The sequence below is a fragment of the Nocardioides sp. Root151 genome (assembly GCF_001427925.1).
Taxonomy (GTDB): Bacteria; Actinomycetota; Actinomycetes; order Propionibacteriales; family Nocardioidaceae; genus Nocardioides.
In genome coordinates, this window is sequence record NZ_LMGG01000004.1 from 287,463 (window position 1) to 344,708 (window position 57,246).

Annotated in this window: 54 protein-coding genes and 1 tRNA gene (1 of these 55 cut by a window edge); 42 read left to right on the forward strand and 13 right to left on the reverse strand. The window is 69.0% G+C overall.

All coding sequences use genetic code 11. The features are described from left to right. Nucleotides 1-67: 67 nt before the first annotated feature. The 14 genes from ftsZ to ASD66_RS09965 all read left to right on the forward strand — a co-directional run bounded on the left by ftsZ (nt 68) and on the right by ASD66_RS09965 (nt 14,991). On the forward strand, nt 68-1,351 hold the full coding sequence (ftsZ, locus tag ASD66_RS09895) for a cell division protein FtsZ (protein ID WP_056676805.1): 1,284 nt from the start codon (nt 68-70) through the stop codon (nt 1,349-1,351). Beyond that, entirely contained in the window at nt 1,348-2,106 is a 759-nt protein-coding gene (locus ASD66_RS09900; protein ID WP_235530037.1) for a polyphenol oxidase family protein, read from the forward strand. The genes ftsZ and ASD66_RS09900 overlap by 4 nt, the downstream gene beginning before the upstream one ends. Then, entirely contained in the window at nt 2,103-2,810 is a 708-nt protein-coding gene (locus tag ASD66_RS09905; protein ID WP_056676810.1) for a YggS family pyridoxal phosphate-dependent enzyme, read from the forward strand. Before ASD66_RS09900 ends, ASD66_RS09905 begins: the two co-directional genes overlap by 4 nt. Before the next feature lie 55 nt (nt 2,811-2,865). Then, the gene (locus ASD66_RS09910) at nt 2,866-3,345 is read left to right on the forward strand and encodes a cell division protein SepF (protein ID WP_056676813.1); all 480 of its coding nucleotides are present in this window, start codon (nt 2,866-2,868) and stop codon (nt 3,343-3,345) included. Nucleotides 3,346-3,403: 58 nt separating this feature from the next. Further along, complete coding sequence (locus tag ASD66_RS09915) at nt 3,404-3,700, forward strand: YggT family protein (RefSeq protein ID WP_056676816.1); 297 nt, start codon at nt 3,404-3,406, stop codon at nt 3,698-3,700. Between the two features lie 108 nt (nt 3,701-3,808). Then, nucleotides 3,809-4,573, forward strand: a complete 765-nt coding sequence (locus tag ASD66_RS09920; RefSeq protein ID WP_200949990.1) for a DivIVA domain-containing protein — start codon at nt 3,809-3,811, stop codon at nt 4,571-4,573. 218 nt (nt 4,574-4,791) lie between these two features. Continuing rightward, entirely contained in the window at nt 4,792-5,805 is a 1,014-nt protein-coding gene (locus ASD66_RS24135; RefSeq protein ID WP_082563522.1) for a TraR/DksA family transcriptional regulator, read from the forward strand. Continuing rightward, entirely contained in the window at nt 5,778-6,332 is a 555-nt protein-coding gene (locus ASD66_RS09935; protein ID WP_056676822.1) for a signal peptidase II, read from the forward strand. Before ASD66_RS24135 ends, ASD66_RS09935 begins: the two co-directional genes overlap by 28 nt. Then, nucleotides 6,325-7,254, forward strand: a complete 930-nt coding sequence (locus ASD66_RS09940; protein WP_056676825.1) for an RluA family pseudouridine synthase — start codon at nt 6,325-6,327, stop codon at nt 7,252-7,254. The genes ASD66_RS09935 and ASD66_RS09940 overlap by 8 nt, the downstream gene beginning before the upstream one ends. Nucleotides 7,255-7,315: 61 nt before the next feature. Next, entirely contained in the window at nt 7,316-8,080 is a 765-nt protein-coding gene (locus ASD66_RS09945; RefSeq protein ID WP_082563644.1) for an SAM-dependent methyltransferase, read from the forward strand. Nucleotides 8,081-8,155: 75 nt separating this feature from the next. Next, nucleotides 8,156-8,872 (forward strand): GNAT family N-acetyltransferase, encoded by a 717-nt coding sequence (locus tag ASD66_RS24715; protein WP_056890838.1) that lies wholly within the window; start codon nt 8,156-8,158, stop codon nt 8,870-8,872. A 194-nt stretch (nt 8,873-9,066) separates the two neighbouring features. Beyond that, a complete protein-coding gene (gene dnaE / locus ASD66_RS09955; protein ID WP_056676834.1) occupies nt 9,067-12,618 on the forward strand; it encodes a DNA polymerase III subunit alpha in 3,552 nt (1,183 codons plus the stop codon). Beyond that, a complete protein-coding gene (locus ASD66_RS09960) occupies nt 12,608-13,111 on the forward strand; it encodes a hypothetical protein (protein WP_056890839.1) in 504 nt (167 codons plus the stop codon). Before dnaE ends, ASD66_RS09960 begins: the two co-directional genes overlap by 11 nt. 50 nt (nt 13,112-13,161) lie before the next feature. Further along, nucleotides 13,162-14,991 carry a DUF3352 domain-containing protein gene (locus ASD66_RS09965; protein ID WP_056890840.1) on the forward strand — a complete coding sequence of 610 codons (1,830 nt, stop codon included), beginning with the start codon at nt 13,162-13,164 and terminating at the stop codon, nt 14,989-14,991. Nucleotides 14,992-15,113: 122 nt separating this feature from the next. On the opposite strand, the gene ybaK is transcribed toward ASD66_RS09965, so the two are convergent. Both ybaK and ASD66_RS09975 read right to left on the reverse strand, forming a co-directional pair. After that, a complete protein-coding gene (ybaK, locus tag ASD66_RS09970; RefSeq protein WP_056676842.1) occupies nt 15,114-15,602 on the reverse strand; it encodes a Cys-tRNA(Pro) deacylase in 489 nt (162 codons plus the stop codon). Between the two features lie 13 nt (nt 15,603-15,615). Beyond that, the gene (locus ASD66_RS09975; RefSeq protein ID WP_056676845.1) at nt 15,616-16,293 is read right to left on the reverse strand and encodes an LON peptidase substrate-binding domain-containing protein; all 678 of its coding nucleotides are present in this window, start codon (nt 16,291-16,293) and stop codon (nt 15,616-15,618) included. 59 nt (nt 16,294-16,352) lie between these two features. On the opposite strand from ASD66_RS09975, the gene ASD66_RS09980 reads away from it, so the two are divergent. Genes ASD66_RS09980 through hisH form a run of 5 tightly spaced genes read left to right on the forward strand, consistent with a single transcriptional unit; the run spans nt 16,353 to nt 21,993 of the window. Continuing rightward, nucleotides 16,353-18,212: an endonuclease/exonuclease/phosphatase family protein gene (locus ASD66_RS09980; protein WP_156388624.1), complete on the forward strand. Its 1,860-nt coding sequence runs from the start codon at nt 16,353-16,355 to the stop codon at nt 18,210-18,212. 60 nt (nt 18,213-18,272) lie between these two features. Beyond that, nucleotides 18,273-19,595 (forward strand): histidinol dehydrogenase, encoded by a 1,323-nt coding sequence (gene hisD / locus ASD66_RS09985; RefSeq protein ID WP_056890842.1) that lies wholly within the window; start codon nt 18,273-18,275, stop codon nt 19,593-19,595. Between the two features lie 5 nt (nt 19,596-19,600). After that, a complete protein-coding gene (locus ASD66_RS09990) occupies nt 19,601-20,737 on the forward strand; it encodes a histidinol-phosphate transaminase (RefSeq protein ID WP_056676855.1) in 1,137 nt (378 codons plus the stop codon). Next, nucleotides 20,734-21,345, forward strand: coding sequence for an imidazoleglycerol-phosphate dehydratase HisB (gene hisB / locus ASD66_RS09995; protein WP_056890843.1), 612 nt, complete (start codon nt 20,734-20,736; stop codon nt 21,343-21,345). Before ASD66_RS09990 ends, hisB begins: the two co-directional genes overlap by 4 nt. A gap of 3 nt (nt 21,346-21,348) precedes the next feature. Next, on the forward strand, nt 21,349-21,993 hold the full coding sequence (hisH, locus tag ASD66_RS10000) for an imidazole glycerol phosphate synthase subunit HisH (RefSeq protein ID WP_056890844.1): 645 nt from the start codon (nt 21,349-21,351) through the stop codon (nt 21,991-21,993). Here hisH and ASD66_RS10005 read toward each other — a convergent pair. Next, the gene (locus tag ASD66_RS10005; protein WP_056676865.1) at nt 21,985-23,004 is read right to left on the reverse strand and encodes an Lrp/AsnC family transcriptional regulator; all 1,020 of its coding nucleotides are present in this window, start codon (nt 23,002-23,004) and stop codon (nt 21,985-21,987) included. The genes hisH and ASD66_RS10005 overlap by 9 nt on opposite strands. 112 nt (nt 23,005-23,116) lie before the next feature. Between ASD66_RS10005 and ASD66_RS10010 the strand changes: the two genes are divergently transcribed. Genes ASD66_RS10010 through hisF form a run of 4 tightly spaced genes read left to right on the forward strand, consistent with a single transcriptional unit; the run spans nt 23,117 to nt 27,168 of the window. After that, complete coding sequence (locus tag ASD66_RS10010) at nt 23,117-24,340, forward strand: M20 metallopeptidase family protein (protein WP_056890845.1); 1,224 nt, start codon at nt 23,117-23,119, stop codon at nt 24,338-24,340. Nucleotides 24,341-24,357: 17 nt separating this feature from the next. Beyond that, nucleotides 24,358-25,665: an MFS transporter gene (locus tag ASD66_RS10015; protein ID WP_082599432.1), complete on the forward strand. Its 1,308-nt coding sequence runs from the start codon at nt 24,358-24,360 to the stop codon at nt 25,663-25,665. Nucleotides 25,666-25,675: 10 nt separating this feature from the next. Continuing rightward, nucleotides 25,676-26,410, forward strand: a complete 735-nt coding sequence (gene priA / locus ASD66_RS10020; RefSeq protein WP_056676871.1) for a bifunctional 1-(5-phosphoribosyl)-5-((5-phosphoribosylamino)methylideneamino)imidazole-4-carboxamide isomerase/phosphoribosylanthranilate isomerase PriA — start codon at nt 25,676-25,678, stop codon at nt 26,408-26,410. Further along, nucleotides 26,407-27,168, forward strand: coding sequence for an imidazole glycerol phosphate synthase subunit HisF (hisF, locus tag ASD66_RS10025; protein ID WP_056890846.1), 762 nt, complete (start codon nt 26,407-26,409; stop codon nt 27,166-27,168). The genes priA and hisF overlap by 4 nt, the downstream gene beginning before the upstream one ends. 35 nt (nt 27,169-27,203) lie before the next feature. On the opposite strand, the gene ASD66_RS10030 is transcribed toward hisF, so the two are convergent. Then, on the reverse strand, nt 27,204-27,830 hold the full coding sequence (locus ASD66_RS10030) for a TIGR03085 family metal-binding protein (RefSeq protein WP_056890847.1): 627 nt from the start codon (nt 27,828-27,830) through the stop codon (nt 27,204-27,206). A 121-nt stretch (nt 27,831-27,951) separates the two neighbouring features. Between ASD66_RS10030 and ASD66_RS10035 the strand changes: the two genes are divergently transcribed. The 15 genes from ASD66_RS10035 (at nt 27,952) to pyk (ending at nt 46,623) form a co-directional block, all read left to right on the forward strand. After that, the gene (locus ASD66_RS10035) at nt 27,952-29,736 is read left to right on the forward strand and encodes an ABC transporter ATP-binding protein (RefSeq protein ID WP_321163501.1); all 1,785 of its coding nucleotides are present in this window, start codon (nt 27,952-27,954) and stop codon (nt 29,734-29,736) included. Further along, complete coding sequence (locus ASD66_RS10040; RefSeq protein ID WP_056890848.1) at nt 29,733-31,529, forward strand: ABC transporter ATP-binding protein; 1,797 nt, start codon at nt 29,733-29,735, stop codon at nt 31,527-31,529. The genes ASD66_RS10035 and ASD66_RS10040 overlap by 4 nt, the downstream gene beginning before the upstream one ends. 100 nt (nt 31,530-31,629) lie before the next feature. Continuing rightward, nucleotides 31,630-31,980 (forward strand): phosphoribosyl-AMP cyclohydrolase, encoded by a 351-nt coding sequence (gene hisI, locus ASD66_RS10045; RefSeq protein WP_156388625.1) that lies wholly within the window; start codon nt 31,630-31,632, stop codon nt 31,978-31,980. After that, nucleotides 31,973-32,623, forward strand: coding sequence for a Trp biosynthesis-associated membrane protein (locus ASD66_RS10050; RefSeq protein ID WP_056890849.1), 651 nt, complete (start codon nt 31,973-31,975; stop codon nt 32,621-32,623). The genes hisI and ASD66_RS10050 overlap by 8 nt, the downstream gene beginning before the upstream one ends. Nucleotides 32,624-32,672: 49 nt before the next feature. After that, entirely contained in the window at nt 32,673-32,870 is a 198-nt protein-coding gene (locus ASD66_RS10055) for an HGxxPAAW family protein (RefSeq protein WP_056890850.1), read from the forward strand. Further along, a complete protein-coding gene (locus ASD66_RS10060; protein ID WP_056676890.1) occupies nt 32,854-33,285 on the forward strand; it encodes a DUF2752 domain-containing protein in 432 nt (143 codons plus the stop codon). Before ASD66_RS10055 ends, ASD66_RS10060 begins: the two co-directional genes overlap by 17 nt. 119 nt (nt 33,286-33,404) lie before the next feature. Next, complete coding sequence (trpC, locus tag ASD66_RS10065; protein ID WP_056676894.1) at nt 33,405-34,193, forward strand: indole-3-glycerol phosphate synthase TrpC; 789 nt, start codon at nt 33,405-33,407, stop codon at nt 34,191-34,193. Further along, the gene (trpB, locus tag ASD66_RS10070; RefSeq protein WP_056676897.1) at nt 34,190-35,431 is read left to right on the forward strand and encodes a tryptophan synthase subunit beta; all 1,242 of its coding nucleotides are present in this window, start codon (nt 34,190-34,192) and stop codon (nt 35,429-35,431) included. Before trpC ends, trpB begins: the two co-directional genes overlap by 4 nt. After that, nucleotides 35,428-36,225 (forward strand): tryptophan synthase subunit alpha, encoded by a 798-nt coding sequence (gene trpA, locus ASD66_RS10075; protein WP_056676899.1) that lies wholly within the window; start codon nt 35,428-35,430, stop codon nt 36,223-36,225. Before trpB ends, trpA begins: the two co-directional genes overlap by 4 nt. Then, nucleotides 36,218-36,832, forward strand: coding sequence for an SCO family protein (locus tag ASD66_RS10080; protein ID WP_082563525.1), 615 nt, complete (start codon nt 36,218-36,220; stop codon nt 36,830-36,832). The genes trpA and ASD66_RS10080 overlap by 8 nt, the downstream gene beginning before the upstream one ends. Next, nucleotides 36,829-37,905 carry a prolipoprotein diacylglyceryl transferase gene (gene lgt, locus ASD66_RS10085; RefSeq protein ID WP_056890851.1) on the forward strand — a complete coding sequence of 359 codons (1,077 nt, stop codon included), beginning with the start codon at nt 36,829-36,831 and terminating at the stop codon, nt 37,903-37,905. Before ASD66_RS10080 ends, lgt begins: the two co-directional genes overlap by 4 nt. 48 nt (nt 37,906-37,953) lie before the next feature. Beyond that, nucleotides 37,954-38,676 carry a VIT1/CCC1 transporter family protein gene (locus ASD66_RS10090; RefSeq protein WP_056890852.1) on the forward strand — a complete coding sequence of 241 codons (723 nt, stop codon included), beginning with the start codon at nt 37,954-37,956 and terminating at the stop codon, nt 38,674-38,676. Nucleotides 38,677-38,887: 211 nt separating this feature from the next. Beyond that, nucleotides 38,888-43,411, forward strand: a complete 4,524-nt coding sequence (gene gltB / locus ASD66_RS10095) for a glutamate synthase large subunit (RefSeq protein WP_414858571.1) — start codon at nt 38,888-38,890, stop codon at nt 43,409-43,411. A gap of 113 nt (nt 43,412-43,524) precedes the next feature. Continuing rightward, complete coding sequence (locus tag ASD66_RS10100) at nt 43,525-45,003, forward strand: glutamate synthase subunit beta (protein ID WP_056676910.1); 1,479 nt, start codon at nt 43,525-43,527, stop codon at nt 45,001-45,003. A gap of 171 nt (nt 45,004-45,174) precedes the next feature. Then, complete coding sequence (pyk, locus tag ASD66_RS10105; RefSeq protein ID WP_056890854.1) at nt 45,175-46,623, forward strand: pyruvate kinase; 1,449 nt, start codon at nt 45,175-45,177, stop codon at nt 46,621-46,623. 180 nt (nt 46,624-46,803) lie between these two features. Here the strand turns inward: pyk and ASD66_RS25220 are convergent, their stop codons facing one another. The 3 genes from ASD66_RS25220 to ASD66_RS10115 form a co-directional block, all read right to left on the reverse strand. Continuing rightward, nucleotides 46,804-47,235: a hypothetical protein gene (locus tag ASD66_RS25220; protein WP_235530038.1), complete on the reverse strand. Its 432-nt coding sequence runs from the start codon at nt 47,233-47,235 to the stop codon at nt 46,804-46,806. A gap of 75 nt (nt 47,236-47,310) precedes the next feature. Beyond that, the gene (locus ASD66_RS25225; protein WP_235530039.1) at nt 47,311-47,550 is read right to left on the reverse strand and encodes a helix-turn-helix domain-containing protein; all 240 of its coding nucleotides are present in this window, start codon (nt 47,548-47,550) and stop codon (nt 47,311-47,313) included. A 64-nt stretch (nt 47,551-47,614) separates the two neighbouring features. Next, nucleotides 47,615-47,687: transfer RNA gene (locus tag ASD66_RS10115), tRNA-Leu, on the reverse strand. Nucleotides 47,688-47,959: 272 nt separating this feature from the next. On the opposite strand from ASD66_RS10115, the gene ASD66_RS10120 reads away from it, so the two are divergent. Both ASD66_RS10120 and ASD66_RS10125 read left to right on the forward strand, forming a co-directional pair. Next, nucleotides 47,960-48,568: an ANTAR domain-containing response regulator gene (locus tag ASD66_RS10120; protein ID WP_268788521.1), complete on the forward strand. Its 609-nt coding sequence runs from the start codon at nt 47,960-47,962 to the stop codon at nt 48,566-48,568. Between the two features lie 179 nt (nt 48,569-48,747). Then, a complete protein-coding gene (locus ASD66_RS10125; protein ID WP_235530040.1) occupies nt 48,748-49,980 on the forward strand; it encodes an ABC transporter substrate-binding protein in 1,233 nt (410 codons plus the stop codon). Between the two features lie 103 nt (nt 49,981-50,083). Here ASD66_RS10125 and ASD66_RS10130 read toward each other — a convergent pair whose 3' ends face one another. The 5 genes from ASD66_RS10130 to ASD66_RS10150 form a co-directional block, all read right to left on the reverse strand. Beyond that, a complete protein-coding gene (locus tag ASD66_RS10130; RefSeq protein WP_056890856.1) occupies nt 50,084-50,857 on the reverse strand; it encodes an ABC transporter ATP-binding protein in 774 nt (257 codons plus the stop codon). Next, nucleotides 50,850-51,812, reverse strand: a complete 963-nt coding sequence (locus tag ASD66_RS10135) for an ABC transporter ATP-binding protein (protein ID WP_056890857.1) — start codon at nt 51,810-51,812, stop codon at nt 50,850-50,852. The genes ASD66_RS10130 and ASD66_RS10135 overlap by 8 nt, the downstream gene beginning before the upstream one ends. Further along, nucleotides 51,802-52,800 (reverse strand): branched-chain amino acid ABC transporter permease, encoded by a 999-nt coding sequence (locus tag ASD66_RS10140; RefSeq protein WP_056890858.1) that lies wholly within the window; start codon nt 52,798-52,800, stop codon nt 51,802-51,804. Before ASD66_RS10140 ends, ASD66_RS10135 begins: the two co-directional genes overlap by 11 nt. Before the next feature lie 11 nt (nt 52,801-52,811). Next, nucleotides 52,812-54,224, reverse strand: coding sequence for a branched-chain amino acid ABC transporter permease (locus ASD66_RS10145; RefSeq protein ID WP_056890859.1), 1,413 nt, complete (start codon nt 54,222-54,224; stop codon nt 52,812-52,814). 169 nt (nt 54,225-54,393) lie between these two features. Further along, a complete protein-coding gene (locus tag ASD66_RS10150; RefSeq protein WP_056890860.1) occupies nt 54,394-55,149 on the reverse strand; it encodes a DUF554 domain-containing protein in 756 nt (251 codons plus the stop codon). 80 nt (nt 55,150-55,229) lie between these two features. Here ASD66_RS10150 and ASD66_RS10155 point away from each other — a divergent pair, with 80 nt between their 5' ends. Next, a complete protein-coding gene (locus ASD66_RS10155; protein ID WP_056890861.1) occupies nt 55,230-55,802 on the forward strand; it encodes a GNAT family N-acetyltransferase in 573 nt (190 codons plus the stop codon). Nucleotides 55,803-55,808: 6 nt separating this feature from the next. Here ASD66_RS10155 and ASD66_RS10160 read toward each other — a convergent pair whose 3' ends face one another. Next, nucleotides 55,809-56,258, reverse strand: coding sequence for a hotdog fold thioesterase (locus ASD66_RS10160; protein WP_056676938.1), 450 nt, complete (start codon nt 56,256-56,258; stop codon nt 55,809-55,811). A gap of 54 nt (nt 56,259-56,312) precedes the next feature. Between ASD66_RS10160 and polA the strand changes: the two genes are divergently transcribed. Continuing rightward, nucleotides 56,313-57,246: the start of a DNA polymerase I gene (polA, locus tag ASD66_RS10165; RefSeq protein WP_056676940.1), read on the forward strand. The gene runs 1,772 nt beyond the window's last position; 934 of the gene's 2,706 nt are visible here — the first part of the coding sequence; the start codon lies at nt 56,313-56,315; its stop codon lies beyond the right edge, outside the window.

Below are 57,246 nucleotides of genomic sequence, written 5' to 3' on the forward strand. Positions count from 1 at the left end.
ACAGACAGGCCCATCGCTCTCACCCGGAGCGGTCGGGCGACACCGATCAGGGAGAGGCACAGCCGCCGTGGCAGCAGCACAGAACTACCTGGCCATCATCAAGGTCGTGGGTATCGGTGGGGGTGGCGTCAACGCCGTCAACCGGATGATCGAGGTCGGCCTCAAGGGCGTCGAGTTCATCGCGATCAACACCGACGCCCAGGCGCTCCTCATGAGCGACGCCGACGTCAAGCTCGACATCGGCCGCGAGCTCACGCGCGGACTCGGAGCCGGCGCGAACCCCGAGGTCGGGGGCAAGGCCGCCGAGGACCACGCCGACGAGATCGAAGAGGTCATCAAGGGCGCCGACATGGTGTTCGTGACCGCTGGCGAGGGTGGTGGCACCGGCACCGGTGGCGCTCCCGTCGTGGCCCGCATCGCGCGCTCACTGGGCGCGCTGACCATCGGTGTCGTGACCCGGCCGTTCTCCTTCGAGGGCCGCCGTCGCGCCAACTCGGCCGAAGAGGGCATCGCGCAGCTGCGCGAAGAGGTCGACACCCTCATCGTCATCCCCAACGACCGGTTGCTCTCCATCAGCGACCGCAACGTCTCCATGCTCGACGCCTTCAAGCAGGCCGACCAGGTGCTGCTGCAGGGTGTCTCGGGCATCACCGACCTGATCACCACGCCCGGCCTGATCAACCTCGACTTCGCCGACGTGAAGTCCGTGATGGCCAACGCCGGCTCCGCCCTGATGGGCATCGGCTCGGCCCGTGGCGAGGACCGCTCGGTCGCCGCTGCCGAGATGGCGGTGTCGAGCCCGCTGCTCGAGGCCAGCATCGACGGCGCCCACGGCGTGCTGCTCTCGATCGCCGGTGGCTCCGACCTCGGCCTCTTCGAGATCAACGAGGCGGCCGCCCTGGTCGCCGAGTCGGTGCACCCCGAGGCCAACATCATCTTCGGTGCCACCATCGACGACGCCCTCGGTGACGAGGTGCGGGTCACGGTGATCGCGGCCGGCTTCGACGGCGGCATGCCGAAGCGCCGTGACGAGGGCACCGTGCTGCGTCGCCAGGAGCCGCCGCAGCAGACCCAGCAGGAGACCCGCAATGCTGCGCAGGCGCTGGCCAACCAGCGCAACGCGCAGCAGGCTCCCCAGCAGCAGTCCCAGCCGAGTCGTCCGGCGGCCCAGCCGGCCGGACAGCCCGCCCAGCGGGCACCCCAGTCCGGTCAGTCGGCGCAGTCCGGTCAGCCTGCCCAGTCGGGTCAGCCCTCGCAGCCGCAGCAGTCGGCTCCGCAGCGCCCGGCCCAGGCTCCGCGCCAGGTGCAGTTCGACGATGACGATCTGGACGTCCCCGACTTCCTGAAGTGATCGAGACAGCACGCGTGTTCGCCTTCCGCGAGTCACGTGGAGGCGAGGCCGGTGGCGCGTCCATCGACCTCGCCTTCACGGACCGCACGCTCGACCTGTCGTTGCCGGCCGCGGGCGACGACGGAGTGGTGGGTGAGGTCGACGAGGCCGCTGCCACGGCACGTCTGGCCACGCTGGCCGGCGAGTTCGCCCCGGGGGAGCACGGCCTGCGCATCGTCGGGCTCCGGCAGGTGCACGGTGCTGAGGTCGCCGTGCTCGATGCGTCGTACGACGGGCGCGAGCTGGTCGCCGACGCAATCGTGACGACCCAGCCAGGCGTCGCACTCCTGGTCCGTGCCGCTGACTGCGTGCCGGTCCTGCTGGCCGACGAGCGTCACACGGTCGTCGGCGCGGTCCACTCCGGCAGGCCCGGACTCGTGGCGGGAGTGGTTCCAGCGGCGGTGCGCGCCATGCGCGACCTGGGCGCCGGGCCGATCGCCGCCTGGATCGGACCCCACGTCTGCGGGAGCTGCTACGAGGTGCCCGGCACGATGCGCGCCGACGTGGCCGCTGTCGTGCCGGAGTCCTGGGCCGAGACCTCGTGGGGCACCCCCGCGCTCGACATCGGGGCCGGTGTCCGGGCCCAGCTCGTCTCCGAGGGTGTGACGATCGTCGACGCCTCGCGCTGCACGCGCGAGGAGGCCGACCTCTGGTCCTACCGCCGCGACGGCGCGGCAGCCGGCCGACTCGGCGGACTGATCAGGATCCGGCCGTGACGGGGGAGCGGGCCGCCGAGCTCGCCGCGAACCTCGCCGCCGTCAACGAGCGCATCGTCGCAGCGTGTCGCACCGCTGGCCGCGACCCCGGCGAGGTCACGCTCACCGTGGTCACCAAGTTCTTCCCGGCCTCCGACGTCGAGCTGCTGGCCGGTCTCGGGGTCACCGACGTCGGCGAGAACCGCCACCAGGAGGCCGAGCAGAAGGTGGCCGACTGTCGTGCCACCGGTCTCCGCTGGCACTACATCGGCGGCCTCCAGTCCAACAAGGCGGCCGCCGTGGCGGCGTACGCCGACGTGGTGGAGTCGGTCGACAGGGCCAAGCTCGTCGGCGGCCTGGCGCGTGGCGCTGCCACCCGCGGACGAGTCCTCGACGTACTGCTCCAGGTCAGCCTCGACCCACCGGGTGAGGCACAGGGCAGGGCGGGTGTCACCGAGGCGGACCTCGGGCCGTTGGCCGACCAGGTGGCCGCCTCCGACGACCTCAACCTGTGCGGCCTGATGGCCGTGGCGCCCCTGGGTGCCGACCCCGAATCATCCTTCGCCGAACTTGCCGGGATCGCCGAACGATTCCGCCACCAGCACCCGGAGGCCACGCTCCTGTCCGCGGGGATGAGTGGCGACCTGGAAGCAGCGATTCTCCATGGCGCGACACACGTGCGGATTGGCCGCGCGGTGCTCGGTGAGCGCCCGAAGATCAAGTAATGTCCCATCACAACAGCGCTCCTACAGGAGCGCAGGAGTTCCGGAGGAAACACTCATGAGCGGCGCGATGCGCAAGATCGGTGAGTACCTCGGCCTGCTCGAGGACACCGGCCGGTACCCCGACGAAGAAGGCTACGACGAGTACGCCGACGAACCGACCCGTCCCGCGAGGGAAGAGCCCCGCCCGGCCTCGGTGGCCAGCATTTCCGAGCGCCGCCGCCCGCAGGCGGTTCCCACAGCAGGAGTTGTCGCAGAGTTGTCCCGAATCACCACCCTCCACCCGCGCACCTACAACGAGGCGCGCACCATCGGTGAGAACTTCCGCGACGGCGTGCCGGTGATCATGAACCTCTCCGAGATGGACGACACCGACGCCAAGCGCCTGGTCGACTTCGCTGCAGGCCTGGTGTTTGCCACCCGTGGCACCATCGAGCGCGTGACCAGCAAGGTGTTCCTTCTCTCACCGCCCAACGTCACCGTTGCGGCAGAAGACAAGGAACGCATTGCCGAGGGCGGATTCTTCAACCAGAGCTGACCGGGGCTGGAGCCGACCTCACATCCGTGCCGAACTGACACAGAGCTGACCTGAATACATGCGCACCATCGGCTACATCCTCGAGGCGATCCTCTGGTTCTTCCTCGCCCTTTTGTGGATCCGTTTCGTCTTCGACTGGGTGCAGGTCTTCGCTCGTTCCTGGTCTCCGCGAGGGCCCTTGCTGGTCTTCCTCGAGGTCGTCTACAGCATCACTGATCCGCCCATCAAGGCACTGCGGCGCGTCATTCCACCGCTGCGCCTGGGCAGCGTCGCACTCGATCTCAGTTTCCTTCTGGTGCTCGTGGGCACGTACCTTCTTCTACGTCTGAACCAGATGGTGTTCCTCTCGGGTTGAGGTTCCCCAACGGTTCCGACAGGGCTGCCCGTGCAAATTGGGCGCCTAACTGAACTTGCGCCCCAAGCGCTATTGTTCGACAGACAGACTTTCCGTTGACTAGAACGAATGGGTGAGAGCATGCCGCTGACGCCTGAGGACGTGAGCAACAAGCGCTTTACTCCTGTCCGGCTCCGCGAGGGCTACGACATGGGTGAAGTCGACCAGTTCCTCGACGAGGTGGAGGCAGAGCTCGCTCGCCTCACCAAGGAGAACGACGACCTGCGGTCGAAGCTCTCCGCGGCCCAGTCCGGTGCCCCCGTCGCTGTCGCCGCGCCGCCGGCTCCCGTCGAGGAGAAGAAGCCCGAGCCGAAGCCGGAGCCGACCCCGGTTCCCGCAGCTGCTCCGGTTGCTGCCGCTGCCGCGCCCGAGACGATCCGGGTCGAGACGGTTGCGCAGGCTTCCAACGCCGCTGCGCGACTTCTCGAGATCGCCACGCGCAATGCGGACGAGCTCGTCGAGGACGCCAAGAACGAAGCAGACAAGATCGTCGGCGAGGCACGTACCAAGGCCGAGCGCCTCGAGTCGGAGTCGAAGGTCAAGTCCGACCGTCTCGAGTCCGACGCGCGCAGCCGCTCGCAGATGCTCGACTCCGAGACCGCCGAGCGTCGCCAGCAGATGTTCGGTGACCTGGAGAAGGAGCGCGACAAGCTCAACACCGAGGTGGAGAACCTGCGCTCCTTCGAGCGCGAGTACCGCTCCCGCCTCAAGAGCTACTTCACCCAGCAGCTCGAGTCCCTCGACTCGGCTCCTGAGGGTGGCCAGCCGGCCGGCGACACGCCGGCCCAGGCCCCCAAGCGGCTCCGCTCGATCCTCGGCGAGGACGAGGGCTGAGTCCCCGCTAGCGAAGAACTCTCCAACGGCTGGATCCCTCGGGATCCGGCCGTTGGTGTCTCCATGTGGGCACCGCCGGAAGTTCTTCGAGTGGCCGACAAACTTCCGCCGGTACCCACTGTGCGTGGCAGGTTTGAGTAGTGCTCACCGAGTGGACTACCCTCCGACCACTTGACTGTGGCTCCCACCACATCGGCTAGGCCTGAGGAGGCCCACCCATGGCACGCAGCACGAGAAGGTCGTTGGCAGGATCCGCTGCGGCTGCCGCGAAGAAGGTCATCTCCCGCAAGCCCAAGGGCGCCTCGGCCACCGCTGAGCCCGCCAAGAAGTCCGCGCCGGCCAAGAAGGCTTCCTCCAAGCCCACCGCGAAGAAGGCTCCGGCTGCGAAGAAGGCCGTGAAGGCGCCCGCCAAGAAGGCCGCCGCCAGCAAGGCTCCCGCGGCGAAGAAGGCCGTGAAGGCGCCCGCCAAGAAGGCCGCCGCCAAGAAGAGCGCTCCCGCGGTCAAGGCGCCTGCCAAGAAGGCCCCGGCCAAGAAGAGCGCTGCGAAGAAGACCGCGGCTGCGCATTCTGCTGCGAAGAAGGCGCCGACCAAGAAGACTGCTGCCAAGAAGGCCCCCGCGACGCCGGCACCTGCCAAGAAGGCGCCTGCAAAGAAGGGGCCGGCCAAGAAGACTGCTGCCGCCACCAAGGCGCCTGCCAAGAAGACCACGACCTCGAAGACCACGACCAAGAAGGCGGAGCCCGTGAAGAAGGTGGCTGCAGCCACGTCAACGACTGCGAAGAAGACCGTGCCGGCCCAGAAGCGCCCCGCCAAGAAGGCAGCCGCGGCGAAGGGTCGCTCGGCACTGGCCGTGCGCGACGACGAGACCGCCTGGACCAAGGCCGAGCTCAACGAGGTCCTCACCGACCTCAACGAGCACGCCGACCGTCTGCGCGAGGAGCTGCGCGAGCAGGAGGAGGAGCTGGCCGGCCTGATGAGGGACGCCGGCGACGGTGCCGGCCACGACCAGGCCGACATGGGCGCCACCAGCTTCGAGCGCGACCACGAGCTGACTGTCGTCGCCAACGCCCGCGAGATGCTGGCCCAGATCGAGCGGGCCCTGGGACGCATTGACGACGGCACCTACGGCGTCTGTGAGTCGTGCGGCAACCCCATCGGCAAGATGAGGCTGATGGCCTTCCCGCGTGCGACACTGTGCATGTCATGCAAGCAGCGCGAGGAACGTCGCTGAACACCAGCGATACACCGGTCTCCGGAACAGTCGACCACTCCCGTCGTACCCGCTCCCTGCAGATCTTCTGGGGCGTCGGCCTCATCGGTTTCCTGGCCGATCTGCTCAGCAAGAACTGGGCGCTCGAGTCGCTGGAGGGTCGTGGCCGCGTCGACGTGGTCGGTGACCTCTTCGGCTTCCGGCTGACCCGCAACCCCGGCGCCGCGTTCAGCACCGGTACGGCGTTCACCGAGGCGCTGACCGTCTTCGCGATGCTTGCCGTGTGCGTCGTCGTGTTCCTCTCGTTCCGGGTGCGCAGCACCGGCTGGGCGCTCGGGTTCGGCTTCCTGCTCGCCGGCGTGGGCGGCAACCTGGCCGACCGGCTGACCCGCGACCCCGGCGTCATGCGCGGGCACGTCATCGACTTCCTCGAGCTGCCGCACTGGCCGATCTTCAACGTCGCCGACATCCTGATCAACCTCGCTGCGCTCACCATCATCGTGATGTCCATCCGCGGCCGACGCCTCGACGGAACCACGCATGACTGAGCACCGCACTGTCCTGGTCCCCGAGGGCCTGGCCGGCGAACGCGTCGACACCGCCATCGCGCGCATGTTCGGCGTCTCGCGCACCCGCGCCGCCGAGCTGATCTTCGAGGGCAACGTGCAGGTCGACGGCGGCGAGGTCGGCAAGTCCGATCGGGTCCACCCGGGCGCCATGCTCGACGTGACCTTCCCCCGGCGTGCGGACCCTCTCCAGATCAAGGCCGAGATCGTCGAGGGCATCAAGATCATCCACGACGACGACGCCATCGTGGTGATCGACAAGCCCGTCGGAGTGGCCGTGCACCCGAGCCCCGGCTGGTCGGGCCCGACGGTGGTCGGCCACCTGGCCGGCGCCGGCTACCGGATCGCCACCAGTGGCGCGTCCGAACGCCAGGGCATCGTGCAGCGCCTCGACGTCGGTACGTCGGGGGTCATGGTGATCTGCAAGTCGGAGCACGCCTACTCGGTGCTCAAGAACGCCTTCCGCCGCCGTACGGTCGACAAGACGTACCACGCGCTGGTGCAGGGCCACCCCGATCCACTGACCGGCACCATCGACGCACCCATCGGACGGCACCCGAAGTCCGACTGGAAGTTCGCGGTGATGGCCGACGGCAAGCACAGCGTCACCCACTACGAGCTCCTCGAGGCGCACCGCTTCGCCAGCCTGATGGAGATCCACCTCGAGACCGGCCGCACCCACCAGATCCGGGTGCACATGTCGGCGCTCAAGCACCCCTGCGTCGGCGACATCACCTACGGGGCGGACCCGGTGCTCGCCAAGCGTGTGGGTCTCGAACGCCAGTGGCTGCACGCCGTCAAGCTCGGCTTCGAGCACCCGGAGTCCGGCGACTACGTGACCTACGAGTCCGAGTACCCCGACGACCTGGCCGCCGCGCTCGAGGTCATCCGGGGCGCACACTGAGTCCTCGGGCACGACAAAACCCGGTGACGCACCCGCACGCCGGGTGGCACAGTGCGCGGCGATGACTCTCGAACTCGATGCACCCCACGTTGACCTGACCTTCCTGACCGCCCTCTCGGAGGAGCGAGCCGAGCGCCTGGTGGCCTTCCTCGCCGCCGGCCTCGACGGCACTGTCGCCGACATCGGCTGCGGCTGGGCCGAGCTCCTGCTGCGCACCCTGGAGGCGGCTCCAGGTGCCAACGGCATCGGCGTCGACCTCGACGCCGCCTCGATCGCTCACGGTGTCGAGCTCGCCGCGAAGCGCGGGCTGGCCGACCGCGTCGAGCTGGTGGCCGGCGACGCGAAGAAGGCCCTGCCGCCGCGCGCCGACGCGGTGATCTGCATCGGCGCGAGCCAGATCTGGGGACCGCCTGTCGAGGAAGACCAGCCCCTCGACCACCGATCGGCGCTGCGGGCCCTGCGTGCGCTGCTGGAGCCGGGTGGGCGCGCGGTGTACGGCGAGGGCATCTGGTCCACCACACCCACCGAGGCGGCGATCGCTCCGCTCGCGGGTCGCCTCGACGAGTTCGTGAAGCTGGGCGACCTGCTCGAGATCGCGGTCGAGGAGGGCTTCATGCCCGTGCAGGTCCACGAGGCGAACCAGGACGAGTTCGACGAGTTCGAGTCCGGCTACTCGGCCTGCTACGCCCGCTGGCTGGCCACGCATCCCGCCGACCATCCCGACGCGGCCGGCGTACGCGAGCAGGCGGCGGCCCAGCGCGCGGCGTACTACGGGGGCTACCGGGGCGTCCTCGGGTTGGCCTACCTGGCCCTCGTCGCGGTGTGACCGCCTTCATCAGTGACCAGTTCGACCAGTGACCGTGCTCCGGACCGGCGCTGCCGACCCTGCGAGGATGGACGCATGTCCTCCGAGCTCACCCTGAGGCCGGCGACCGGCGACGACCTGCCCGACATCGCGCAGCTGTACCTCCGGGTGCGCGAGGCAGCGGTGCCGGCCATGCCCCCGATCGTGCACAGTGCCGACTCGGTCGTCGCCTGGGTCACCGGATGGGACCTCTCCGAACGCGACGTGTGGGTGGCCGAGCAGGACGAGCTCCTCGGGTTCAGCACCCTGACCCCCACCTGGCTCGACTCGTTGTACGTCGACCCGGGGACACAGCGCTCCGGTGTCGGCACCGCCCTCCTCGACGTGGCCAAGGGCCTGCGGCCCGACGGGTTCGCGCTGTGGGTCTTCGAGAGCAACGAGCCGGCCCGCGCGTTCTACCGCCGGCACGGCCTGGTGGAGCTGGAGGGCACGGACGGATCGGCGAACGAGGAGCGCTCGCCGGACCTGCGCATGGCCTGGTTGGGCAACGATCCGCTCGACTTCCTGAGGCGCCAGATCGATGAGGTCGACCACGACCTGGGCCTGCTGCTGGCCCGCCAGGCGGCGCTGACCTCCGCCGTCCAGGACCACAAGCCGGTCGGTGGGGCAGCCGGACGCGACCCTGTGCGCGAGCATGCGATCGCCGAGGCCGTGGCCCTGCAGGCACCCGCACTCGGGGTGGACCGGGTGGCCCGGATCGTGGACTCGATCATCACCGAGTCCCTGGACGCGCACGAGCGATCCCGCGGCTGAGTCCGCGCAATCAGCGACTGTCCGTGCGCCCTGTCAGAATGCCTTCAACGGGTCACGTAGTCTGGCGTCCTTCCCCCGGCCCTCGAACAGATGCTGTGAACAAGCTCTGTGAAGAGGCGCCGTGATCGCCGCCGGGCTGCTGCCTCGGCCCGTTCGACCCTGCCCATTGCTGACTGTTGGGAGACGCTCCACCGATGACGTCCGACTCCTTCGTGCACCTGCACGTGCACACCGAGTACTCCATGCTCGACGGAGCCGCGCGACTCGGTGACATGGCGGAGCGGACCGCCGAGCTCGGTATGCCGGCGATCGCGATGACCGACCACGGCAACGTCTACGGCGCCTACGACTTCTACCGCAAGGCCAAGGCCGCCGGGGTCAAGCCGATCATCGGCATGGAGGCCTACTTCACCCCCAACATCTCGCGCTTCGAGCGCAAGGGCATCAACTTCTACGACGGCGGCTCCGACGACGTCTCGGCGCGCGGTGCCTACACGCACATGACGCTGCTCTCCGAGACCACCGAGGGCATGCACAACCTCTTCCGGCTCTCCACCGGCTCGTGGCGCGACGGGTTCTTCAAGCAGCCGCGCGCCGACCGCGAGCTCCTGCAGCAGCACGGCAAGGGCCTGATCGGCACGACCGGCTGTCCGTCCGGCGAGGTGCAGGTGCACCTGCGCTACGGCAAGTACGACGAGGCCCGCAAGGTCGCCGGGGAGTTCCAGGACATCCTCGGCAAGGAGAACTACTTCCTCGAGCTGATGGACCACGGCCTCTCCATCGAGAACCGCGTCCGCGACGGGCTGCTCAAGCTGGCCAAGGACCTCCAGATCCCGCTGCTGGCCACCAACGACTCCCACTACGTGCGCAAGGAAGACGCGAAGAGCCAGGAGCACCTGCTCTGCATCAACTCCGGGTCCACGATGACCATCCCGGCCGGCGACGGCCCGGGCCAGCGCTTCGCGTTCAGCGGCGACGGCTACTACATCAAGTCCCCGGCCGAGATGCGCGAGCTCTGGGAGGGCAAGTACCAACTCCGTGAGGCCTGCGACAACACCCTGCTGATCGCCGAGCGGTGCAACGTCGAGTTCACCGAGGGCAACGGCACGTTCATGCCGCGCTTCCCCTGCCCGCCCGGAGAGAACGAGGACTCCTGGCTGGTCAAGGAGGTCGAGACCGGCCTGCAGTTCCGCTACCCCAACGGCATCCCCGACGACGTCCGCAAGCAGGCCGAGTTCGAGCTCGGCGTCATCACCCAGATGGGGTTCCCGGGCTACTTCCTCGTCGTCGCCGACTTCATCAACTGGGCCAAGGACAACGGCATCCGGGTCGGTCCGGGCCGTGGCTCGGGTGCCGGCTCGATGGTCGCCTACGCGATGCGCATCACCGACCTCGACCCGCTCAAGCACGGCCTGATCTTCGAGCGCTTCCTCAACCCCGACCGCGTCTCGATGCCCGACTTCGACATCGACTTCGACGAACGTCGTCGCGGTGAGGTGATCAAGTACGTCACCGAGAAGTACGGCGACGACCGGGTCTCCTACATCATCACCTACGGCACCATCAAGGCGAAGCAGGCCGTCAAGGACTCCTCACGCATCCTCGGCTACCCGTTCGCGATGGGCGACCGCATCACCAAGGCCATGCCGGCCGCGGTGATGGGCAAGGACGTCCCGCTCCAGGACATCTTCAAGCCCGACCACAAGCGCTACGGCGAGGGCGGCGAGTTCCGCGCACTCTACGACGGCGACAACGACGTCAAGACGGTCGTCGACACGGCCATCGGCATCGAGGGTCTGAAGCGGCAGTGGGGCGTGCACGCGGCCGGTGTGATCATGTCGAGCGAACCCCTCCTCGACATCATCCCGATGCTCAAGCGCCCCGCCGACGGCGCGATGATCACCCAGTTCGACTACCCGACATGCGAGGCGCTGGGTCTGATCAAGATGGACTTCCTGGGGTTGCGCAACCTCACGGTCCTCGACGACTGCGTCAAGAACATCAAGGCCAACCGCGACGAGGACGTCGTGCTCGAAGACCTCGAGCTGACCGACCCGGCCACCTACGAGCTGCTCCAGCGCGGCGACACCCTCGGCGTCTTCCAGCTCGACGGCGGGCCGATGCGCGCCCTCCTGCGGTCCATGCGACCCGACACGTTCGAGGACATCTCGGCCGTGGGCGCGCTCTACCGCCCCGGCCCGATGGGTGCCGACTCCCACAACAAGTACGCCCGCCGCAAGACCGGCCGCGAGCCGGTCGAGGCGCTCCACCCCGAGCTGGCCGAGGCCCTCGAGGACGTGCTCGGCGAGACCTACGGCCTGATCGTCTATCAGGAGCAGGTCATGGCGATCGCCCAGAAGCTCGCGGGCTACACGCTGGGCCAGGCCGACATCCTCCGCCGGGCGATGGGCAAGAAGAAGAAGGAGGAGCTGGACAAGCAGTTCGCCGGCTTCTCCGCGGGCATGACCGAGCGCGGCTACAGCCACGGGGCGATCAAGGCCCTGTGGGACACCCTGCTGCCGTTCTCCGACTACGCGTTCAACAAGGCCCACTCGGCGGCGTACGGCGTCGTCTCCTACTACACCGCGTTCCTCAAGGCGAACTACCCGGCCGAATACATGGCCGCCCTCCTGACGTCCGTCAAGGACGACAAGGACAAGATGGCGATCTACCTCAACGAGTGCCGGCGGATGAAGATCCAGGTACTGCCGCCCGACGTCAACGAGTCCGCCTCCAACTTCACCCCGGTCGGCAACGACATCCGCTTCGGCCTGACCGCAGTCCGCAACGTCGGCAACAACGTGGTCGACGGCATCGTGGCGGGCCGCGAGGAGAAGGGCCGCTACACCGACTTCAACGACTTCATGGAGAAGGTCCCGGCGCTGGTCTGCAACAAGCGGGTCATCGAGTCGCTGGTCAAGGCCGGCGCGTTCGACGAGATGAAGCACAAGCGGCGCGCACTGGTCGCGATCCACGAGACCGCCGTCGACCAGTACGTCGACATCAAGCGCAACGAGGCGATCGGGCAGGACTCCCTCTTCGGGGGCCTCGACGACGACGCCGGCGGCGGGTTCGGCATCTCGGTGACGATCCCCGACATCGACGACTGGGACAAGATGACGCTGCTCAGTCACGAGCGGGACATGCTGGGCCTCTACGTCTCCGACCACCCGCTGCTCGGCCTCGAGCACGTGCTCTCCCAGGGCACCGACTGCACGATCGGTCAGCTGATGCTCGACGAGGAGCGTCAGGACGGGTCGCCGATCACGGTGTCCGGCCTGATCACCTCGGTGCAGCGCAAGATCACCAAGCGTGGCGACACCTGGGCGATGGTCACCCTCGAGGACCTCGACGGCGCCATCGACGTGCTGCTCTTCCCGAGCTCCTACCAGCTCGCCTCGACGTACCTCACCGAAGACGCGATCATCACCGTCAAGGGGCGACTGTCGCGGCAGAAGGACCAGCCCGAGATCCACGGTCAGGAGGTCACGCTCCCCGACCTGAGCGACGGCCCCAGCGGGCCCGTGGTGATCAGCCTGCCGGCGACCCGCTGCACCGCACCCGTGGTCGAGCAGCTCAAGGAGGTGCTGGCCACCCACCCCGGCATGTCCGAGGTGCAGCTCAAGCTGCTGGCGCGGGCCTCGACGACCGTGATGCGGCTCGACGACCGGTTGCGGGTCACTCCCAACTCCGCGTTGTTCGCCGACCTCAAGCAGCTCCTCGGGCCGGGTTGCCTTGGCCAGTGAGCGCAAGGCCCTGATCCGGGACGCCCTGGTGATCGTGGCCGTCTTCGTCGTCGCCGGCGCCGTCGGCGGCTGGTTCTGGCACCACCTGTGGGCGCCGGCCCCCAAGGGCTTCGCGCTCGAGGGTGTCCCGCACTTCGAGGACGACGCCGACTTCCGCGGCACCGGTCTCTATGTCGCGATCGCTGCCGGCCTCGGCCTGGTCATCGGGATCGTGGTCAGCTTCGTCTTCGAGCGCGACGAGCTGGTCACCCTCGGCTCGGTGGTCGTGGGCGCGCTGCTGGGCGGCGTGGTGCTGCTGGCGGTCGGCCAGGCCCTCGGTCCCGACTCCGCCGTCGAGGCCGCGAAGCACACCAAGGACTGGGATCCGGTGACCGGTGACCTGCACGCGTCGTGGCTGCCGGTGCTGGTGTCCTGCCCGGGTGGTGCGCTGCTCGGCTCGGTGGTCGTCCTGACTTGTTTCAATCGCAGGCGTGAAACGGAACCAAGCGGGTAGGGTCACCGTCTGATTCGACGTGATGCCAGACGAGAAGATGGGGGAGTCACGTGACTTCTGAGTTTCCCACCGGTGGGCGACCGGACCCGAGCCAGGACCCGTACGGCCAGCCGGGCTTCGGCGGCCAGCAGCCAGGGCCGTCCTACGGCCAGGGCCAGCCGCCGTACGCCGGTCAGCCCGGCCGCTATCCGTCGAACCAGCCCTACGGCCAGCAGCCCCCGCAGCAGGGGGCCGGCCCGGTCTACGAGCAGATGAGCACCGGCTCGGGCGCACCCGTGCCGCCGGGACCGCCGTCCGGCAAGCGCGGGCGCAAGGGCCTGGTGATCGGCCTGGTCGCCGGTGCCGCCGTCCTCGCCGGGGGCGGGGTCTGGGCCTGGCAGGCGTTCATGTCGCAGGGCCCGCAGCCGGCCGAGGCGCTCCCCGACGACACGCTGGCCTACATCTCCGTCGACCTCGACCCGTCGGGCGAGCAGAAGATCGAGGCGCTCAAGGCGCTGCGCAAGTTCCCCGCGTTCAAGGAGAACGTCGGCCTCGACACCGATGACGACGTACGCAAGAAGATCTTCGAGGAGATCCAGAACTCCGGGGCCTGCAAGGAGCTCGACTACAAGGACGACATCGAGCCGTGGCTCGGTGACCGGGCCGCCCTGGCGGTCGTCGACCAGGGTCACGAATACCCCGACCCGGTGTTCGTGGTGCAGGTCAAGGACCAGGACGAGGCCGAGGACGGCCTGAACAAGCTGGTCAACTGCGGCAACGAGATGACCGGTGAGAGCGAGGACATCGGCGGCTACGCCTTCAACGGCGACTGGGTGATCCTGGCCGAGACCGAGAAGATCGCCGAGAAGGTCGTCTCCGACGCCAAGGACGCCAGCCTCGACGAGGACGGCGACTACAAGAAGTGGACCAAGGCCGCCGGCGACCCCGGGGTGATGAACTTCTACGCCTCCGCCGAGGGCGGTGACGCGCTGGCCGAGCATGCCGACGAGCTCTTCGGAGCGAGCCAGGCCATGACATCCGACCAAGGCACCGGTGAAGGACCCGACGACGAGGGGACGACCGAGGAGGTCCCCGACGAGTTCACCGCCGCTCTCAAGGACTTCGAGGGTGGCGCCGGCACCGTGCGCTTCGACGACGGCAACCTCGAGGTCGAGTTCGCCACCGGCCAGCTGAACACCTCGACCAGCAAGATGATCAGCGGCGACCGCGGCGACGACACGCTCTCCACCCTGCCGGCCAGCACGGCGGTGGCACTCGGTGCCGGGTTCGAGGACGGCTGGGGCGACGTACTCCTCGAGCAGCTCAAGCCGCTCATCGAGAGCGAGTCCGGCATGTCGTACGACGAAGCCATCGCCGACCTCGAGTCCGAGACCGGCCTGAGTGTGCCCGACGACGTCGAGGTCCTGCTCGGCGAGTCATTCGTGGTGGCCCTCGACAGCAACTTCGACGCGAACCAGGTCGAGAGCATGGGCCCCGAGGGGCTCTCCGTCGCGGTGAAGGTCAAGGGTGACGCCGACAAGATCGAGGCGGTCCTGGACAAGATCCGTGCCCAGCTCGGCACCGATTCCGACGTGATCAGCTCCACCGCCAAGGACGGCTACGTCGTGGTCGGCCCGAGCCAGGACTACATCGACAAGGTGTCCGAAGAGGGCGACCTCGGTGACGACAAGACCTTCAAGTCCGTCGTGCCGCACGCCGAGGACGCCTCGGCGATCCTCTATGCCAACTTCGACGCCGGAGACTGGCTCACCGAGGCGCTCGAGGCCGCGGGGGCGCCGCACGAGGTGCTCGAGAACGCGGAGCCGCTCGAGGCCTTCGGCTTCAGCTCCTGGACCGACGGCGACGAGGTGCACACCCTGCTCACCGTCACCACCGAGTGACCCCACCAACCTGCAGTTCTTGATGCGCGAACCGCGTGCTCTTGATGCGCGAACCGGCAATTCTTGATTTCCGCACCGCAAGGATTGCCGGTTTCGGCGCGCAAGAACTGCAGGCTCGTGGGTCAGCGGGCGATGGGCGCCACGCTGGCCGGGACCACCCGGACCAGGTCGGCGGGCGTCAGCTCGAGGTCGAGGCCACGCCGGCCACCGGACACGAAGACGGTCTCGTGGGCCAGGGCCGACTCGTCGATGACGGTGGTGTGGGGGCGCTTCTGGCCGACGGGAGAGATGCCACCGACCACGTAGCCGGTGGCCCGCTCGGCCACTGCCTGGTCGGCCATCGCCGCCTTGCCGGCGCCGACCGCGCGGGCCAGCGCCTTGAGGTCGAGCTGCGCGGTCACCGGGACGATGCCGACGACCAGCACCCCGTCGGCGGTGGCCAGCAGCGTCTTGAAGACTCGTTCGGGCGGTACGCCGAGTGCCTCCGCGGCCTCGAGTCCGTAGCTGGCCGCGCGGGGGTCGTGGGTGTAGGGGTGCACCGTGAACGCGATGCCGGCGGCGGTCAGGGCCACCGTGGCCGGCGTACCACCCGCTGTTTTCCTCTTCGCCATCGTCAGCGGGCGCTCAGTTCGGTGACCAGCCGGTGCGCGCCACCTCGGTGGCGGGCAGGGAGGGGAGGGCGATCATGGCGGAGATCTCCTCGCGCATCAGGTCGATGAGCATCGCCAGCCGCAGCGTCGTCGGCTCGGCCTCGAGCAGCAGCTGGCGATCGCGGAGGGTGAGCAGGCAGGTGCCGGCCAGGCTCCAGGAGAGGTACGCCGGGTCGCGCGGCAGGTCGCCGGTGAGGACGTCCTCGCCGCGGATCTGCGACAGCACCCCGCGGTAGTCCTCGAACGTGTTGCGGGCCAGCTCGGTGATCGTGTGGTTGGCGTCCTCGTGGTCGTCGTCGGGCTCGTCGAGGAGCGCGACATGGCCGGCCAGGAACTCGCCGCCGGTCTCGAGGGACTCCAGCCGGAGTCGCCCGCGGCCGACCGCGACGATGTCGAAGGTGCCGTCCTTGTGGGACTGGACCTCGGTCAGCTGCAGCACGCAACCGATGCGGTGAAGGGACTGGCCGCCGCGATCGCCGACCTCGTAGCCCTCCCGGATAGCCACCGACCCGAACAGCCGCTCCTTCGGGTCGTCGATGCGCAGCAGCTCGTGGACCAGTGCGCGGTAGCGGTCCTCGAAGACCCGCAACGGCACCGAGAGGCCCGGGAACAGCACCGTGTTCAGCGGGAACAGCGGCATCGTCGCGGTCATTCCTTCACACTATCGGCTTGCTCCGGATGCGGGCAGGATGTCCTCGACGAGGAGGTCGGATGAGACGAGTGCTGTGCGTGGCGGTCGGCGTCTGGCTGCTCGTCGACGTGCTCCGGGTGTGGACACCGTCATTGATCACGATCTTCGGGCAGGCCGCCTCGACGCCGGCCGAGCTGATGGGTGCGTTCGCCCTGGCCGTGGTCGTGGCCGGGTGCCTCCCGCTGCTCGTGGTCCGGTTCGCGGCGGTGCCCGAGCGCACCATGGCCGCGATCATGCTGGTCTGTGTCCTCCTCAGCCGGGTGGCCCTGCAGGTCGTCGGCGGTGGTCAGCCCCAGCTGTGGTGCGCGTCGGTCGGCGTTGCCTGCGCGGTTGCCTGGTGCTGCCTGGCCACCCGGGTCCTCGGCGACGCGGTCGTCGAGGGGTACGCCGCCGGGCTGGCGTTGGCCGCGACCACGCACGCCGCCCTCGGCTCCTGGGGTGCGGTGTGGCGTGACGACGTCTGGGGGTGGGGCCTGTTGCTCGTGCAGGTGGTCCTCGTCGTGGTGGTCCTGCCGGGGCAGCCGGAGCCGCGGTCCGCCCCACGCATGCTTGCCTTCGCCCTGCTGCCGACGTACCTCCTGGCCGGCACGTGGGCCGCGAACCCGGCACGAGCGTCATCGACCGATCAGGGCTGGGGGCCGGTGCTGGTCGTGGTGGGCGCAGTGGCCGCGCTCGTGCTCGTTCGCATCGATCGACCCCCGCGTGGGCTCACGCTGGGTGCCGGCGTCGTCCTGACCGGTGCGACGGCGGCGGTGATGATGCCCGACGCGTCTTCGTTGTGGACGCTGCCTGCGTTCGTGCTCGGGATGCCCGCCCTGGTCGTGGTGCTGGGCGCGCTGGCGGAGTCGCCGCCTGCTGGCAGTGAGGTCGCACCGGTGTTCACCGCGGCCGGCGGAGCGGTGCTGTGGGTCGCCCTGTTCTTCGCCTACTACGCCGGCTACGACCTCGGCTACCGGGCCGATCTGCTGCTCGTCCTGCTGGCGGCTGCGCTGGCTGCGGCCGCGGTGCGCGTCACGCTGCGTTCGCAGGGGCCCGCACCCGGGCCCGGCCTCCGGCTCGCTGTCGGTCGCACCGGGGGAGTGCTGGTGGCCATCGGTCTCGTCGCCGTATTCGCCGCGGGTCTGGGGCCGCGCGCGACCGTGTCGCAGGTCGAGGCGACCAGCGACGACCACGAGGGGCTGCGCGTCGTGGCGTGGAACCTTCGGATGGGCTACGGCATGGACGGCACCTTCGAACCACGCAAGGTGGCCGAGCTGATCGCCGACCTGCACCCCGACGTCGTGCTGCTCAGCGAGATCGACCGCGCCTGGCTGCTCAACGGCGGGCAGGACCAGTTGGCGATCCTGGCCCGCCTGCTCGGCATGGACGCGTACTTCGGCCCGGCAGCCGACCCGGTGTGGGGCGACGCAGTGCTCACCGACCTGCCGGTGTCCGGTGTTGACGCGCACCCGCTGCCGTCGTACGACGCGGTGACGGGCGCGCAGGCCCTGGCGGTCACGGTGACCCTCGACGGGCTGGCGTACGACGTGATCTCCACGCACGTGCAGCCGCACGACAGCGACGGTGACGGGTCCCTGGAGCAGGCCCGTGACATCGCCCGGTTCGCCGTCGAGCGTGCGAAGGCCGGGAACCCGGTGATCGTGGCGGGCGACTTCAACCTGCAGCCAGGCGACCCGTCGTGGCAGGCGCTGCTCCACAGCGGGCTGCGCGACGCACTCGGGGAGGAACGTCCGGTGCTGACCTCGCCGGCCGATGACCCCGACGAGCAGATCGACCACGTCTTCGCCACCGTCGACCTGGTGGCGGACACTCCACGTGCCGTGCCGTCGGAACTCTCCGACCACCTGCCGGTCCCGGTGACGCTCCGCCCCGCCGGGTGAACGGTGTCGCCCACCGAAACCGGTTCGGTGGGAACCAGCGTGACAACTAGACTTGGCCGCATGATCCGCCGTATCGACCTCCGTGGCCGCACCGAGCCCGTCGACTACCGGACCGCAGTTCCGCGGGCCGAGTTCGACGTGGAGGCCGCGCTGCATGTGGTCCGGCCGATCTGCGACGACGTCCGCGACCGTGGTGTCGCAGCGATCACCGACTACTCGCTCAAGTTCGACGGCGTCGAGCAGACCGACATCGTCGTGCCGCCCGAGGCGCTCTCCGAGGCGCTGGCGGCGCTCGACCCGGCGATCCGGGCCGGGCTCGAGGAGTCGATCCGCCGGCTGCGGCTCACTTGCGAGGCCGAGCTCGAGCACGACGTCGTGACCGAGCTGGGCAACGGCGCCACGGTCACCCACCGCATGGTGCCGGTGCAGCGCGTCGGCCTCTACGTGCCCGGCGGTCTCGCGCCCCTGGTCTCGTCGGTGATCATGAACGTCGTTCCCGCCCAGGTGGCCGGGGTCGCGTCGATCGCCCTGACCTCCTCACCCCAGAAGGACCACGACGGACTGCCGCACCCGACGATCCTCGCCGCGTGCGCGCTGCTCGGCATCGACGAGGTGTACGCCGTCGGCGGTGCCCAGGCGATCGCCATGTTCGCCCACGGCGCCGGCCCGTGCCGCAGGGTCGACCTGGTGACCGGGCCGGGCAACATCTACACGGTCTCCGCCAAGCGGCTCCTCAAGGGCATCGTCGGCATCGACGCCGAGGCCGGCCCCACCGAGATCGCCGTACTCGCCGACGACACCGCCGAGGCGTCTTTCGTCGCGGCCGACCTGATCAGCCAGGCGGAGCACGATCCGCTGGCCGCAGCGGTGCTGGTCACCCCGTCCGAGCGACTGGCCGACGACGTGCTCGCTGAGCTCGACAAGCAGGTCTCGGTCACGCGCCACGTCGAGCGGATCCGCACCTCGCTGGCCGGACAGCAGTCCGGCATCGTGCTGGTCGACGACCTCGAGCAGGGCCTCGAGGTGGTCAACGCCTACGCGGCCGAGCACCTCGAGATCCAGACCGCTGACGCGGCCGCGCTGGCGGCCCGTGTCTTCAACGCCGGTGCGATCTTCGTCGGGTCCTACGCACCCGTCTCGCTGGGCGACTACTGCGCGGGGTCCAACCACGTGCTGCCTACTGCGGGCTGTGCCTGCCACTCCTCGGGCCTGTCCGTGCGCGCGTTCCTCAAGGCGGTGCACGTCGTCGACTACTCGCGCGACGCGCTGGCCGAGGTGGCCGACCACGTGGTCACCCTCGCCTCGGCCGAAGACCTCCCGGGCCACGGTGCCGCCGTGAGCGTGCGCTTCGCCACGGACCCCACGCGCGACCAGGACGCGTGAGAGGGATGAGCGCCAGAGAGTCCGCGAGCGCGCCGTCACTGTGGCCGCCGCTGCGCGAGGAGCTGCGCGGCATCGAGCCGTACGGCGCACCACAGCTCGACGTCCCGGTCCAGCTCAACGTCAATGAGAACCCCTACGGTCCTTCGCCGGAGGCCGTGGCCGACATCGCATCGTCGGTCGCAGCCGCTGCCTCGACGCTGAACCGCTACCCCGACCGGGAGTTCACCGAGCTGCGTACGGCGCTCGCGGCGTACCTCAACACCGACGGTGGGCAGGGCGTCACACCCGACCAGGTGTGGGCGGCCAACGGGTCCAACGAGGTGATGCTCCAGCTCCTGCAGGCCTTCGGTGGTCCGGGGCGTACGGCGCTGAGCTTCGCCCCGACGTACTCCATGTATCCGGAGTACGCCCGCGACGCCATGACCGGCTGGGTGGTCGGGCGCCGCGAGACCGACTTCTCCCTCGACCTCGACGCCGCGCGTGACCTGGTGCTCGAGCACCGGCCCCACGTCGTACTCCTGCCGTCGCCGAACAACCCGACCGGTACGGCGTTGCCGCCCGAGGCGGTCTCGCTCCTGTGTGAGGCGGCGGCCAATGATGAGCACTGTGGCGTCGTGGTCGTCGACGAGGCGTACGGCGAGTTCCGTCGCGCGGGCACCCCGAGTGCCCTGGAGCTGCTGCCCGAGCACCGCAACCTGGTCGTGTCGCGCACGATGAGCAAGGCGTTCGCGTTGGCCGGTGCCCGGCTGGGCTACTTCGCCGCCGCGCCGGAGATCTGCGACGCGGTGCGGGTGGTGCGCCTGCCGTACCACCTCTCCGCGGTCACCCAGGCGACCGCGCTGGCCGCCCTGCGCCACGCACCCGAGCTGCTCGGACGCGTCGACGAGCTGCGTCGTGAACGCGACGAGACCGTAGGCTGGCTCCGCGAGCAGGGCCTCGAGGTGGCCGAGAGCGACGCGAACTTCGCGTTGTTCGGCACCTTCGACGACCGGCACGCGGTGTGGCAGGCGCTGCTCGAGAAGGGCGTGCTGATCCGCGAGACAGGCCCCGACGGCTGGTTGCGGGTCTCGATCGGCACCGCAGACGAGATGACGGTTTTCAAGAACGCACTGACCGAGGTCATGAAGGAGATCCAGGGATGAGCAGGACCGCACGGATCGACCGTGAGACCAAGGAGTCCAAGATCCACGTCGAGCTCGACCTCGACGGATCGGGCAAGAGCCAGGTCTCCACGGGCATCGGCTTCTACGACCACATGCTCACCGCGTTCGCGCGGCACTCCCTGGTCGACCTCGTCGTGCACGCCAGCGGAGACACGCACATCGACTCCCACCACACCGTCGAGGACACCGCGATCGTGCTCGGCCAGGCGATCCGTGAGGCTCTCGGCGACAAGGCCGGCATCCGCCGCTTCGGCGACGCCACGGTGCCCCTCGACGAGGCGCTGGTGCAGGCGGTCGTCGACGTGTCGGGCCGGCCCTACTGCGTGCACACCGGCGAGCCCGAGGGCCAGGAGCACGTGATGCTGGGCAACCCGTCCGGCAACCTCTACCTCGGCTCGCTGACCCGTCACGTGTTCGAGTCCCTGTCGTTCCACGCGCACATCGCCCTGCACGTGCGCGTCCTGGCCGGCCGCGAACCGCACCACATCGTCGAGACCCAGTTCAAGGCGTTCGCTCGCGCGTTCCGCGACGCGATCGCTCTCGACCCGCGCGAGTCCGGGGTCCCGTCGACCAAGGGCACTCTCTGATCCATGAAGAATGTCGTCGTCCTTGACTACGGGTCAGGGAACCTCCGGTCGGCGGTGCGTGCGCTCGAGCGCGCCGGTGCCTCCGTCACGCTGACCGCCGATCGCACGGCTGCCCAGGACGCCGACGGGCTCCTGGTTCCCGGTGTCGGTGCGTACGCCGCGTGCATGGCCGGACTGCGTGCGGTCAAGGGTCATGAGGTGATCGGCCGACGCCTGTCGGGAGGACGCCCGGTGCTCGGCATCTGCGTCGGCATGCAGATCCTGTTCTCCCGCGGTGTCGAGCACGGTGTCGAGACCGAAGGCTGTGACGAGTGGCCCGGTGTCGTGGAGCGGCTGCAGGCTCCCGTCGTACCCCACATGGGCTGGAACACCGTCGACGTCCCCGACGACACGTCGCTCTTCGCCGGGGTCGAGGACCAGCGCTTCTACTTCGTGCACTCGTACGGCGTCCGCGACTGGTCGCTGGTCACCAACGATCGCACCCGCGCGCCCCTCGTGACGTGGGCCGAGACGGGGTCGGTTCCCGGACAGGGGGACCGGTTCGTCGCCGCCGTGGAGAACGGCCCGTTGAGCGCCACCCAGTTCCATCCGGAGAAGTCCGGCGACGCCGGCGCGCAGTTGCTGCGCAACTGGGTGCAGTCACTCTGAACTGAGGGCGCTCGGTACGACGACCTCGCCCGTTGCCCGGCCGTTCTCGCCCACCAGCCAACCCATGCGCTTGAGAGTGCGGAGGTTGACCACGCTCTCCACGACGTTCAGCCACGGCAGCTTCTCGCTCACGAGTCGCTCCACGCGCAGGAGATCCGTCAGCGAGCGGGTCCACACGGTGATCAGCATGTTGGTCTCGCCGGTCGTCGTCACGCACAGTCGTAGCTCGGGCAAGGTGGCCAGCGCCGCAAGCGTGCGGTCCCATTCGGTCGTCGGCACGCGCGCCAGCCAGTCGCAGTGGATCGGCCAGTACGACGTCTCGCGGGCCACCTCGCATCGGAAGGACAGAGCGCCGGACGCGATCACTTTGGCAAGTTGGCGACGTACTGTCGCAGGGTTGCGACCGGTGACTCTGGCCAACTCGGCCGCAGTTGCCCTCCCGTCCTTCGCCAACTCCTCGACGAGTGGCCCCGAGCCGGCCGGCAACGGGGTGACGGTGGTCGGACGGGTGGCCCGACCGATCTTCTCCAGCGCCGTGCGCTGGCCCGGAGCGAGCGCGTCGAGCCGCCAGTCGTTGCCCTGACGGTGGACTCCCGTCGCGAGACGGGTGCGTTGGCGTTGGACTCCGGGTCGGTGCGCCAGCTCGTCGAGCAGGAAATGCGTCAGCGACGGCAGATCGGGCGTCATCACGGTCACGACGAAGTCGCGACCGCGTGCCGACTGGTCGATCGTGACCGCGCGGGGATCGCGGCAGAGCCAGGCCAGGACCTCGTCCGTCGCGCCCGGTTCGCAGTCGACCTCGACGAAGCCGAGCCCGACGGTCTCCCCACGCGCCGACGGGTGCGCCGTCACCCAGGCGAGGCCCCGCGATCGGAGTCGGTCCCAGCGCTGAGCGAGTGTGGTCGCCGTCGTCCCGAGCACACCCGCGACCTCGGTCCACGTGGCTCGTGGCGCGATCTGGAGAGCGTGGATGAGGACGAGGTCGGATTCCTCGAGGACGGGCTCTTGCACGGAATCTCTCAAATCTCAGGCAAATCTGCACGATTCCTTGAGAAATCATGCATCGGATGCCCATCTTTGCACACTGGTGAGCGCCAAGAGACCCCCATCACATGGAGTCCGGATGAACCTGCTCGACGACGCCCGTGGGCTCGCGCCTGACCTGCGCCAGTTGCGTCACGACCTCCACCGCGAGCCCGAGGTCGGTCTCGACCTGCCACGCACGCAGGAGCGCGTTCTCGGTGCACTCGCCGGCCTGCCGCTCGAGGTCAGCACCGGAACGGACACCACCTCGGTCACCGCGGTGCTCCGCGGGACGGCTGACGTCGCGACGCCCGACGAGCGCCCAGTGGTTCTCCTGCGTGCCGACATGGACGGCCTGCCGGTGCAGGAGCGCACCGGCCTCGACTACGCCTCGCGGGTCGACGGCGTCATGCACGCCTGCGGCCACGACCTGCACACCTCGATGCTGGTCGGGGCAGCCCGGCTCCTCTCCGCACACCGCGAACGTCTTGTGGGCGACGTCGTCCTGATGTTCCAGCCGGGGGAGGAGGGCTGGGACGGCGCGAGCGTGATGATCAGCGAGGGCGTGATGGAGGCCGCCGGCCGACCCGTCGAAGCAGCGTACGGCCTGCACGTCTTCTCCTCGGTCCGGCAGCACGCCGAGTTCGTCACCCGCCGCGGCACCATGCTGGCAGCCTCGGATGCCCTGCACGTCACCGTGCACGGCGCGGGTGGTCACGGCTCGACGCCGCACCTCGCCAAGGACCCGGTGACCGCGGTGGCGGAGATGGTCACGGCCCTGCAGACCATGGTCACCCGGCAGTTCGACGTGTTCGACCCGGTCGTCGTCACGGTCGGCAGCCTGCACGCCGGCACCCGTCGCAACGTCATCCCTGACACCGCGACGTTCGAGGCGACGGTGCGCACGTTCTCGGCCGAGGCACGCGACAAGGTCGCGGCTGCGGCTCCTCGCCTCCTGCGCGGCATCGCCGCCGCACACGGAGTGGACGTGATGGTCGACTACACCGCGGAGTATCCGCTGACCGTCAACGACGTCGACGAGACCGACTTCGCCGCCCACACCATCGCTGAGCTCTTCGGCGGTGAGCGGCACGCGGACCTGGTCCATCCGTTCAACGGCTCCGAGGACTTCTCCAGGGTCCTGGACCTGGTCCCCGGAAGCTTCGTGGGCCTGGGCGCCGTACCGGTCGGCGTCGACCCCGCCACCGCGCCCTTCAACCACAGCCCCTACGCGGAGTACGACGATGCCGTGCTCGCCGACGGCACCGCCCTGTACGCCGAGCTGGCGCAGCGCCGCCTTGCCCTCCCCGCCACCCACAACTGAGCCCGACGGAGATCGACATGACCGCACTTGCTGAGAAGCCGACGCCTGGCACGATCGCGGAAACGCCCACCCCGCCGACGCAGAGCCGGAGGAAGACTCTCTTCGGCACGGGCGTGGGCAATGCCCTGGAGTGGTTCGACTGGGGCGTGTTCGCGATCTTCACGCCGTTCTTCGCGACCCAGTTCTTCGACCCGGGCGACCCGGTCTCGGCGTTCCTGGCGACCTTGATCGTGTTCGCCGTCGGGTTCGCCGCGCGCCCCATCGGCGGGCTGCTCTTCGGCTACCTGGCCGACCGACGCGGCCGCAAGTTCTCGATGTCGGTCACCGTGGGTGCCGCCGCCGCGGGCTCTCTGGTCATTGCGTGCTCACCGACCTTCGAGTCCGTGGGCGTGCTCGCCTCGGTGCTGCTGGTGCTGGCCCGCCTCGTGCAGGGTCTCGCCCACGGTGGTGAGATGCCTTCGGCCCAGACCTACCTGTCCGAGTGCGCACCTGCGGAGCGCCGCGGTCTGTGGGCCAGTCTCATCTACGTCTCGGGGACGTTGGGCAACGTGATCGCGGTGATCGTCGGCGCGGTGCTGGTCGGCGTACTCGACAACTCCCAGATGGTGGCCTGGGGTTGGCGGATCCCGTTCGCGATCGGCGGACTCTTCGGCCTGTACGCACTGGTGATGCGCAGCAGCATGCACGAGTCCGACGTGTTCGAGACGACGGAGCGGGTGCGCATCTGGCCCGAGATCATCCGTCATCGCCGTCAGGCACTGCAGGTGATCGGTCTGACCGTCGGCCTCACCGTCACCTTCTACGTCTGGGGAATTGCGGCGCCCGCGCACGCCATCCATGACCTCGGCGTCGACCCGGCCCACGCGTTGTGGGCAGGCGTGGTGGCGAACGTGGTCTTCATCGCCTCGCTGCCCCTGTGGGGAATCCTGTCCGACCGCATTGGGCGGAAGCCGGTGCTGCTCTTCTCCGCTGTGTCGCTGGCTCTCGCGGCCTTCCCGGTCAGTGCCTTCCTCGGTGACAGTGCAGTCCGGCTCGCTGTCGCGATGTCGGTCACGCTCGTGCTGCTCGGCGGCAGTGCGGCGATCCTGCCTGCCGTGTTCGCGGAGATGTTCCCGACGAACATCCGCACGGTCGGGGTCGGCATCCCGTATTCCGTCGCCGTTGCACTGTTCGGTGGCACCGCGCCGTACCTCCAGTCCTGGTTCGGAACCCACTACGGTGCGAGCGCGTTCACGACGTACGTCGTCGTACTCCTCGGCGTCAGCGTGGCCGTGATCTGCACCGTCCCCGAGACGCGTGCGAAGGACCTCGCCGAGTCGGATTAGGGTTTGCGCCATGAGCGATTACCTCGAACTCCTGCCCGCCGTGGACGTCAAGGGCGGCCAGGCCGTCCAGCTCGTGCAAGGCGTCGACGGTTCGGAGAAGCGATTCGGCGACCCGGTCGAGGCCGCCCTTCGCTGGCAGAGCGCAGGCGCCGAGTGGATCCACCTCGTCGACCTTGACGCCGCGTTCGGACACGGACACAACCGCGACCTGCTCGCCACGATCGTCGGCACGCTCGACATCGACGTGGAGATGAGCGGCGGGATGCGCGACGACGAGTCGCTCAAGGCGGCGATGGACGCCGGTTGCCGCCGGGTCAACATCGGCACCGCCGCGCTCGAGAGCCCCGAGTGGTGTGCCAAGGCGATTGCCGAGTACGGCGACCGCGTGGCGATCGGCCTCGACGTACGCGGCACCACCCTCGCGGCGCGCGGCTGGACTCGTGAGGGCGGTGACCTGTACGAGACCCTCGCTCGTCTCGACGCCGAGGGCTGCGCCCGCTACGTCGTCACCGACGTCAACAAGGACGGCATGCTCCAGGGCCCCAACCTCGACCTGCTCCGCGACGTCTGTGCGCGGACCGACAAGCCCGTTGTCGCGTCCGGTGGCGTGACCACCATCGACGACATCCGGGCACTGATGGAGCTCGTCCCCCTCGGTGTCGAGGGCGCCATCGCCGGCACCGCGCTCTATGAGGGCCGCTTCACCATCGAGGAAGCCCTCGCCCTCACCAAGGGCGCCTCGTGACCCTCGCCGTACGCGTCATCCCGTGCCTGGACGTCGATGCCGGGCGCGTGGTCAAGGGCATCAACTTCAAGGAGCTGCGTGACGCCGGAGATCCGGTGGAGCTGGCCCGCACCTACGACGCCGAAGGCGCCGACGAGCTGACCTTCCTCGACATCTCCGCCTCCTTCGAGGGGCGTGCGACCACGATGGAGATCGTGTCGCGCACCGCCGAGGAGGTCTTCATCCCGCTCACGGTGGGCGGGGGAGTCTCGAGCGTCGAGGACGTCGACCGCCTGCTGAGGGCCGGCGCGGACAAGGTCGCGATGAACACGGCGGCGATCAACCGTCCCGAGCTGATCGCGGAGGTGGCCGACCGGTTCGGCAACCAGGTGCTGGTGCTGTCGGTCGATGCCCGCCGGGCCCCGAAGACCGACTCCGGCTTCGAGGTCACCACGCACGGCGGCCGCACGTCGGCCGGGCTCGACGCGATCGAGTGGGCGGCCCGCGCGGCCGACCTCGGCGCCGGCGAGATCCTCCTCAACGCGATGGACGCCGACGGCACCCAGGACGGCTTCGACCTCGAGCTGATCCGGGCCGTACGCCGCGAGGTCAGCATCCCGGTGATCGCCTCGGGCGGCGCCGGGTCCGTCGACCACTTCGCGCCTGCCGTCGACGCGGGCGCTGACGCCGTACTGGCTGCCACGGTCTTCCACTTCGGCACCCTGCGCATCTCCGACGTGAAGAACGCGCTCGCGCAGACCGGTCACCCCGTGCGCTGAGCGACCCGTGGGCGAGCCGGCGCGCGCACCCGCAGTCAGAGTCCGAGCGACGCCGAGCGGAAACGGCGTACCCGCTCCTCGGGCCCGCCGACCTCCACACCGCTGACCTCGGAACGGCCGAACAGCAACATCAACACCTCAGACGGCTGGCCCACGACCAGCACCGGGTCGCTGCCGTGCCGCAGCGTGGCCTCCCTGCCGGTGAGTACGTCGCGCACCAGGACCGGCACTCCGGCCGGCCTGACCAGCCCACGTCCGGTGGTGGTCACCACCCGCCACAGGCTGTGCTGCTCGGCGGCGGACATCTCGCGGGGCACCCAGGACGGCTGTGCACGGCGGATGTCCTCGTGGTGCACGAAGTACTCCGCGGTGTTGAACAGTCGGTCCACGGCGGGCAGGGCGGCCCACGTGAAGCGTGGTCGACGCAGGTCCTCGACCAGGTCCGTGAAGTCACGGCGGCCGACGCGTTCGGTTGCGCGGTCGATCAGCCCGGAGAGCGCCGGAACCAGGATGCCGGGGGAGGCGAGGGTGCGCTCCCGCACGATCATGTGGACGACGAGGTCCTTGACGGTCCAGTCACCGGAGAGCGTGGGGGCCTCGGCACCCACCTCGAGCGCAAGGTCGCAGAGACGGTTGCGTTCGGCGTGGGCCAGGGTGCTCATGTCGCGAGCGTACGGCGTACGGCGCGACCTGGAATCGGTCAGCCGGATTTGTGCATGGTGGGAATGTCGGTGCCCCGTCCTAGTGTTGGCCTCGCTGTCAGGTGGAGAGATTCGAGGAGACGTGAGCCGAGTGGGTGCCCCGCGGTCGACGATGCGTGAGGGCTTCGCAGTCCTCGGTGTGGCGATCCGGCGAGAGCCGTGGATCTTCACCGTCTCCACCTTGGGCAGCGTGCTCTTCGGCGCGCTCACGGTGGCCGACGCCTGGGTCCTCGGCTGGTCGACCGAGCACGCGGTGATCCCCGCCTTCGAGAACGGCGAGATCGGCGCCGGCGTCCTCTGGGCGGTCTTCGGCCTGTTCGTCGGGGTGGCGATCCTGCGCGCGGTCGGCATCGTCGCGCGACGCCTGGGTGCCGGCATCATGCAGTACCGCATGCAGGCGCACTCCCGCCGTGAGGTCACCCGCCAATACCTCGACCTGCCGATGGAGTGGCACCAGCGCCACCCCACCGGCCAGCTGCTCTCCAACGCCAACTCCGACGTCGAGGCGGCGTGGTTCCCCATCGCGCCGCTCCCCATGGCGGTCGGCACCGTGGCGATGATGGTGATCGCCATCGTGCAGATGCTGCTCGCCGACGTCGTCCTGGCCCTGGTCGGGCTGCTGGTCTTCCCGGTCGTGGTGGTCGCCAACGTGGTCTACCAACGCACCTCGTCCCCCCTGATGACGCGCGCCCAGCAGTTGCGCGCCGAGGTCAGCGAGATCGCGCACGAGTCCTTCGACGGGGCGATGGTGGTCAAGACGCTGGGCCGAGAGGGCGAGGAGACCGAGCGGTTCGCCGAACGCGTCCACGAGCTGCGCAACGTCCTGATCAAGGCCGGCCGCATCCGCGCGATGTTCGACCCGACCATCTCCGCCCTGCCCAACATCGGGGTGCTCGTGGTGCTCGGCACGGGGGTGGCCCGGGTGCTCGACGGGTCCACCGATGCCGGTGCCGTGGTGACCGTCGCCTACCTGCTGACCATCGTCTCGTTCCCGATTCGCTCGATCGGCTGGCTGCTCGGGGAGTTCCCGCGCAGCGTGGTCGGCTACGAACGGGTCCAGGCCGTGCTCGACGCACGCGGCGACATGGCCTACGGCACCGCCACGGTCGAGGCGGCCGGCGCCGGCGCCGACCTGCAGGTCGAGCGCCTCGCCTACGCCTACGACGAGGAGCAGCCGTTGCTGCGCGACGTCACGTTCGGCGTCGCCCCGGGGCGTACGACGGCACTGGTCGGCGCGACCGCGTCCGGCAAGAGCACCCTGACCAACCTGATCACCCGGCTGGTCGACCCCGACGACGGAGCTGTGCGCATCGACGGCACCGACCTGCGCGACCTCGACCGGGGCGAGCTGGCACGGGTCCTGTCCGTCGTCCCGCAGACCGCGTTCATGTTCGACGACACGGTGCGCGGCAACATCACCCTCGGCGGCGACTTCACCGACGACGAGGTCTGGGACTCCCTGCGCACCGCCCAGGCCGACGGGTTCGTGGCCGGCCTGTCTCACGGGCTCGACACCGAGCTGGGGGAGCGGGGCACGTCGCTCTCCGGCGGCCAACGGCAACGCGTCTCACTGGCCCGGGCCCTGATCCGCAGGCCACGGCTCCTCGTCCTCGACGACGCGACGTCCGCCGTCGACCCCGAGGTCGAGGCCCGCATCCTCGGCGGACTGCGACAGAACGGCTCCGACACCACGCTCGTGGTGGTGGCCTACCGCAAGGCCACCATCGGCCTGGCCGACGAGGTGCTCCACCTCGCCGACGGCCGCATCGCGGGGCGCGGCACCCACGAGGAGCTGCTCGAGCGGAGCCCCGACTACGCCACGCTCGTCAACGCCTACGAGCAGCAGGCAGCAGGTGAGACGGCATGAGCACCACGACCAGCGTCGACAGCGGCGAGGAGATCAAGGCCCTCGCGACCATCCGCCGCGGCATGCAGCTCTCGCCCGAGCTCAGCAAGGGACTCGGCGTCACCCTGTTGCTGGCGGTGCTCTCCACGGTCGGCCAGGTGGTCATCCCGATCGTCGTCCAGCAGACCCTCGACCGCGGGCTCAACGGACCCGACGGGCCCGACACCGGCTTCATGCTCCGCATGGGCCTGATCGCCGCCGGTGCGATCGTCCTGACCAGCGGGGCGTCCTATCTCATGACCGCCCGCCTGTTCCGGGCCGCGGAGAGCGGCCTTGCCACGCTGCGGATCAAGGCGTTCCGCCACGTCCACGACCTGCCGCTGCTCACCCAGAACACCGAGCGCCGCGGCGCCCTCGTCTCGCGGGTGACCAGCGACGTCGACCAGGTCAGCCAGTTCCTGGTCTTCGGCGGGGTGATGATGATCGTCAGCCTCGGGCAGATCCTCGTCGCGACCGTGATCATGGTCTTCTACTCGTGGCAGCTGGCCCTCGTGGTCTGGATCTGCTTCGCCCCGCTGATGATGTCGCTGCGGTTCTTCCAGCAGCGCCTCTCCGCGGCGTACGGCGTGGTCCGCCAGCAGGTCGGCATCATGCTCTCGGCCGTCTCCGAGCCCGTGGTCGGGGCCGCCGTGGTCAAGGCGTACGCCGTCGAGGCCCGCACCCAGCAGCGCATCGACACCGCGATCCGGGCCAACCAGGACGCCGCCACCAAGGCCCAGGGCTTCACCGCGTTCTCGTTCTCGCTCGGCGGCCTGTCGGGCGGGCTGGCCAACGCCGGGGTGATCATCATCGGCATCTGGCTCGGCTTCGCCGGCGACATCACCGCAGGTGAGGTCGTGGCCTTCGCGTTCCTGGTCACGCTGTTCGTCTCGCCCGTGCAGATGGGCACCCAGATCCTCACCGACGCCCAGAACGCCATCGCCGGGTGGCGCCGGGTGATCGGCATCCTCGACACCCCGGCCGACCTGGTCGACCCCGGAGAGTCGGGCGAGGTGCTGCCGCGCGGCCCGATCGACGTCGCGCTGGTCAACGTCAGCTTTGCCTACCCGAGCGGGCCGACCGTGCTCCACGACGTCTCGATGCACATCGAGGCCGGCACCCGCGTCGCCATCGTGGGCGAGACCGGATCGGGCAAGTCGACCTTCGCCAAGCTGCTGACCCGGTTGATGGACCCCGCGTCCGGCGAGATCCGGCTCGACGGCCTCGACGTCCGCAACATCCGCCAGGACTCCCTGCGACGATCGGTGGTGCTGGTTCCCCAGGAGGGCTTCCTCTTCGACGACACGTTGCGGGCCAACGCGCTCTACGGGCGGCTCGACGCCAGCGACGACCTGATCCTCGCGTCCGCCGCCGAGCTCGGCCTGGCCGACTGGGTCGACGGCCTGCCGCACGGCCTCGACACCCGGGTCGGCCAGCGCGGGGAGTCGCTGTCGGCAGGGGAGCGGCAGCTCGTGGCACTGCTCCGGGCGCACCTGGTCGACCCCGACCTGCTGGTGCTCGACGAGGCAACCAGCGCGGTCGACCCGCAGCTCGAGATGCGCATCGGTCGGGCCCTCGAACGCCTCATGCAGGGCCGCACGTCGGTCACCATCGCGCACCGCATGAGCACCGCCGAGAACGCCGACGAGGTCGTGGTCGTCGACCGCGGACGCATCGTGCAGCGCGGGCCACACGCGAGCCTGCTCGAGGACCCCGACAGCGTGTACGCCGGCCTCCACGCCTCGTGGGTGGCCCAGCAGGGCAGCACTGCCTGACCCCGGCTGTCCGGAGGGCGCGTGGACTGTCGCCGGCCGCCGTGTCCGGTGGGCGCCGCGCCGACGATCCCCGACCGCACGGCCGATAGGCTGGTTCCTTGTGACCACCCTCGACCCCGACATCGCCGCCAGGCTCAAGCGCACCGCAGACGGGCTGGTCCCTGCCGTGGTGCAGCAGCACGACACGGGCGAGGTGCTGATGCTGGGCTGGATGGACGACGAGGCCCTGGCCCGCACCCTGACCACCGGGCGCGCGACCTACTGGAGCCGCTCGCGCGAAGAGTACTGGATCAAGGGCGACACCTCGGGCCACGTGCAGTGGGTCAAGGACGTCCGGCTCGACTGTGACGGCGACACGCTGCTGGTCAAGGTCGACCAGGTCGGGGCAGCCTGCCACACCGGTGACCGCACGTGCTTCGACGCCGACCGGCTGGGACCCACCGATGTCTGACCCCACGGAGCCCACGGAGCCTGCCGGCGCCGTCGAGCCCACGGAGCCCACCGAACGCAAGCCCCGGTCCACGTTCGGGCCGGTGCTGTTGCTCGGCCTGGTCGGCGCCGCGCTGGCCGCGGTCGGTGGGGCCAAGGCGTGGTACGCCGTCCCGGATGCCGCGGACACCATCGACGCGCCGGTGGCCACCACCGACCAGTTTTCCCTCGACATGCCGCTGGCCGGCGCGTTGGGGCTGGTGCTCCTCGCCTGTTGGGGCGTGCTGCTGGTCACCCGTGGGTGGGTCCGCCGCGCGGTCGCCGTACTCGGCCTGGTCAGCTCACTCGGACTGGTGGCCACCTTCATCCAGGGCTGGCGCACCCTGCCTGACGACCTCGCCGACAAGCTCACCGAGACCGGCACGGGCCAGTCGGCCGGCAGTCTCGACGCCGGCTTCACCGGCTGGTTCTGGGCGGCCGGTGTCGGCATCGTCATCTCGGTCGTGGCCACCCTGCTCGCCGTACGCCTGGTGCCGTCGTGGCCGGCCATGGGAAGCCGGTACGACGCGCCCACGGGCGCCCAGTCGGGCCCGGTCGACGTCGAGCGGGCCAACGACGGCGAGCTCTGGAAGGCCATCGACGAGGGCCACGACCCGACCCTCTGACCGACTGAATAGACTGTCGCCAGATTTCACCGCGCACTAGGAGCCACGCATGTCTGACAACCACGGCAACACCCCCGCAGCATGGACCGCGGTGATCATCGGCCTGGTGGCCTTCGTCATCGCCGGTGTCGGTCTCATGCTCAGCCCGATCAGCATGCCCGTCTTCTGGATCGGCATGGCGTTCCTTCCCCTCGCGCTGGTGGTCTTCGTGGTGATGACGAAGATGGGCCTTGGCGACGCTCACTGAGACCCGCCCGTCCCGAGGGACGCGCCTGCGGCCACCGCTCCTGCTGGGTGCGGGGCTCGGCGCCGCGACCCTGGCGCTGCACCTGCGTGACCCGCACGCCAGCGGATCCTGGGGCCTGTGCCCGTTCAACTTCATCACCGGGCTGCAGTGCCCGGGCTGTGGCGGCCTGCGCGCGGTCAACGACCTGACGAACTTCGACCTCGTCGGCGCACTCTCGAGCAACCTGGTCGTGGTGCTGGGCATCCCGCTGGCCGTCCTGCTCTGGCTGCGCTGGGTCCGCGACGCATGGGTCGGGGCTCCCGTCACCGGACCGTCGCAGGGGCTCTCCACTCCCGTCGTGGCGGTGCTCCTGGGCACGGTGCTGGTGTTCGGCGTGCTGCGCAACCTGCCCTTCGGGGCGTGGCTGGCTCCCTGAGCCTGATTCACCGCTCGGCCCCTTCGCCGTCCGGGCCCGGTTCCACCGCCGAGAGGCGCCTCGGGGACCTGACCACGAGGGTGACAAACTGACTCCGTCCCAACCTGGAGGTGTGCTGCATGTCCGTGCTCGACGACATCGTCGCGGGTGTCCGGATCGACCTGGCCGAACGCGAGGAACGCGTCCCCTTCGCCGAGGTCGAGGCGCTGGCCGCCTCCGCGGTGCCGGCACGCGACCCGATGCCGCACTTCCGGGCCGAGGGCATGAGCGTCATCTCCGAGGTGAAGCGCAAGAGCCCGAGCAAGGGCGACCTCGCCGACATCCCCGACCCCGCGGTGCTGGCCTCGGCCTACGCGCGCGGGGGAGCGGCCGCGATCAGCGTGCTCACCGAGCAGCGTCGGTTCAACGGCAGCCTGGACGACCTGCGCGCCGTACGCGCCGCGGTCGACACGCCGCTGCTGCGCAAGGACTTCATCGTCACCAGCTACCAGCTGCACGAGGCCCGCGCGGCCGGAGCCGACCTCGCGCTGCTCATCGTCGCCGCCCTGCCGCAGCCCGAGCTCGAGCGGTTGTACGCCGAGGCGCGCGCCCTCGGCCTGACCGTGCTGGTCGAGGTGCACGACGAGGAGGAGACCCGGCGCGCGGTCGACCTCGGTGCCGACCTGATCGGTGTCAACGCGCGCAACCTCAAGACCCTGGCGGTCGACAACGACACGTTCGGCCGCCTGTCCGCACTGATCCCCGACGACAGGGTGAAGGTGGCCGAGTCCGGCATCACCGGCACCGCCGACGTCGAACGCTTCGCGGCCGAAGGCGCCCGCGTCGTACTCGTGGGAGAGGCCCTGGTCAGGGACGGCGACCCGGAAGGTGCCGTGCGGGCGATGACAGCGATTGGGAGACAGGCATGAGTGAGCTCAGGTTCGGCGCGGACGAACGCGGTTTCTTCGGCAACTTCGGCGGGCGGTTCATGCCCGAGGCGCTGGTCGCCGCGCTCGACGAGCTGACCGTCGCCTGGCAGGAGGCCATGGCCGACCCGGAGTTCACCGACGCGTTCGAGAAGATCCTGCGCGAGTACGCCGGCACCCCGAGCCTGCTCTACGAAGCCGAGCGACTCTCCAAGCAGGTCGGTGCCCGCATCCTGCTCAAGCGCGAGGACCTCAACCACACGGGTGCGCACAAGATCCGCAACGTGCTCGGCCAGGCGATGCTGACCAAGCGGATGGGCAAGACCCGAGTGATCGCGGAGACCGGCGCCGGACAGCACGGCGTGGCCAGCGCCACCGCAGCGGCCTACTTCGGCCTCGACTGCACCGTCTACATGGGTGCCGTCGACACGAAGCGCCAGGCGCTCAACGTGGCCCGCATGCAGCTCCTCGGCGCCAAGGTGATCCCGGTCGACTCCGGCTCGGCGACGCTGAAGGACGCGATCAACGAGGCCCTGCGCGACTGGGTGGCCAGCGTCGACCACACGGCGTACCTCTTCGGCACCGCCGCCGGACCGCACCCGTTCCCGAGCATGGTGCGCGACTTCTGCCGCGGCATCGGCGACGAGGCGCGCCAGCAGTGCCTCGACCAGTACGGCGTGCTGCCGGACGCGATCGCGGCCTGCGTCGGCGGCGGGTCGAACGCGATCGGCCTGTTCACCGCCTTCCTCGAGGACGACGACGTCGCGATCTACGGCTTCGAGGCCGGCGGCGACGGTGTCGAGACGGGCCGTCATGCGGCCACGATCGGCGCGGGGGAGAGCGGCGTGCTGCACGGCGCCCGCACCTACGTGCTCCAGGACGAGGACGGCCAGACCATCGAGTCCCACTCGATCTCCGCCGGGCTCGACTACCCGGGCGTCGGACCGGAGCACTCCCACCTGTCCGAGATCGGTCGCGCGACCTACCTGCCGGTGACCGATGCCGAGGCGATGGACGCGATGGCCCTGTTGAGCCGCACCGAGGGCATCATCCCGGCCGTCGAGTCGGCCCACGCCCTGGCCGGGGCGTTGAAGATCGCCGAGCAGCTGGCCGCCGAGAAGGGCCCCGACGCCACCATCCTGGTCAACCTCTCCGGACGCGGCGACAAGGACATGGGCACCGCCATCGACTGGTTCGGCCTGGGCGGCACCGAGGGCGAGACCGAGGGAGACGACAAGTGAGTGCCAAGAGCGCCTTCGAGAAGGCCCGGTCCGAGAACCGCGCCGCCCTGGTCGGCTACCTGCCCGCCGGCTTCCCGGACGTCGACGGCGCCATCGAGGCGATTCGCACGATGGTCGAGGCCGGGGTCGACGTGGTCGAGATCGGCCTGCCTTACAGCGACCCCGTGATGGACGGCCCGACCATCCAGGCCGCCGCCCAGCAGGCGCTCGACGGAGGCGTCCGCACCCGCGACGTGCTGCGTACGGTGGAGGCGGTGGCCGCCACCGGCGTGCCGACGCTCGTGATGACCTACTGGAACCCCGTCGAGCGCTACGGAGTGGAGAAGTTCGCCGCCGACCTGGCCTCGGCCGGTGGCGCCGGGCTGATCACCCCCGACCTCACGCCCGACTCGGGCGAGGAGTGGATCGCGGCCGCCGACCGGCACGACCTCGACAAGGTCTTCCTCGTCGCGCCGTCCTCGACCGACGAGCGGATCGCGATGACCACGGCCGCCTCGCGCGGGTTCGTCTACGCCACTGCGGTGATGGGCGTCACCGGCGCCCGGTCGACGACCAGCGACCTGGCCGGGCCCCTGGTGGCGCGCACGAAGAGCACGACCGACCTGCCCGTCGGTGTCGGCCTGGGCGTCTCCAACGGCGACCAGGCCGCCGAGGTGGCGTCGTACGCCGACGGTGTCATCGTCGGCTCCGCGTTCGTCCGCACGCTGCTCGACGCCGGCGCCGACCGGAAGGCCGGGCTTGCCGCCCTGGCCGCGCTGACCCGCGACCTGGCCGACGGCGTACGACGTGGGTAGGGGGTCTTTCGCCGCTGTGGCACTCTCCGCGGCGTTGGTGCTGAGCGGGTGCGCCAGCGGCGAGCAACCCGTCGGCGAGGAGGGCTTCCACGGCACCGCGCTGAAGGACAGGTACGCCGCACCGGTCGCCGCCCTGACCGACACCGACGGGGCCGACTTCTCGCTCGCGGAGCAGACCGAGAAGCCCGTGACCCTGGTCTTCTTCGGCTACACGAACTGCCCCGACATCTGCCAGATGGTGATGTCGAACGTCGCCTCCTCGCTGACCCGGCTCGACGACGACCAGCGTGACGACGTGCAGGTGGTGTTCGTGACCACCGACCCGGCGCGCGACGACGAGAAGGCGCTGCGCACCTACCTCGACCGCTTCAGCGACGACTTCGTCGGCCTGACCGGCGAGCTGTCGACCATCGCGGAGCTTGCCAAGTCGTTCGGCGTGTTCATGCAGCGTGAGAAGAAGCTGCCCTCCGGTGGCTACGACGTCACCCACGACACGCACGTGTTCTCGATCGACTCCCACGACGAGGTCCCGGTGATCTGGAACCAGGACACCTCAGCCACGGACCTCGCCGACGACCTCACGAAACTGCTGAAGGCGGATTCATGATCCTGCAGACCATCCCCAGCCCCTCCGAGGGCGTCTGGGAGCTCGGACCGTTCCCGATCCGGGCCTACGCGCTGTGCATCATCGTCGGTGTCATCGCGGCGATCTGGATCGGCGAGAAGCGGTGGGTGGCCCGCGGCGGCAAGCCCGGCCAGATGTCCGACATCGCGCTCTGGGCAATCCCGTTCGGCCTCGTGGGCGCCCGGCTCTACCACGTGATCACCGACTACCACCTCTACTTCGGCGAGGACAAGAACCCGGTCACCGCGCTCTACGTGTGGCGCGGCGGGCTGGGCATCTGGGGCGCCATCGCGCTCGGTGCGGTCGGCGCGATGATCGGCGCCCGCGTGATGGGCATCAAGATCCTCCCCGTGATGGACGCCCTGGCACCCGGCGTCATCGTCGCGCAGGCCTTCGGCAGGTGGGGCAACTGGTTCAACCAGGAGCTCTACGGCCGACCCACCGACCTGCCGTGGGGCCTGGAGATCGACCGTGACCACCGGCTCGCCGGGCACCTCGAGGACGCGACGTACCACCCGACGTTCCTCTACGAGTGCATCTGGAACCTCGGCATCTTCGGTCTGCTGATCTGGGCCGACGCGAAGTTCAAGCTCGGCTTCGGCCGCGTGATGGCGCTCTACGTCGCCGGCTACACGCTGGGCCGTGGATGGATCGAGACGATGCGCATCGACGACGTGCAGATGGACGACGTCTTCGGGCTCCGCCTGAACGTCTGGACCTCGATCGTCCTGTTCGTGGCCGCCGTGGCGTACTTCATCTGGTCGAGCAGGCGCCACCCGGGCCGCGAGGAGAGCGTCTTCCGTGACCCGCAGGACGACGACGCAGCCGCGACGGGCGACGCAGCCGCGGTGTCCGACTCGGCTGTGGCCGACGAGCAGGACACGGTCGAGGAGAAGGTCGGTGAGGACGCCGTGGACGGTGCCGACCCGGATCCCGGAGCAGACGAGCCCGCCGGCACCGAGTCGGCGGAGGAGGAGCCGGCGGATGACGCCGCCGAGACCGACGAGGCCGAGGACGCCGACGGGACCAGGGCCGGCTCCGACACCGACAGGTGAGCCTGTCCTTCGGTGCATTCGGGCATCGCACTCACTAGGTTCAGTTCCATGAGCACGACCCACGAGACCCCTGAGATCGAGCACGACCACGGTGACGTCAACGGCGGCTGGCTGCGTCCGGCCGTCTTCGGTGCCATGGACGGCCTGGTCTCCAACGCCGCGCTGATCGCCGGAGTCGCCGGTGGAACACGGGGAGCCCCGGACACCTCGGCCGTCGTACTCGCCGGTCTGGCGGGCCTCGCCGCAGGCGCCTTCTCGATGGCGGCGGGGGAGTACGCCTCGGTCGCCAGCCAGGCCGAGGCGGCCGAGTTCGAGGTGGAGAAGGAACGCAAGGAGATCATCGCCAACCCGGAGGGCGAGACCGCCGAGCTGGCCGAGATGCTCACCGACCGGGGCCTTGACGCAGACCTCGCCGCCGAGGTCGCCGCCCAGGTGCACCGCGACCTCGACAGCGCGGTCGCCGTGCACTCCATGCAGGAGTTCGGGATCGACCCCGACGAGCTGGCCAGGCCGGGTGTCGCCGCGGTCTCGTCGTTCGTGTCGTTCTCGCTCGGGGCGTTCGTCCCCGTCCTGCCCTACCTGCTCGGCGTCGAGATCCTGTGGCCGTCGATGGTGCTCACCCTGCTCGCCCTGTTCGGGTGTGGAGCCGTGGTGACCCGGCTGACGAACCGGCCCTGGTGGTACGGCGGCGGACGCCAGGTGGTGCTCGGTGCCGCGGCGTTCGCGATCACGTACCTGGTCGGCATCGCGGTCGGCCAGGGGGTCGGCTGAGCCCACCCGACGAGGGTTGCCACAGCCTGAGACGGACGTCACGAACGTGTCCGGCGACGGGTTCTGGCTCGTGGGGCAGCCGATTTGGGTGTTAGTCTGGGCGCTCCGCGAGGGCCAGTGTCGTCCCCTGCCGTAAATCAGTTTTTCTTGCACTGACCAGTTCGCCTTCCCGCTCAGCCGGGTCGGCGCAGATGACGACGGGAGAATGCCCATGCACGCATTCCCGCCGCCTCAGGGGTTGTACGACGGAACCAGCGAGCACGACGCTTGCGGTGTCGCGTTCGTGGCAACCCTGACGGGCGTGGCCAGCCATGACATCGTTTCGAAGGCGCTGACTGCCCTCCGCAACCTCGAACACCGCGGTGCCGCGGGTGCCGAGCCGAACTCCGGTGACGGCGCCGGCATCCTGATGCAGGTCCCCGACGCGTTCCTCCGTGAGGTCGTCGACTTCGACCTCCCGGTCGCCGGGTCGTACGCCGTGGGCACCGCCTTCCTTCCCGGTGACGCCGAGAACGTCGCCAAGACCCGGCAGCTGATCGAGCAGATCGCCGCCGAAGAGGGCCTCGCCGTCCTCGGCTGGCGCGAGGTGCCGACCAACGACGCACCTCTCGGCACCACCGCCCGCGACTGCATGCCCGCCTTCGTGCAGCTGTTCGTTGCCGGCAAGGGCTCCCGCATCGCCGGCATGGCCCTCGAGCGCCTGGCCTTCTGCCTGCGCAAGCGCGCCGAGCGCGAGACCGACGTCTACTTCCCGTCGCTCTCCTCGCGCACCATCGCCTACAAGGGCATGTTGACCACCGACCAGCTCGACCAGGTCTTCCCCGACCTCGTCGACGAGCGGGTGGCCTCGGCCGTGGCGGTCGTGCACTCGCGGTTCTCGACGAACACGTTCCCGAGCTGGCCGCTCTCGCACCCGTTCCGCTTCATCGCGCACAACGGCGAGATCAACACGGTCATGGGCAACCGCAACTGGATGCGTGCCCGCGAGGCCCTGCTGTCCTCCGACCTGATCCCCGGCGACCTCGAGCGGCTCTACCCGATCGTGACCCAGGGTGCCTCCGACTCCGCGTCCTTCGACGAGGTGCTCGAGCTCCTGCACATGGGTGGCCGGACGCTGCCGCACTCGGTCCTGATGATGATCCCCGAGGCGTGGGAGAACCACACCGAGATGGACGACAAGCGTCGTTCCTTCTACGAGTTCCACTCCGCGATGATGGAGCCGTGGGACGGCCCCGCCTGTGTCGTGTTCACCGACGGCCGCCAGGTCGGCGCGGTCCTCGACCGCAACGGGCTGCGCCCGTCGCGCTACTGGGTCACCGACGACGGTCTCGTGGTGCTCGCCTCCGAGGTCGGCGTACTCGACCTGGACCCGGCCACGATCGTCCGCAAGGGCCGCCTGCAGCCCGGCAAGATGTTCCTCGTCGACACCGACGAGCACCGCATCATCGAGGACGAGGAGATCAAGTCCGAGCTGGCCGCGGAGCACCCGTACGACGAGTGGTTGCACGCCGGGCTGATCCACCTCAACGACGTGCCGCAGCGTGAGCACATCGTGCACACGCACGCCTCGGTGACGCGTCGCCAGCAGATCTTCGGCTACACCGAGGAGGAGCTGCGCGTCCTGCTCACCCCGATGGCCAACACGGGGGCCGAGCCGATCGGCTCGATGGGCACCGACACACCCATCGCCGCCTTGTCGGAGAAGCCGCGCCTGCTGTTCGACTACTTTGCACAGCTCTTCGCCCAGGTCACCAACCCGCCGCTCGACGCGATCCGGGAAGAGCTGGTGACCTCGCTCAACGGCACCATCGGGCCGGAGTCCAACCTGCTCGAGCCGACCCCGGCCTCGTGCCGCCAGGTCGTGCTGCCGTTCCCGGTGATCGACAACGACGACCTGGCCAAGATCCGTCACATCAACCGTGACGGTGACATGCCCGGCTTCATCACCCACGTCTCGCGCGGCCTCTACGAGGTCGAGGGCGGCGGCGCGGCGATGGCCGCGCGGATCGACGAGATCTGCCAGGAGGTCTCCGACGCGATCGCCGACGGCGCCCGCATCATCGTGCTCTCCGACCGGCACTCCACCGCCGAGCTGGCGCCGATCCCGTCGCTGCTGCTCACCGGTGCGGTGCACCACCACCTGGTCCGCGAGAAGACCCGCACCCAGGTCGGCCTGCTCATCGAGGCCGGCGACGTACGCGAGACGCACCACGTGGCGCTGCTCGTAGGTTACGGCGCGGCCGCGGTCAACCCGTACCTCGCGATGGAGTCCGTCGAGGACCTCGCGCGCGAGGGCTACTACGTCAAGATCGAGCCACAGGTCGCGGTCAAGAACCTCGTCAAGTCGCTCGGCAAGGGCGTCCTGAAGGTGATGAGCAAGATGGGTGTCTCGACCGTCGCGTCGTACACCGGTGCCCAGATCTTCGAGGCCGTCGGACTCTCGCAGAGCGTCGTCGACAAGTACTTCACCGGCACCACCTCCAAACTGGGCGGCATCGAGCTCGACGTGATCGCCGAGGAGGTGGCCCGCCGCCACGCCACGGCGTACCCGCGCGGCGGTATCGCGCCGGCCCACCGTGAGCTCAACATCGGTGGCGAGTACCAATGGCGTCGGGAGGGCGAGCCGCACCTGTTCGACCCGGAGACCGTCTTCCGCCTCCAGCACGCCACGCGTGCCGGCCGGTACGACGTGTTCAAGCAGTACACCGAGCGGGTCAACGAGCAGTCCGAGCGGCTGATGACGCTGCGCGGCCTGTTCAAGTTCAAGGAGGGCGAGCGGGAGCCGATCTCGATCGACGAGGTCGAGCCGGTCTCCGAGATCGTCAAGCGCTTCTCCACCGGTGCCATGTCCTACGGCTCCATCAGCATGGAGGCCCACGAGACACTCGCCATCGCGATGAACCGGCTGGGCGGCAAGTCCAACACCGGTGAGGGCGGCGAGGACCCGGAGCGCCTCTACGACCCGGAGCGTCGCTCGTCGATCAAGCAGGTCGCCTCGGGACGCTTCGGCGTGACGAGCGAGTACCTCACGAACTCCGACGACATCCAGATCAAGATGGCGCAGGGTGCCAAGCCCGGTGAGGGTGGCCAGCTGCCCGGTCACAAGGTCTACCCGTGGGTGGCCAAGACCCGGCACAGCACGCCCGGCGTGGGCCTGATCTCCCCGCCGCCGCACCACGACATCTACTCCATCGAGGACCTCGCCCAGCTGATCCACGACCTGAAGAACGCCAACCCGGCGGCCCGGGTCCACGTGAAGCTGGTCGCCGAGATGGGCGTCGGCACCGTCGCTGCCGGTGTGTCGAAGGCGCACGCGGACGTCGTACTCATCTCCGGCCACGACGGCGGAACCGGTGCTTCTCCGCTGACCTCGCTCAAGCACGCCGGCGGACCCTGGGAGCTCGGCCTCGCCGAGACCCAGCAGACGCTGCTGCTCAACGGACTGCGTGACCGCATCGTCGTGCAGACCGACGGCCAGCTGAAGACCGGTCGCGATGTCGTGATCGCCGCCCTCCTGGGCGCCGAGGAGTTCGGCTTCGCCACCGCTCCGCTGGTGGTCTCGGGCTGCATCATGATGCGGGTCTGCCACCTCGACACCTGCCCCGTGGGCGTCGCGACGCAGAACCCGGTGCTCCGCGAGCGCTACTCCGGCAAGGCCGAGTACGTCGTGAACTTCTTCGAGTACATCGCCGAGGAGGTCCGCGAGATCCTCGCCGAGCTCGGTTTCCGCACCCTCGACGAGGCCGTCGGCCACGTCGAGAGCCTCGACACCGAGAAGGCCGTGAACCACTGGAAGGCGGCCGGTCTCGACCTGTCGCCGGTGCTGCACCTGCCGGAGCTGCCCGAAGGGGCGGCCCGACGCAACACCACCGGTCAGGACCACGGACTCGACAAGGCGCTCGACAACGAGCTGGTCCGCATCGCGGCTCCGGCGCTCGAGAACGGCGAGCCGGTGCGCGCCCAGGTTCAGGTGCGCAACGTCAACCGCACCGTCGGCACGATCCTCGGCCACGAGGTGACCAAGCGCTACCGCGGCGAGGGCCTGCCCGACGGCACGATCGACATCACCTTCACCGGTTCGGCCGGGCAGTCGTTCGGTGCCTTCGTGCCGCGCGGTGTCACGCTGCGCCTCGAGGGCGACGCCAACGACTACGTCGGCAAGGGCCTCTCGGGCGGTCGCATCGTGGTCCGTCCGGACCGCAACGCCACGTTCGACGCGTCCCAGCAGATCATTGCCGGCAACACCATCGGGTACGGCGCCACGTCGGGGGAGATCTTCCTCCGTGGGCAGGCCGGCGAGCGCTTCTGCGTGCGCAACTCGGGTGTCTCGGCCGTGGTCGAGGGCGTGGGCGACCACGGCTGCGAATACATGACCGGCGGCAAGGTTGTCGTACTCGGCCAGACCGGGCGCAACTTCGCGGCCGGCATGTCCGGGGGCTACGCGTTCGTGCTCGACCTCGACGAGGGCCGGGTCAACCCCGAGCTCGTCGAGCTCAGCGAGGTCAAGGGCAAGGCCGCCGACGAGCTCAAGGAACTGGTCACCAAGCACCTCGAGGAGACCGAGTCCTCGGTCGCCGGCGACCTGCTGGCCGACTGGGACAGCGCCCTGTCCCGATTCACCCAGGTCATGCCGAGCGACTTCAAGCGAGTCCTCGAAGCGCGCGAGGAAGCGCTCGAAGAGGGGCTCGACGAAGACCAGGCAGCGGCCCGCATCATGGAGGTGCTTCATGGCTGACCGCAAGCGTCGGAACGGTTCGTACAGCGGTGCGGTCGTCACGCGCATCATGGAGCAGGCTCTGCCACCTGTGGCTGACCGCACCCCCGGCACTCACCAGGAAGGGGCCAATCATGGCTGACCCCAAGGGCTTTCTGAAGGACGGCCGCGAGGTCGCGACCCGTCGTCCCGTCGACGAGCGGGTCAAGGACTGGAACGAGGTCTACCCCGACGGCGTCGGCCGCGCCCTGCTTCCGATCATCACCAAGCAGGCCGGCCGTTGCATGGACTGCGGCATCCCGTTCTGCCACCAGGGCTGCCCGCTGGGCAACATCATCCCGGAGTGGAACGACCTGGTCTGGCGTGACGACTGGGAAGGCGCGATCGACCGTCTCCACGCGACCAACAACTTCCCGGAGTTCACCGGTCGGTTGTGCCCGGCGCCGTGTGAGACCGCCTGCGTCCTGGGCATCAACCAGGACCCGGTGACGATCAAGAACGTCGAGGTCTCGATCATCGACAAGGCGTGGGAGTCCGGCTTCGTCCGGCCCCAGCCGCCCGAGTGGCTCTCCGGCAAGACCGTGGCCGTGATCGGCTCCGGTCCGGCCGGTCTGGCCGCCGCCCAGCAGCTGACCCGGGCCGGTCACACCGTCGCGGTCTACGAGCGCGCGGACAAGATCGGTGGGCTGCTGCGCTACGGCATCCCCGAGTTCAAGATGGAGAAGAAGCACCTCGACAAGCGGCTCGAGCAGATGCGTCGCGAGGGCACGGTGTTCCGCGCCGGTGTCGACGTGGGTGCGGAGATCACTGCCGACGAGCTGCGCGGTCGGTACGACGCGGTGGTCATCGCCGTGGGTTCGACCAAGGCCCGTGACCTGCCGGTGCCCGGACGCGAGTTCGGTGGCATCCACCAGGCCATGGAGTTCCTGCCCCAGTCGAACCGGGCCTCGCTCGGCGAGCCTGCGACATCGGATGGCTCGGACCAGATCCGCGCCGACGGCAAGAACGTCGTGATCATCGGCGGTGGCGACACCGGTGCCGACTGCCTCGGCACGTCGATCCGCCACGGTGCTGCCTCGATCACCCAGCTCGAGATCCTGCCGCAGCCGCCCGAGGCACGGCCGAGCAACCAGCCGTGGCCGACGTACCCGATGACCTTCAAGGTCTCCTCGGCCCACGAGGAGGGCGGAGACCGCGTGTACGCCGTCTCCACCAAGGAGTTCCTCGGTGACGACGACGGCAACGTCAGGGCCCTGGTCCTGGTCGACGTGGTCTTCGAGGGCGGCAAGCTGACCGAGATCGAGGGGACCGAGCGGGAGATCCCCGCCGAGCTCGTGCTCTTCGCGATGGGCTTCGTCGGACCCGAGCAGGACGGCCTGATCGACCAGCTCGGTGTCGAGCTCGACGAGCGCGGCAACGTGGCCCGGGACAACAAGTACGCCTCCTCGGTCGAGGGTGTCTTCGTGGCCGGTGACGCCGGTCGCGGGCAGTCGCTGATCGTGTGGGCGATCGCCGAGGGCCGTGCCGCGGCTGCCGGGGTGGATGAGTTCCTGACCGGATCGACGACCCTGCCGGCACCGATCCCGCCGACGGCCCGTCCGCTCGTCGTCTGACCCGTCGCCAGTTCTGACCGACCCGTCGTGAGTTCTCGAAACTCACGACGGGTCGGTCATTTCCTGACGTGGTCGGATGCAGTCTTCGACGGCCTCGTGTGTGCACTGCCTGATCGTCCGGTGTGAACGAGCCGTTGCTCCCACGTTCACGCCGACCGGTAGGTTTGGTTCGTGCGTAGAGCAAAGATCGTGTGCACCCTCGGGCCCGCCACGTCGTCCCCCGAGTCCATCCGCCAACTCGTCGACGCCGGCATGGACGTGGCCCGGCTCAACATGAGCCACGGCACCCACGAGGACCACCGTCGCAGCTACGAGCTCGTCCGCAAGGCCTCCGACGAGAGCGGGCACGGCGTCGGTATCTTCGCCGATCTCCAGGGCCCCAAGATCCGCCTCGGCCTGATCCCGAACGGTCCGGTCAAGCTGAAGAAGGGCCAGGCCTGGGCAATCACCACGCGCGAGGTCCCGGGCAACAACGAGATCGCGTCCACGACGTACGCCGGACTGCCCGGTGACGTGTCGGCCGGCGACCCGATCCTGATCGACGACGGCAAGGTGCGGCTGAAGGTCGTGTCGGTCGAGGGCGACACGGTCAACACCGAGGTGGTCGTCGGCGGCAAGGTCAGCGACCACAAGGGCATCAACCTGCCCGGCGTCGCGGTGTCGGTGCCGGCACTGTCGACCAAGGACATCGAGGACCTCCGGTTCGCGCTGTCCCTCAGCGTCGACTTCATCGCGCTGTCGTTCGTCCGCAACGCGAAGGACGTCGAGGACGTTCGCGAGGTGATGCGGGAGGTCGGCGTGCTCGTGCCGGTGATCGCCAAGATCGAGAAGCCGCAGGCGATCGACAACCTCGACGAGATCGTGAAGGCCTTCGACGGGCTGATGGTGGCGCGTGGCGACCTCGGCGTCGAGTGCCCGCTCGAGGACGTGCCGTTCCTGCAGAAGCGGGTCATCGACAAGGCCCGTCGCAACGCCAAGCCGGTGATCGTGGCGACCCAGATGCTGGAGTCGATGATCTCGGCTCCGGCGCCGACGCGGGCGGAGGCGTCCGACGTCGCCAACGCCGTGCTCGACGGCACCGACGCGGTGATGCTCTCCGGTGAGACGAGCGTGGGGGAGTACCCCATCATCACGGTCCAGACCATGGAGCGGATCCTCGGCTCGGCGGAGGACCACGGCCTCAAGCACATGACCGCGATCGACTGGAATCCCAAGACCCGCGGTGGCGTCATCGCGAAGGCCGCCGCCGAGGTGGGGGAGCGGGTCGGGGCGAAGTACCTCGTCGCGTTCACCCAGAGCGGCGACTCCGCACGACGCCTGGCGCGCTACCGCGGGCACATCCCGATCCTGGCGTTCACCCCCGAGGCCAAGGTGCGCTCCCAACTGTCGATGACATGGGGTGTGGAGACGTTCAAGACCGCCGCGGTCGAGCACACCGACGAGATGGTGCGCCAGGTCGACGAGGCCTTGCTGTCGATCGGCCGGGTCAAGGAAGGCGACCTCGTCGTGATCATCGCCGGTTCGCCTCCCGGCATCCCCGGCTCGACGAACGCCTTGCGGATCCACCGCATCGGCGATGCCATCAACGAGGTGGCCCCGGCGTACAAGCGCGCCCGCTGACCACGGTCGGCCCGCGCACGACCCGGATCATGCACGTGCATGATCCGGGTCGCTTCTGCGCGAAAATCGGTGTCACTACTCGACACCTGCACGATCGTGGTCGCTCGTGGAGCACCCCGAGGAGATGATGGGCCAGGTCAACATGGTGGCGCCGGCGTACCAGCGCAAGCGCTGACCAGTTCAGCACTTCAGCCCGATCGCTTTGTCCAGGGCGGCGACTGCGTCACGTCGTGACACCGACAGGTGGAACTCTCCCGACCGCCTCCACGGGATGTCGAGTCGGTCGAGGGCCGCGCCACAGAGGGCGTGGATGTCCTCGGAGCGGTTGCTGAACTCCCACCGGGGATAGTCGTAGCGCTTCATCTCGCCGGCGACCACCTTGATGGTCCAGTTCTTCGAGCGGCACCCGTCGGAGTGGAAGAGCCCTCGGAGGAAGTCGGCCGGGTGGGTGTCCACGATCTCCCGCTGCCACGGCTCGAGTGCGATGGAACGTTCATGCTTGCGGCCGGGTCCGTGCTGCGGGAACAGGCACAGCCAGTGCTTCCAGCCAGCCTGTACGACGGTCGTCCCCGGTGCTGGGACGTGGAAGACGGTTCGGTGTGGAGCGAGCATGGCTGTCAAGGTGGACACGTCATCGATCACGGTTGGGTATGTGGCGTCGCACGACACCCGGAGCACCACCTTCCCCTAGTGCGTCGAGAGACAGCCGTCGCCCAGGTAGAAGCCCAGCAGTGCGGCGTACGCCGCGGACGGCATCGGCGTGGTCGGCGTGCATCGGGGGCACACTTGATCGAGCTCACGGCCGGGATGGTCGCGCCAGTCCCGAACCGTCGCCCGAGCCACTCCAAGATCGCGCGCCGCCTCGGCAACACTGGAGCCGTTCGCCAGGGCACGGTTGGCGGCGGATCGCACGCGGTCGTCGTACATGTCTTGAGTGTCGAGAACGCCACCGACAGTGGATGCCGGGTCTTCCCGAGCTGGCCGAAAAAAGTACCCCGAGTGGGATTCGAACCCACACTGTATGCAGTTTGAGTGCATCGTCTCTGCCGTTGGACTACCGGGGCCAAAGGCGAGCACAGGCTACCGGATACGACGCGCACTTCCACGATCAGGGCATGGCCCGCCGCATGGTGTTTCGACGTGGCGCGGCCGAGCGCCCGAGTGGGCACCACCGGAGGTTCGTCGTGTGTCCCGCACCCTGTGCACGCACCTCGCGGCGTTGTCGGAGACTCGACGGGGCTCCGCCCCGCCTTCGCTCCTCCGCCTTGCGATGCACGCACCCAGAGCACGGGCCACCCCCGACGAACCTCCGGCGATACCCACTAGTCTTGACGCCGTGACCGAACAGCCCAGCGCCAGCCCCGCCCTTCGCGTCGTCATCGCCGAGGACGAAGCGCTGATCCGCATGGACCTCGCCGAGATGCTGGGCGAGGAGGGGTACGACGTCGTCGGTCAGGCCGCCGACGGCGAGCAGGCCGTCGCCCTGGCCGAGCAGCTGCGCCCCGACCTGGTGATCCTCGACGTGAAGATGCCCAAGCTCGACGGCATCTCCGCCGCCCAGCGCATCGCCGAGCAGCGCATCGCGCCGTGCCTGATGCTGACCGCCTTCTCCCAGCGCGACCTGGTCGAACGGGCCCGTGACGCCGGTGCGATGGCCTACCTGGTCAAGCCGTTCTCCCGCAACGACCTGGTGCCGGCCATCGAGATGGCGGTGAGCCGGTTCACCGAGCTGGCCGCCCTGGAGTCCGAGGTCGCCGACCTGACCGAGCGCCTCGAGACCCGCAAGTCGGTCGAGCGCGCCAAGGGCGTGCTCCAGAAGGAGCTCGGACTCAGCGAGCCCGACGCCTTCCGGTGGATCCAGAAGACCGCGATGGACCTCCGGCTCTCGATGAAGCAGGTCTCTGACGGCGTGGTCGAGCACGGGCCGGGCTCGAGCTCCTTGTAACGACGGGTGTCGCGCAGGTCACAACTTGGCAACGAGGTTGCGTGCTTGGTCGCCAGTGTCCTGTTTGGCGCTAATTTCGTTACAGATTCGGCGGCGGTGTGCCGTCGGCGCCACAAAGATGAACCGGAGGCTTCATGAAGCGCCCCACACAATTCGCGCGTCTCGCTGTACTTGCTCTCGTGGGCTCGCTGGCACTGGCTGGCTGTGGCAGCGACGACAGCGGCGATGACAAGACCGCCAGCGACGACAAGTCCTCGACTGGTGCCAAGAAGGGCGACGGGACGCTCACCATCGGCACCCTGCTGCCGCAGACCGGCGACCTCGCGTTCCTCGGCCCGCCGGAGTTCGCCGGCGTGCAGCTCGCAGTCGACGACATCAACGCCGCCGGCGGGGTCAACGGCAAGAAGGTCGTCCAGTCCAAGGCCGACTCGGGCGACGGCACGCCCGACATCGCGGGCGCAGAGGTCGACAAGCTGCTCGCTGCCAAGTCCGACGTCATCGTCGGTGCGGCTGCCTCCGGTGTCTCGGTCAGTGTCATCGACAAGATCACCGGCAGCAACGTGGTGCAGTTCTCGCCCGCGAACACCGCGGCCGGGTTCGACACCTACGACGACAACGGCCTCTACTTCCGCACCGCACCGTCCGACATCCTGCAGGGCGAGATCCTGGCGAACCGGATCATCGAGGACGACCACAGCAACGTCGCCATCATGGGTCGGCAGGACTTCTACGGCGAGGGCCTGTCGAAGCGCATCGAGGAGGTGCTGAAGGAGAAGGGCGCCACGGTCAGCGAGAGCACGCTCTACTCGGCCGACGCGCAGAACTTCACCGCCGAGGTGAACAAGATCGCCGCCTCGAAGCCCGACGCGATCGTCCTGGTGTCGTTCAACGAGACCTCGAAGATCATCCCGCAGCTGATCGCCAAGGGCTACGGCCCCCAGGATGTCCAGATCTACTTCGTGGACGGCAACCTGTCCGACAGCTACAAGGGCTTCGACCTCACTGGCGTTCTGGCCACCTCGCCGGCGCCCGCGTCACCGAACGCGGAGTTCATCGCGCGACTCAAGAAGCAGCCCGGTGTCAAGGACACGCTGACCTACGGCGCCGAGTCCTACGACGCCGTCGTGATCAGTGCGCTCGCGGCGATCGCCGGCAAGGACGACTCCGGTACGACGATCGGCGCCAACATCGTCGACGTCACCCGCGAAGGCACGAAGTGCACTGAGTTCAAGGAGTGCGCGGAGCTGCTGGCCGACGGCGAGGACATCGACTACGACGGCAAGTCCGGTGCGGCCGACATGACCGACTCGGGCTCGCTGGTTGCCGGTTCCTACGGCATCTACGAGTACAAGAAGGGCAACAAGTACGACGAGATCGACAACGTCTCCGGCGTCGTGCCGCAGTCGAACTGATTCGTCACAGCACCAAGCACTGAGGGGCCCGGCCGATTCGGCCGGGCCCCTCTTGTGTGCTCGCGGTGTGCGAACGGTGTGTACGGCGTACGGGACCGTGAGGTCAGCGCTGGGCCAGGGTGCCCAGGTAGAGCTCGATCACCTTGGGGTCGTTGGCCAACGCCTGGCCCGTGCCGGTGTAGGCGTTGCGGCCCTGGTCGAGCACGTAGGCCCGGTCGCAGATCTGTAGGCATCGTGCGGCGTTCTGTTCCACCATGACCACGGACACGCCGGCACGGTTGATGCGGCGGGTCTGCACGAAGACCTCGTCCTGCATCACGGGGGAGAGACCCGCCGAAGGCTCGTCGAGCAGCAGCACCGACGGCTCCATCATCAGCGCTCGCCCCATGGCCACCATCTGGCGCTCACCACCCGACAGCGACCCGGCCCGCTGAGCGCGGCGGTCCAGCAGGGCAGGAAAGAGCTCGCCGACGAACTCGAAGCGCTTCTTGAACGACTTCGGACGCTGGAAGGAGCCCATCTCGAGGTTCTCCTGGATGGTCAGCGACGGGAAGACGTTGTTGGTCTGGGGGACGAACCCGATGCCGGCGGTGACCAGCTTGTCGGCCCGCTGGTTGGTGATGTCGTCGCCGTTGAGGACCACCTTGCCGGTCGAGACCTTCACGAGACCGAAGAGGGCCTTGAGCAGGGTTGACTTGCCGGCGCCGTTGGGGCCGATGATGCCGACCAGCTCTCCCTTGTGGCAGTAGAGATCGGTGCCGTTGAGGATGTTCACCCCCGGCAGGTATCCCGCGATGAGATCGTCCGCACGCAGCACCGCCCCATCGGCGGCTGCCAGGTGCTGGCTGCGTTCGGGGGTCACGGTGTCGTCAGTCATTGTGCTCCTCCTGCTCGATCTCTGCCTCGGCCGCGGCGAGGATCTCCTCCTCCGCCTCGAACGTGAGGGCCACGTCGTGGTGTGCGCCCAGATAGGCATCGATCACGCGCTGGTCGGCCATGACGGAGTCAGGCGGGCCCTCGGCCACGATCCTCCCCTGCGCCATCACGATGACCCAGTCGGAGATGTCACGGACCATGTCCATGTCGTGCTCGACGAACAGGACCGTGCGGCCTTCGTCGCGCAGCGACTTCACGTGCCCCAGCAAGGACTGCTTGAGCGCCGGATTCACACCCGCCATCGGCTCGTCGAGCATGACCAGCTCGGGCTCGGTCATCAGCGCCCGCGCCATCTCGAGGAGCTTGCGCTGACCGCCGGACAGCGAGCCGGCGAAGTCCTGGACCTTCTTGTCGAGGAGGAACCGGGCGAGCAGGTCGTGCGCCCGCTCGGTGTTCGCGGCCTCCTGGCCGGCCCATCGAGGCTGGAGCATCGCGGAGAGCAGGCTCTCGCCACGCTGGCCGGTGGCGCCGAGGCGCATGTTCTCGAGCACGGTGAGCCGGGCCAGCACCTTGGTCAGCTGGAAGGTGCGGACCATGCCCATGCGGGCCACCTTGTAGGCGGGCACCCGGTTCAGCTTCTTGTCGTTGAACCACCACTCGCCCTCGTCCGGACGGTCGAAGCCGGTGAGCAGGTTGAAGAAAGTGGTCTTGCCGGCACCGTTGGGGCCGATCAGTGCGGTGATCACGCCACGTTGAACCTCGAGGTGCTCGACATCGACGGCCCGTAGGCCGCCGAACTGACGGACGATGCCGTCGGCGCGCAGGATCGGGTCCGGTTTGGCGGCGCCGGGCTCTGTCTTGACGTCGGCGAGGGCGGCGCGGGCCGCCTTGGAGCGGGCCAGGCCTTCCTCGTTCGAAGCCTCGATGTTGGTGGGCAGGCTGGTCTCAGCGGGCATCGATGGCCAACTCCCTTCGATCGCCGAAGATCCCTTGTGGTCGGAAGATCATCAGCAGCATCAGTCCCAGGCCGAGGAAGATGAAGCGCATCAGGCTGGCCTGGGTGGAGTCCATGATGCTGGCAGGGATCAGCGGGTCAGTGCCGCCGGTCGCCTGGCTGAAGAAGATGCCGAGCGCGGAGATCAGGAACCAGAAGATGATCGACCCCACCACAGGACCGAGCACGCGGGCGGCTCCGCCGATCAGCAGCACCGTGTAGGCGAAGAAGGTCACATCGGTTGCGAAGAACGACGGACCGATCGAGGCAGACCGCAGCGCGGTCATGAAGCCGGCGAGCGCGCCGAAGAGGCCGCCGATGATCAGCGCCTGCATCTTGTAGGAGGTCACGTTCTTGCCGAGGGAGCGTACGGCGTCCTCGTCCTCACGGATCGACTTCAGCACGCGGCCCCAGGGGCTGCGCATCAGCAGCCACACCACCACGCAGCTGAGCGCCACGAGCAGCCAGCCGACGGTCATCACCCAGAAGTCGAAGGCGCTCCACGTGACCACGCCTGGGATGCCCTTGGTGCCGCTGAAGGGGTTCGCATCGCGGAACGGCTGGATGAAGCCGGTGAGGCCGTCCTGGCCGCCGAACTTGTCGGAGAACTTGGCAGCACCGATCGTCTGTCGAACGATCTCGGCCGCGGCGATCGTGACGATGGCAAGGTAGTCCGCCCGGAGTCGCAGGGTGGGCAGGCCGAGAAGCAGCGCCAGGATGACTGTGAGGACCAGCCCGACCAGGGTGCCGAGCCAGAGGCTCAGCCCCCATTCGGTGGCCACGAAGACCATGCCGTAGCCGGCGACCATCATGAAACCGGCCTGGCCGAAGTTGAGCAGCCCGGTGTAGCCGAAGTGCACGTTGAGTCCGATTGCGGCCAGCGCGTAGATCACCGCGGTGGGCCCGAGGGCCTGCTGCAGGGACAGCGTCAGAAGATTGTGAAAGTCCATGTTTTCCCTCCTCAGCCGACTCGCTCGGCGCGGCCCAGGAGTCCCTGTGGCCGGATCAACAGGACAACGATCAGTACGAGAAGCGCACCGACGTACTTGAACTCGGCCGGGATGAACAGCGTGGTGAGCTCGGTGAACAGGCCGATCACGAACGCGCCGACGATGGCTCCCCAGATCGTGCCCAGCCCGCCCAGCACCGTGGCGGCGAACACCAGGAGCAGGAGCTTGAACCCGATCTGGTAGTCGAAGCCCTGGGTGACGCCGAGGAGAGCACCGGCCATGCCGGCCAGCGCCGCTCCGCCGATCCACACGATGCTGATCACCCGCTCGACGTTGATGCCGGTCGCGGAGGAGAGTGCCGGGTTGTCGGCGACCGCACGGGTCGCCTTGCCGAGCCGGGTGTAGCGCAGGAGGCTCGTGGTCAGGATCAGGACGCCCATGCCGACGACGAAGACAACCACGTCACGGCTGGTGACGGTGAGCGATCCGAACTCCCAGGGCTCGATGGCGGCGTACTGGGAGTAGTTGCGGGCCTGGGCGCCGGCGAAGTACTGGTAGACGTTGCGCAGGAAGATCGAGAGGCCGATGCTCACGATCATCATCGCGACAAGGCTGCTGCCGCGTCGGCGAAGAGGTCGCCACAGCCCGGCGTCATTGACCCAGCCGAAGAGCCCCGACACGAGGAACGCGGCCAGCACGCCCACGATGATCGTGACGTTGGCACCCCCCACGCGTATCTCGCCGTCGAGGTTGTCGACCGCGAAAGCGACCAGCGCACCGAACGTGATCAGCTCGCCGTGGGCGAAGTTCGTCAGGCCCGTCGTGCCGAAGATCATCGAGAGGCCGAGGGAGGCCATCGCCAGGAGCACCGAGAAGACCAGGCCGGTGATGGTCAGCTGGATGGCCTGGATCAGCTTGCCCTCGGCGCCGGGCCCGGCCGCCCCGACCGGGAAGATCACCGGTTGGTCGGTGTCGGTGTTGATGGCGATCTTGAGGTCGGTCTTCTCGGGCTCGGTGTCGTCGGGGAGCGTCGCCTTGTCCACGCTGACCGCGTAGGTCTTGCCGAGGTAGTTGATCGGCTCACCGGGGAGATCGATCACGAAGCTGCCATCCGGGCCGGAGACGCTGCGGCCGATCTCGTTCCCAGAGGTGTCCTTGACGAGCACGGTGACGTCGGGGACCGGTACGCGTGGGCTCTCGCGCCGGTCGCAGATCAGGCCGTAGATCGACAGGGTCTCGTCGTCCGGCGGCTTCGTCAGCTGACAGCCCGTCTCCGCGTTGTCCGATGCGACCGGGGATGCGTCCGACGCGGCGGTGTCGTCCGCGGACGGGCTCGCCGAAGCGCCGGAGAGTCCCGTGCCCAGGAGCAGCATGAACAACATGGGAAGGATGAGCAGCGACACTCGCAGCAGTCGCACGTGCATGGGGCTCCTGTCGGCGTGGCCGAGATGGGGGTCAGATGATCTGCGGGGACTATAGCGTGACCCGGGTCACACTCTGAACGGATCGCTGAGTCACAGTAGACCGGTTCGTGACGGCTGCGGCACCCTCCTGAGGCAACGACCTTGCAACGAATCCGCATCGATCACCCGGTCAGGCGACGGCGTGGGCGACCGTGACGAGGAGCGGAGCCACCAGGAGCGCCGGCAGGAGGTCGGCCACGGCGAGCTCGCGGATCCTCAGCAGGCGCAGTGCCACACCGACGAGGAGCAGGCCGCCGGCCGCGGTGATCGCGGCCAGGTGCGGTTCGGGCAGTACGTCGCCGAGCGCCACCCCGAGTCCGGTCAGGGAGCCCTGCACGACGACCACGGTGAGCACGCTCGCCGCCACACCCCACCCGAACGCAGCCGCGAAAGCGATGGCGGCGAATCCGTCGAGGGCGGACTTGAGCAGCAGTTGGTCGGCGCCGTTGCCGAGGCCGTCGTTGAGCGCGCCGAGGATGGTCAGCGGCCCGGTGCAGAAGATCAGGGACGCGGTCACGAACCCCTCGATGAAGCGGTGCCGCTCCGCGGTGGACCCGCTGCCCTGCAGGCGCCGCTGAAGGTAGCCGCCCAGGCCTTCGACGCGCTGCTCCAGCCTGAGCAGCGACCCGATGATCCCACCGACCAGCAGGGAGCCGAGGACGATCAGCAACGGTGCGCCCTTGCCGGTGTGGTCGGCGAGGGCGGGGGAGAAGGCCGCGCGTGCGCTGTCGGCGGCGATGAGGAGCGTGACCAGGCCGAGTGCGTCGGTGACCAGGTCGCGGGTGCGTTCGGGCAGACGGTTGCCGAGCAGCACGCCGATGCCCGCCCCGAGGAGGACAGCGAGGACGTTCACGACGGTGCCCGTGCCCGGGCCGAATCCGGTCAAGTGGGGACTCCTATGACAATGACGGGTTGCTGAGCGTAGTCTCCAGACGTTCGGGGTGTTGGGGTGAGGAAGGCAGGACCATGAGTCGATCGCAGGTAGTGCTGCGTGACGCCACGACGGCGGACGCCCACGATCTCGTGGGGCTGTGGGCAGATCTGATGCGGCGACCCTCCGTGGGAACCGCCACGGACGACATGGTCGCCATCATCGAGGCCGCGACCGCCAGTGACGACGACCGGGTCGTCGTCGCGGAGTGCGACGGAGCAGTGGCCGGCGCGATCTACCTGCGCCTGAGCGTGCTGTCGCCGATCAATCTCGAGCCGGTCGTGCAGGCGATCTCGCCCCACGTCCACCCCAGTTTCCGGCGTCGCGGCGTCGGCCGTGCGCTCATGGAGTCCGCGGTCCAGTACGCCGAGGAGCGCGGCATCGGCCACGTTGCCGGCGCGTCACTGAGCAGCTCGCGTGACGCACACCGGTTCCTCGCCCGCATGGCGCTGGCCCCCCAGGCAGTGTTGCGCGTGGCGCCGACCCACGTCGTACGCGCGAAGCTGACGGTCCGCCGCCCGGCGGCCAATGCCGTCGGCCACCGCCAGCCGCTGGGACAGGTGCTGGCCCAGCGCAGGTCGCTGCGCCGCCAGCGCGAGTCCGTCTGAGGGTCGTCAGACCCGGTCGGCCGGGATCAGCGCGCAGGTGATCCGCGAGGTGCAGACCCGCTTGCCTGCTTCGTTGGAGATGACGATCTCGAAGGCGGCCATGCTCCGGCCCTGATGGATGGGCGTGGCCACCCCGGTCACCACTCCGGAGGTCACGGCGCGGTGATGCGTGGCGTTGATGTCGACGCCCACGGCGACCTTGTCGGGCCAGGCGTGGATCGCTGAGCCGATGGAGCCGAGGGTCTCGGCGAGGACGACGGAAGCGCCGCCGTGCAGCAGTCCGTAGGGCTGGGTGTTGCCGGCGACAGGCATGGTCGCGACGATGCGGTCCTCGGAGATCTCCTTGATCTCGATGCCCATCGTCTCGTTGAGCTTGCCCATGCCCTGGGGCATGGCAGCCACGAACTCCTCGATGCTGAGATCGGCCAGGGACTTCGGTGCGGTCGCGTCGCTCATGCGGCCATTGTGCCCATGGGCCCGACCGTCCCCGCCACTGGATAGAGTCGACGCGTGTCCGAGACTGCTGCCTCCAGCCCTGCCCGTCCCCGTCTGCTCCTGCTCGACGGTCACTCGCTCGCCTACCGGGCGTTCTTCGCGCTCCCGGTCGAGAACTTCTCGACCGCCACGGGCCAGCACACCAACGCGGTCTACGGGTTCACCTCGATGTTGGTCAACGTGCTGCGCGACGAGCAGCCGACCCACGTGGCGGTCGCGTTCGACAAGTCCCGACAGACGTTCCGCCTCGCGGAGTACGCCGAGTACAAGGCCAAGCGCAACAAGACTCCCGACGAGTTCCGGAGCCAGCTGCCCCTGATCCAGCGGGTGCTCGACAGCCTGCGGATCATCCACATGGAGCTCGACGGCTTCGAGGCCGACGACATCATCGCCACGCTGACCACGCAGGCCCTGGCCGAGGGCATGGAGGTCCTGATCCTCACCGGCGACCGTGACTCGATCCAGCTGGTCACCGACGACTCGACGGTGCTCTACCCGATGCGCGGCGTCAGCGACCTGGCCCGGCTCACGCCCGCCTACGTCGAGGAGAAGTACGGCGTACCGCCGCAGCGCTACCCGGAGTTGGCGGCGATCGTGGGCGAGACCTCCGACAACCTGCCCGGTGTGCCGGGCGTCGGCCCGGGCTTCGCCGCCCGCTGGATCAACGAGTACGACGGCCTCGACAACGTGATCGCACGGGCAGACGAGATCACCGGTAAGAAGGGGGAGGCGCTGCGCGCGCACCTCGGCGACGTGATCCGCAACCGCCACCTCAACGCGCTGGTGCGCGACCTGACCCTCCCGGTGCGGCCGGGCGAGATGGCGCGTCAGGGCTGGGACCGCACGACCGGGCTCGAGCTGCTCGACGAGCTCGAGTTCCGGGGCGAGCTGCGCACCCGACTCATCGACACGATCGACCCCGAGACCGAGCAGGAGGTCTCCGAAGAGG

Coding starts and splice junctions, on each gene's coding strand:
- ASD66_RS10040 (WP_056890848.1), top strand. CDS start 29,733: ATGAGCACCACGACCAGCGTCGACAGCGGCGAGGAGATCAAGGCCCTC.
- ASD66_RS10155 (WP_056890861.1), top strand. CDS start 55,230: ATGAGTCGATCGCAGGTAGTGCTGCGTGACGCCACGACGGCGGACGCC.
- dnaE (WP_056676834.1), top strand. CDS start 9,067: ATGACGTCCGACTCCTTCGTGCACCTGCACGTGCACACCGAGTACTCC.
- hisB (WP_056890843.1), top strand. CDS start 20,734: ATGAGCAGGACCGCACGGATCGACCGTGAGACCAAGGAGTCCAAGATC.
- hisH (WP_056890844.1), top strand. CDS start 21,349: ATGAAGAATGTCGTCGTCCTTGACTACGGGTCAGGGAACCTCCGGTCG.
- ASD66_RS10145 (WP_056890859.1), bottom strand. CDS start 54,224: ATGCACGTGCGACTGCTGCGAGTGTCGCTGCTCATCCTTCCCATGTTG.
- ASD66_RS10130 (WP_056890856.1), bottom strand. CDS start 50,857: ATGACTGACGACACCGTGACCCCCGAACGCAGCCAGCACCTGGCAGCC.
- ASD66_RS10090 (WP_056890852.1), top strand. CDS start 37,954: ATGAGCACGACCCACGAGACCCCTGAGATCGAGCACGACCACGGTGAC.
- hisD (WP_056890842.1), top strand. CDS start 18,273: ATGATCCGCCGTATCGACCTCCGTGGCCGCACCGAGCCCGTCGACTAC.
- trpB (WP_056676897.1), top strand. CDS start 34,190: ATGAGTGAGCTCAGGTTCGGCGCGGACGAACGCGGTTTCTTCGGCAAC.
- ASD66_RS10050 (WP_056890849.1), top strand. CDS start 31,973: ATGTCTGACCCCACGGAGCCCACGGAGCCTGCCGGCGCCGTCGAGCCC.
- ASD66_RS25225 (WP_235530039.1), bottom strand. CDS start 47,550: ATGTACGACGACCGCGTGCGATCCGCCGCCAACCGTGCCCTGGCGAAC.
- ASD66_RS09990 (WP_056676855.1), top strand. CDS start 19,601: ATGAGCGCCAGAGAGTCCGCGAGCGCGCCGTCACTGTGGCCGCCGCTG.
- ASD66_RS09945 (WP_082563644.1), top strand. CDS start 7,316: ATGACTCTCGAACTCGATGCACCCCACGTTGACCTGACCTTCCTGACC.
- ASD66_RS10135 (WP_056890857.1), bottom strand. CDS start 51,812: ATGCCCGCTGAGACCAGCCTGCCCACCAACATCGAGGCTTCGAACGAG.
- ASD66_RS09935 (WP_056676822.1), top strand. CDS start 5,778: ATGCAAGCAGCGCGAGGAACGTCGCTGAACACCAGCGATACACCGGTC.
- ASD66_RS09980 (WP_156388624.1), top strand. CDS start 16,353: ATGAGACGAGTGCTGTGCGTGGCGGTCGGCGTCTGGCTGCTCGTCGAC.
- trpC (WP_056676894.1), top strand. CDS start 33,405: ATGTCCGTGCTCGACGACATCGTCGCGGGTGTCCGGATCGACCTGGCC.
- ASD66_RS24135 (WP_082563522.1), top strand. CDS start 4,792: ATGGCACGCAGCACGAGAAGGTCGTTGGCAGGATCCGCTGCGGCTGCC.
- ASD66_RS09940 (WP_056676825.1), top strand. CDS start 6,325: ATGACTGAGCACCGCACTGTCCTGGTCCCCGAGGGCCTGGCCGGCGAA.
- ASD66_RS10160 (WP_056676938.1), bottom strand. CDS start 56,258: ATGAGCGACGCGACCGCACCGAAGTCCCTGGCCGATCTCAGCATCGAG.
- ASD66_RS09920 (WP_200949990.1), top strand. CDS start 3,809: ATGGGTGAGAGCATGCCGCTGACGCCTGAGGACGTGAGCAACAAGCGC.
- ASD66_RS10100 (WP_056676910.1), top strand. CDS start 43,525: ATGGCTGACCCCAAGGGCTTTCTGAAGGACGGCCGCGAGGTCGCGACC.
- ASD66_RS24715 (WP_056890838.1), top strand. CDS start 8,156: ATGTCCTCCGAGCTCACCCTGAGGCCGGCGACCGGCGACGACCTGCCC.
- ASD66_RS10010 (WP_056890845.1), top strand. CDS start 23,117: ATGAACCTGCTCGACGACGCCCGTGGGCTCGCGCCTGACCTGCGCCAG.
- ybaK (WP_056676842.1), bottom strand. CDS start 15,602: ATGGCGAAGAGGAAAACAGCGGGTGGTACGCCGGCCACGGTGGCCCTG.
- ASD66_RS09915 (WP_056676816.1), top strand. CDS start 3,404: ATGCGCACCATCGGCTACATCCTCGAGGCGATCCTCTGGTTCTTCCTC.
- ASD66_RS10055 (WP_056890850.1), top strand. CDS start 32,673: ATGTCTGACAACCACGGCAACACCCCCGCAGCATGGACCGCGGTGATC.
- ASD66_RS09910 (WP_056676813.1), top strand. CDS start 2,866: ATGAGCGGCGCGATGCGCAAGATCGGTGAGTACCTCGGCCTGCTCGAG.
- ASD66_RS09975 (WP_056676845.1), bottom strand. CDS start 16,293: ATGACCGCGACGATGCCGCTGTTCCCGCTGAACACGGTGCTGTTCCCG.
- ASD66_RS10015 (WP_082599432.1), top strand. CDS start 24,358: ATGACCGCACTTGCTGAGAAGCCGACGCCTGGCACGATCGCGGAAACG.
- ASD66_RS10140 (WP_056890858.1), bottom strand. CDS start 52,800: ATGGACTTTCACAATCTTCTGACGCTGTCCCTGCAGCAGGCCCTCGGG.
- priA (WP_056676871.1), top strand. CDS start 25,676: ATGAGCGATTACCTCGAACTCCTGCCCGCCGTGGACGTCAAGGGCGGC.
- ASD66_RS25220 (WP_235530038.1), bottom strand. CDS start 47,235: ATGCTCGCTCCACACCGAACCGTCTTCCACGTCCCAGCACCGGGGACG.
- lgt (WP_056890851.1), top strand. CDS start 36,829: ATGATCCTGCAGACCATCCCCAGCCCCTCCGAGGGCGTCTGGGAGCTC.
- gltB (WP_414858571.1), top strand. CDS start 38,888: ATGCACGCATTCCCGCCGCCTCAGGGGTTGTACGACGGAACCAGCGAG.
- ASD66_RS10030 (WP_056890847.1), bottom strand. CDS start 27,830: ATGAGCACCCTGGCCCACGCCGAACGCAACCGTCTCTGCGACCTTGCG.